This is a genomic window from Chryseobacterium sp. GW823-FHT05E08 (assembly GCF_058795655.1).
Map to the genome: position 1 here is coordinate 254,103 of NZ_JBXAHY010000001.1, position 57,671 is coordinate 311,773.

Below are 57,671 nucleotides of genomic sequence, written 5' to 3' on the forward strand. Positions count from 1 at the left end.
GATAAAGAAGAAAGACTGATGTCGTTTTTCAGGAATTTTTCAGATTTTTCAAATTTAGAAAGTTTATTTAATAGGGAAGTGGTTGTATCGTCAGAGATGTTGATGGCATTTTCGGGACTTTTATTTTCAATTTCCACTAAAATTGGCTCAATTGGACTCGTTTTTTCTTCATTTTTAAGATTTTCAATGATTGTTTTATATCTTTTATGAAGTTTATTTTGATTTTGTTTCCAGAAAAACCAGCCTGCTAATAATAATGCAATAATAATCCCTGACGCAGTCACAATAATCTTTTGAATATCATTGGTATATACTTCTTCTTTTTCATCAATAATGTGTTTTACGGGAGTATTTATGGCTTTCTTTTCTATATTTACAATGCTGTCATTCAGTTTGGTATAGAGATTCATGTATTTTTTAGAGACTTCTTTTTCCCCAAGTTCTACACATGATTTGAAATATACTTCATAGATATCTCTGCGCATGTAAGGCAGACCAGCTCCTTTTTCGATTTTTTCTGCTTTTTCAGCGAAAGATTTTGCTTTATCATATTTTTTTTGATCATAATAAAGCCATGCGAATTCAGTAGGAACGGTCACTTTTAAATCTTTACCAATAATATATTTTTTATTCTCTGAGATTTCCAAGGCTTTTGAAAAATACATTTCAGCATCTTTTGTTTGTTGCAGAGCTACGCTTGTTTTACCTAAATTGATGTAGCAAAGCGTAATGATAAAATATTTTTTATTAATAAAATCTTTGTTTTCATCTAAAAGAAGGGCAGACTCTAAGCATTTTTTCTGATAATTTACCACAGAATCTAATGGAGCATTAATATGTGCAGAATAGCTTGCTAAACCATTGTAAGTCATTGATTTTTGGTAATTTTTGTCATTTTTAGAATCAATTTTTTCGGCTACATCTAATGCTTTTTTAAATTCTTTCAAACACTCATCATTAAACCCCAATTCCGTATAAGAAGAACCTCTGAGTCTATAGGTATTCGAAAGTATGACATTATCATTTGTTTCTTTTGCTAAAATTTCTGCCTCTTTACTTAGTTCTACAACTTTTTTAAAGTCTCCGGCATCATAAAATTTAGCCATCAGAATATTATCACATTCCAACATTCCTTTTTTGTAACCTTGGTTTTTAGAAGTTTGATAGATTTTAGTTACAACCGGAATACTTTTTTTGGGATTATTTGCACTGAGTAATTTTGCATTTTCAATCTCAGTATCAATTTGTGATTCGGTATAGGATTGGGCATGTATAAAACTGAAAATCACACCTACCAAAAGTAGAATAATTTTTTTTGTTATCATCATTTCATAAAGTTTTTAGGGTTGCAATTTTAGTGCTATTTTTAATATTTACTTATGATCGATATGTGATAGATTCCGAAATTATAACGCGTTAAATTTGATTTAAGTTATTGATAATTAAATATTTGTGTGATTTAAGCGTCAATACTTTTAATTAAATTATCTCTTCCATTATTCGGTCAAAATATCACTTCTTTTTCTCTTCCATTTTCCTTACGTTAAAATACGACTTATTTTGATAACTATTGATGTAAATTATTAATAACAAGTTAATTATTGATTTATTTTTTAAGTTAAAATTTCGGAATTTACAACTCATACCATTTTGAAACAACCTCTAAAAGTTTCTAACATTGCACTGTAATCCAATGCACAATTGAATTATTTCTGAGTCTTCGTTACATAGATTCTAAAAACACACACACTGAACAATGATTAAAAAATTTATTGCTTTTGAAAAATTGCGTTTGATCCAATTTACATTTAGTATCACTTAAAAAAAGTTGATGATGAAAAAACACTATTTTATTTCGCTCTTTGTTTTGGGAACTTTATGCCATGCTCAAATAGCTATTGCTCCCAATCCCGCCGATCACGAACCGCATCAGAATTCTATTCTGGATGTGAAATCTACCACACCATCAAAAGCGGTGTTGATTCCTGTGGTTTCACAAATTACCAATGCGGCAGACCCCGATAATGACAACAATTTCAGAGGGGCAGTAGCTTACAGTAAAGACAATGGTACGATCTACGAACACGACGGAACTAATTGGTCGAGTATCTACAATTATGTCGTAGACGTTAGGCCACAGTATTTTGCCCACTTTTCGCGTTCTGCTAATCTTAATCTTTCCTGTAATGGAGGTTTTCTTCCACCGTATGGTTGTACGGCTTCAGGAACTGTACTGCTTGCCAACAACGGAAGTGTAGATTTTCAGGGAAGTTCTATTAGCCTTTCCTTGGCTTCAAATGTTGTAACTGTAAATGAAACAGCTTTATATAGAGTTACTTACAGAGGTTACGCAACTTTTAACGGTCTGAATACGGACGAGATTCAATTAAGACTCCAAAAAGCAGCAGTTGCAACACCTACAACGTTCTCGACAATTGATTACAAATCTTTTACAAGTGATAATGACAATCTTGGATATTCACCTGTCTTTAACGGATCGATCGTTTTGCAGGTAAATGCCGGAGAAAAATTTCGCTTGCAGGGCTTTATGCAATCCGGATTTTCGCCTTTGGTGAACTCATCAACCAGCTTTCAGAACAACAATACGTATGGAACAGGTGAGCTGATTTTCGAAAAAATTGTTTTATAAATCATTAATTCTAAAATTATGTATCCTAAAATATACTTATCGGCTGCAGCTTTACTTGCTGCAACGTTTTTCAATGCACAGGTGATGATTTCCAAAACGGCTGGTTCTGCTCATCAAAATGCTTTACTGGACATAAAAAATGCCACAAAAGGGGTGATTTTTACCCGTGCTGAAAATATTACAACTTTTCCGTTATTTAATAATACTCAGGAAGATTATTTTAATGATGAGGCTCCTCTGGAAGGTGCAATTCTGTACAATAAAGAAGACAAACAGTATTATAAATATGACGGAACAACATGGATTCCCGCACTTCAGCTTGGAGGTTGGTACAATCCTTTTTTAACGAGAAGAAAGGCAGACAATTCAAAAACATGGAATTGTGTAGGTGTACAGGCACCCAATCCTTTTCCGCCATTTACTCCAATAACGATAAGTACGTGTAGTGTCTTACAACTTTTCGGAAGCAACAGTAAACAGACTATTTCACTTTCTCCGGTTACAAACAGGTCTCAATTATTGGTTAATAATCTGAATACCACGACGCCGACAAGCGGAAGCGATAATGTGATCCAAATACCACAAGCCGGACTGTATCATATTTCCGGAGTTACAGGATTTGGAGGTTTTTCTCTAGGTTCTTTGGGTAAAGATGCTACATTTTGGGTAAGCATTGATGTAAGCTACGATGGAGGAACGACCTGGTCTACACTGGCATTTGAAGAAACCAAACTCTACGGCGGAATCTTCATTGATCTCGGACAGGGCGGAAATAAAAGTGCAAGTGTTTCAGCTTCGGTTACGTTACCTGCAAACTCTAGAATAAGGCTTCAGGCGGCTGTAAATACGGATTCTGTGATCTCTACTTTTTCAAATTCAACAGATCATAGAGAAACCTTCGTTAATATTCAAAAATTAAGATAATCCCTTAAAAATAAAACACATGAAAAAATATTTAGCATTTATAGGTATGTTGGGATTTATGTTGGCAAATTCCCAGGTTGTGATTGGAGGTTCAACGCTTTCAAGTACGAATACTCAGCTGGAACTTCAAAATTCAGGACAAAAAGTATTGATTCTTCCCGTTGCAGAAAACGAAACCGTTTTACCAAAATACAACATTGCTCAACCCGATAAATACGATGACGATGCCACAATGGAAGCGATGTTGATGTACAATAAAGCGGAAAGTCTTACCAAAGTTTATGACGGAACAAAGTGGAAGCAGGCTTTTAACGCTAAAAATAAATCAACAACGTGGACGAGGGCGAGTATCAACAGTACAAATATGACCTGCCTTTCTACGTCTGATCTTTTCGGACAGCTTTTACAGCTCTGCAGCTCGGACAATCTAAAATTTTCTGTTCCGACAAACAGCTCGCAGTTTTCTGATTATCTGTCTGTTGTAAGAAATTCTGAAACCTTTAGAATAAGACAGAAAGGATTATACAGGGTTAATTTTAATGTACTATTCAGTGGTTTTACGGCCGGATTTGATTTTAACGGAGCTAGAATTACAATTGTCGTTGTGGTGAATGGAGTAGAAAAGGCTTACATGTCCGGGATTGCATCTCCTTTTATCAATGTCGGAAATTACCTTGTTTCTACGGACGGTGTTTTATTTCTTGATGTTAATAATGATGTTACATTCCGTCTTGTTCTGGATGGTTCTTCTTGGTCTATAAGCAGTTATAATTTCGGAGGTTCAACAGACAGCAGTGTAAGTATCGAAAGGATATTATAAATCAGGCTTAATTATTCTGAAAACACAAATGAAAATTTTCTTTATACAACACTATTTAAGAAATAATGCAACAAGATAATTATGAGATACTTGTAGGAAAAACAATCTTAGAAGCTCAGATTTTGTTAAAGCTGAAAGGGTATAAAATCGAAAAAGTACAAGCTGTAGGATATGAATGTACGTTGAAAAGATATTTTTTCGGGTTAATCAAAAAAAGGCTGTTTTTATATTGTACAGAGAATTCGGATAACAAAATAAGAGATATTTATGTTACCACCTATTAAAAAACACAAACTTTAAATATTTTCATTCATGATACTTGATCTGAAAAATATCCACATCGGAAACTTAATTCGTGAGCGCGTTGCAGAAAAGGGAATGGATTCATTTCGTATCTGTAAATTTTTAAAATGCACAGATTCGGAGTGGGAAAAAATACAGTCTCAAAAATCTTTGGATATTGAAATTGTTTTGAGAATGAGCACGTTGCTGGAATATGACTTTTTCAGGCTCTATTCCCAACACCTGATCTTGTATGCTCCTCCGGCTAATGCTCATTATAATAATCCTGCTAATAAAACATCTTCACTTCCACATTATAGAAAAAATATTTATACAAAGGAAATGGTAGATTTTGTGTTGGAGCAGGTAGAAAACGGCAATAAAACGAAATCACAGATCATAGCGGAATACAGAATCCCGAAAACGACTCTGTATAAATGGATAAGCAAGTATAATCACTTAAAAAAAGATAAATAAAGATGAACATACAAAACACACCTGATTATAAAAGAATTTACAGCGATATGATTACCATAAAGTACCCTGAAAAAAGAGAAATATGCGATCAATTATTATCTAAAGCCAATTTATCAACCCTGGATATTATAGAGATAAGCCAAATTCTTTTCAATAAAAGTTCTAAAGAAAATGCTGAGTTTAACCAAAAGCATCGATCCTATAATAAATCAACCATTGTTAAAATATTAGAATATCAGAAAAAGAATAAACTCAATAACTCCCAGCTTGCCAGGCATTTTAAGCTAAGCAGAAACACCGTGACAAAATGGAAAAATAAATTTTTACTGTAAGAAATTTCAATTTTTCTGATACTTAGTAGAAAATCTAAACATAATTAAATACATACAAAATGAGAAAAAAAATGCCGTCATTGGCTTCTTTAGTTTCTCCATTAGTTTCCGCTCAAGCAGGAATTAGTAGAGTAGACGATAAAGTAAACGATGATGTAATGAAAAAAGATTATTCCTTAATCTCTGAAGAGTTCTTATCCCAAACACTGAGCGATGCTCATCTTCTAAACTACCAATATTACAATATTTAAAATGAAAATGATGAATAAAGGAATGCATAGAATATTACTATTGTCAATGTTCTATGGATATGGAGGGTTGGTTTCTGCTCAAACAGGTATAGGGACTTCAAATCCGCAGGGAGCTTTTCACGTAGATGGTTCTAAGGATAATGCAGCTGTTGGGACACCAACTGCAACGCAAATAGCTAATGATTTTATTATTAACAAAACCACAGGTTTTATTGGAGTGGGAGTTCTTAATCCACAGGTAAAATTAGATATGAGATCGGTTGCAACCGAAAATGCTTTGGGCTTAGGTGTTACCACGATGACTGCTGTGGATGCTGGCGCAGGTGCGGTGCGATATGATGTGATTCATGCACCGGTAGGCGCAAAAATAGAAGTTTCAAACGGTTCAGTATGGAATAAAGCTTATGTTGCGCCTCAAAAAGCAGTGGTGGTTGTGCGTAAAGTTTCAAGTCAATTAATTACTCAAAATTTGGCTACTACAATTATTAATTGGAATGTAATTCGTGATATGAGTAGCAGCTTTAATATCTCCAATGGTGAGTTTACAGCTCCTCGTGATGGTACTTACACATTTTTACTAACCTTTAATTTCAACAGTACCGTTATTAATGATGGTTCCAGAGTCGAATCACAATTTTATAACCCTGCAACAAATACTGTTTTGGCGAGTGTTTATAAAACATTTGGACAATCAATGACAGGGACTGCGGACGATGCCAATTCTACCCGCTTCACACAAGCCGGAGGATCGAGTACGGTTACACTTACCCTGCTCGCAGGTACAAAGGTAGTGGCAAGATTGCTCCATAACCTTATCACATCTGGTTCTGTGCCACTTAGAGTAACAACAGATTCTTCAGATCCGGCAAATCCAGATGATGGGTTTAATAATTTAACCATTATAGAACATTAAAGATAGATCATGAAAAAGAAAATTGATTTCATATATAAATTATTGACTTGTATTTTAATTGTTTCCGCAAGTAAAATGACTGCGCAAATAGGATTTTTTACTCCAAATCCGTCGCATCCTCTTCAAATAGATGCCGCAAAGGATAACGGCGCCACGCCAGATGCCACAAAGCTATCCAACGATGTGGTCGTAACTTCGGATGGTAAATTGGGAGTAGGACTTTTAAATCCTGTGACTAAAGTAGATGTTCGTTCACCAGATAATGAAGGGATTATAGGTGTTGGTACCAATACACAAACTCCTGCAGCAGCCGGAGCGGGGGCGATCCGTTATAATTCAGGTGGTTTTTTAGATTATTCTGATGGCGAACAATGGATTTCCCTGCCCCTTGCACCCCCAACTAAAGCACTTGTAAACGCGAGTAAAAGCTCTATTCAAAGTATACCGGATAATACAGTTACTTATATTAAAGGTTGGAATGAAACCGTTGATTTAGGCGGTGATTTTAACAATGATGATACTTTTACCGCTCCACGTGACGGGTTCTACCTGGTTTCTTTCAGTATTACTTTAGCGAATGGTAATATTCCTAAAAATACCTTTATAGAAACGGCAATTGAAAGTAGTAGACTAACGAATAATATTCCAATATTTAAAACGGTGAATTCGTATCCTGCATTTCAATCCGGTGCGGTAAGTAACTATATAAGTGGGAATTGCAATGCTATTTTTAACCTTAAAAAAGATGATACTATCAAATTTAGTGTTAAACATAATATAGGAAGTGCAAGAGATACTTTTAATGATAGTAAATTAAATAATTTAAGCATTAGCGAATTATAAAAGGTATAAAAAATGAGACAAAAGAATAAAATAAAAAGTTTAGCAAGTGCTTTTATACCTATGTTATTTTTAACAACAAAGGTGAATGCCCAAATAGGATTGGGAGTGCCAAATCCTACAAATCCTGTCGAAATTAAAACTGATGCAGGTAATGTCGTTGTCGACAATGCAGGGAAAATGGGTGTTTTAGTTCCTGCTCCAAAGGTTGCAATAGATTTGCGTAGTGGAACCAATGGTTCTGTTGCCGTAGGAAATACCGATAAAACAGCCGCACAGGCCGGATCAGGTGCTTTGCGCTATGTTGCAAGTCCCGCAATTGGGGTTAAAGGATATCTGGAATTTTCCGATGGTACGAATTGGGTTAGTTTTTATCCTAAAGGAAAACCCAGAATCGTAGTAATGGCCAGTAAAACAACACAGGATACCTATGTATTTGAAAGTGGAACTCCTTCAGAAATAGGAACCAAATCCGGTATTGTTCAGCGAAGATCTTCTTATCTGACGAATTGGACGGAAATATTAGACTCAGATTCAGGAGTACCGAATACTAATTTCAATCCTGCAACGGGCGAATTTGTAGCGCCACGAGCTGGGGTATATTTTGCCACTTTTACTTTTGCATTGCAAGCCAGTCAGGTAAATACGGGGTCAAATAACCAGACAGAGGCTATTTGGGAAGTTAGAAATCCTGCGGGGACGATTACTCAAAGGGTAAAAACCAATAATGGATATTCTTCGGATACTGGATCATCTCCTAATAAAATACCTGTAGGTTCTGCCTGTACGGTGAGTGTTTATCTGAACAAAGGTGATAAATTAAGGCCTTTTACATGGATTACAGTAGCATTTTCAGACAGTACGGTAAGCCAGTTTGATACTTCAGGATCGGGAGTTTACAATGCACTTACCATCGTAGAACAATAGAATTACAGATCGTATTTCACTAAATACTTCGTTCCTAATTAAATTTTAGATACATCATAGAAAAGCTGAACTTCATATCGAAGTTCAGCTTTTTTTAAGTTTAAATCCATAAATTACACAACTTTTTACTATTCTAAAACGAAATAAATGCAAAATTTAAAGATAATAACTTCTATTCTAGGCTTATGGTCAGCAATGGTATTTTCCCAGAATTATAAAACTTCTGTAACCGCATTGAAAGGAAAAGAATTTCCGAAAATTAATGCTGAAAATCAGGCTCAGTTTAAAGTTTATTTTCCGGATGCAAAATCTGTTGTTTTAGAGGGAGGAGATGGGATGCAAAATTTAAAATCTGTTACAGCCCAAGACAAAGATGGTTTTTGGAATATCTCTACTCCGCCCATGGAAATTGGATTTCATTATTATTGGTTCAATGTAGATGGCAAGCGCACAAATGATCCAAATACAGAACTTTACTTCGGTTATGGCCAGCCAACAAGCGGAATTGAAATTCCTTCCGGTGAAGATTTTTTCTTTGAGAAAAATGTAAAGCATGGAAAAATTGTTGATGACAGTTTAAGTTCGAAAATTACCTTGGGAAAACGAAATTTCAAAGTATATCTTCCGCCCAATTACGGAACTAAAAAGTTTCCTGTTTTATACCTTTATCACGGAACCGGCGAAGATATTACGGGTTGGGAAAAGCAAGGTTACATTATAAATATTCTTGATAATCTTTTTGCTGAAAAAAAGGCAAAAGAAATGATTGTCGTGATGGATTACGGCGTTGCATTGAACCCTGAACAGGAAAAAATGCCGGACAATTATCCAAGAACTGTTGTTTCAACTAAAAATCTAGATAAGATTGTTGTTCAGGAATTGATTCCCTACATCGAAAAAAAATATAACACTGATGGTAGAAAAGCCATCGCAGGACTTTCTCGCGGAAGCTATCAGGCGATGTTGATCGGAGCAAATCATCCGGAATTATTTTCTGCAATTGGCTCTTTCAGCCCTGTTATTTATGAAGGAACAGCAGATCAACCTTTTAAAGAATTTCCTATCAGTAATTTATTAAAATCTAAACAAAAGCCATTCTTTTTTATCGGAATTGGAGAAAAAGAAGATGCAAGATTTTTTGAATACAATCGAACGATAATTAATTATTTAAATCAAAATAAATATTCTTATTCTCAATACAAATCTCCTCAAACATACCACGAATGGCTGACTTGGAGAAGATGTCTTTATCAGTTTGCACAGAAGATTTTCAGGTAGGGGGGAGTTATTTATGATGATATACTTTATTTATATTAAATATTACTAAGTCTCATCGTTCTTAAATCACTATTTTTATGGATAATTAAGATGAAAAATGGAAGAAATATTTGAAACGTTTACCCCTAACAATGTATTGATTAAAAAATACGTTGATTACTATTATTTGGATATAAAACCAAATAATATAAGCAATGAGTTTCAATGTTTTCCTCATTTTAATAATACAATCTCGCTTTATAAATCTCATATCAGAGAAGAAGAAGGGGACGTAATTTTCAGTGAAACTGCAAATGCATTACAGATTTTCACTCCTATCCGACAGAAATTACTCAATGTAAAACAGCGAGGGAAGGTGTATAGAATTGTAATTGTATTTCATCCTTTGGGAATTCAACAATTTTATGAAAATCTAAACTTTGCAGATTATATTGCAAATTTTGATTTTTTTAATCAAGATGAACTTAATGAAATTTTTTCAACCATAAATCGGGATAACTTAACCGATTTGCTTGATCTATTTTTAGAAAAAAGATTTAAATATTTTGAACCTTCTATTTTAAATAAATCAATTCAATATATTTTTGATAATTTCGAAAATTTTACTGTTGAAAAACTTTCTGTAGTTCTGGGTATAAGCAGGCAACATTTGAACAGAAATTTTCAACATCATTTGGGTGTTTCGGTAAAAAAATTCCATGAAATTGTACTATTCAGGAAGACTGTTAATAATAAATTGTTTGAGGATCCCAATAAAAGCTTCACCGAACTTGCTTATGAATTTAATTATAATGACCAATCCCATTTTAATAAAGCCTACAAAAACCTTACAGAAAATTCACCTAGAAATTTCTTTGAAAAAGGAACCGTTTTAGGTAATCAAGACACATTTTGGAATTTACGATAATAATTTGCCATGTTCCATTTTTACAAGTTTTTACGCATTAGTATGTATAGTTTTGTCTCATCAAATTTTAGATTTTATGAGATATTCTATAACATTGAGTTTACTTTTCATTAGTTTTCTTGCAAGTGGGCAAGAAAGTTATTCAGTATTGACTCAAAAGGCATTAGAAACCATGTGGAAGTCCAAGGATGAAATAGGTTATAAAAAAGCATTGGACATGTATGAATATGCTTTTCAAATATATCCTAATAATATTGACGGAACTGGGCTTTACAAATCTTCTGTTATTGCTTCGGAATTAAAAGATTACGATAAAGCTTTCAAATATCTTACGCTACTTTCAAAAATGAAAACGGATGAAGATGGCATCGCTGGATGGAGTTATATTATTGGAGAATCTGCAGAAAGTGAATATAGAAATTTACTTAATGACCCAAGATGGAGTACTTTGAAGCAGAATGCTAGAAAGGACAAAGAAAAATTTTATAGAGAACTAAATAAAATTGAAGATGAATTTTATAAGATAAAAGAATATTCTTTTAATGACAGTCAAAATGGAAATGATATATATGAAAAAATTAAAAATTATAATCCATATCTACCAAAAAAACAACAGAATTATTCTATTACATTTAAAATAAACGATTCTGCAACAACGTCCTATCTTATTCATTTACCTACTAATTATAATCCTGCAAATAAATACCCACTCCTTTTCTTTCTTCATGGTGCAGTCCGCAATAATATATTGGTTGATTATCAGATCACTCAAGAAAATTTGGGTGGTTGGAATAGGTTTTACACCAAATACGCGGATCTAGATAATGTGATTTTAGTTTTTCCAAAGGGAAGCAAGCAATATAACTGGATGACACCGGATGATGGTTTTTTTATGATACCGGAAATACTAAAACAGATAAAGAAATCAATCTATGTAGATGACAATAAGGTTTTCATTTCAGGGCATTCTAATGGAGCAACAGGTTCATTTTCTTATTTAATGAAACAGCCTACACAATTCGCTGGCTTTTATGGATTTAATACTTACCCCAAAGTTTTCACAGGCGGAACTTTTGTTGAAAATATAAAAAATCGCTCATTTATTAACTTTTCTACAGATAAAGATTACTATTATCCAATGAATGCAAATGATGACTTGGTAAAATTAATGAGCGGAATAACGGCAGATTATAAAGATTACCGATATAATGGTTTTCCTCATTGGTTTCCTCAGTTTGATGAATCTGAACCTGCCTATCAAATAGTTTTCAAAGATTTAAAGAATAGAAAAAGAAATCCTTTCCCCAAAGAGATTTCTTGGGAATTTGATGATGATAAATATGGTAATAATGATTGGTTGTCTGATATTAAGCTTGATACTCTGACATCAAAAGCTAACTGGCATAAAGAATTGAATTTTAAAATAACAAAATGGATGAGTTATGATAAAAATGATAGTTTAATTGTTGAGAAAGTTGATAGAAATGCTTTTGATTTCAAAAGAAAATCAGGGAAAATAAAGGCAAAATATGAAAATAATATTTTCCATATTGAAACTTCTCGTATACGATCTTTCTCCATTAACATTTCACCTGAAATGATTGATACAAATAAAAAAATTAAAGTATATGTAAATGATAAATTGTATTTCAATAAAAAAGTAAAATACGATCAAAAATTTATATTATATAATTTTGAAAAAAATAGAGATAAAGAGCAGGTTTGGATAAATTATATACATCTCAAAATATAATGTCAACTATCAAAAAAGGTAATATTGTTGAATTACTTATCATAATTCTGAATTTAAAAATTTATAATTTTTCATGAAAGTAATTTTTATTCATTCAAAATTTTTCTGAAATAATTCCACTAAAATATATTTTTTTAATTTGTTGATTTTTAATTATTTAAGCTTAAATAGAAGATGTTCTTAATCAATACAAAAACTTTCAAATTACTATCCTAAAATATTTTTCCATCCATTTATTTTTTTACTAATTAGCATTTTCATAATTTTATACTCCGTAAAATAGAATTCATATAAATATCAATAAAAATGGATAAATATAATTACGGGATGATCGGTCTCGGAGTGATGGGGAGGAATCTTCTTTATAATATTGCCGACAATGGCTTTTCGATCGCAGGATTTGATCTTGATACCGAAAAAGTAAAAGAATTACAGGATGGTGCTACTTCGGAAATGAAGGTGAAAGGCACTGCTACTTTAGAAGATTTTGTATCTGCTTTAGAAACACCTAGGAAAATCATTCTGATGGTTCCTGCCGGAAAACCTGTAGACGCAGTTCTGGATAGTATTACACCACTTTTAAGCAAGGGAGATATTGTTATTGATGCAGGTAATTCTTATTTCAAAGATACCAATAGACGTGTTGCTGATCTAGCTTCAAAAAACCTACATTTTATGGGAATGGGAGTTTCCGGAGGCGAAAAAGGGGCAAGAACAGGCCCGAGTATCATGCCTGGTGGAGATTTGGAAGCTTTCAATTTACTTCAACCAATGTTAGAAGCAATTTCTGCAAAGGTTGATAACGAAGCATGTACAGCTTACATGGGAAAAGGTTCTGCCGGAAACTATGTGAAAATGGTACACAACGGAATTGAATATGCCATCATGCAATTGATCAGCGAAGCTTACGATTTACTAAAAAGAGGAGCGAACTTAAATAACGATCAGCTTTACCAGGTTTTCAAAGAATGGAATAATGGTGAAATGAACTCGTTCTTAATCGAGATCACCAGAGATATTTTCCAACAAAAAGATGAATTGACAGACGGTTATCTTGTTGACCAGATCTTAGATAAAGCCGGAGCAAAAGGAACCGGAAAATGGACTTCCGAACAAGCTATGGAAATCGGGGTTTCTATCCCAACTATTGATATTGCAGTAACTTCAAGAATTTTATCGGCGTATAAAGAAGAGAGAGTTCAGGCTTCTCAATTATATGCTAAAAATGAAATTGCAACTCCGGAAAATACAGAATTATTTATTAGAGAAGTAGGAGATGCGTTGTATTTGGCTACATTAATTAGTTATGCACAAGGTTTGGCTTTATTAGTTAAAGCTTCTGAGGAATATCAATTTGAAATTCCATTAAAAGATGTTGTGAAAATCTGGAGAGGAGGTTGTATCATTCGTTCAGTTTTACTTGAAAAGTTTTATTTAGCCTATACTAAAGATTCTAATTTATCTAATATTTTATTAGATCAGAATATTTCTGTTATCGTTAAAGATAAAATCAATTCATTAAGAAAAACTGCTGCTTTTGCTGCTTCAAACGGAGTTTCAAGCTTAGGAATTCAGACTGCTTTAGGATATTTTGATGCTTACACAACGGAATCGCTTCCTGTGAATTTAATTCAGGCTCAACGTGATTATTTTGGAGCTCATACGTATCAGCGTACAGACAGAGAAGGTGTTTTTCACACTTTATGGCAAACAGCAACTCATTAAAAATTCGGAAAAATGACTGAAAATAAAGCCTTGCATCCAACTACAATTATCATTTTTGGTGCTACGGGAGATTTGGCAAAAAGAAAACTTTTTCCGGCGTTTTATAATTTATATATCGATGGGAGAATGCCCAAAGGTTTTAATATTGTAGCCCTTGGAAGAGCAGATAATACCAACGAATATTTTAAAAATTACATTAAAGAAAACCTTGAGAATTTCTCAAGAAAAAAGATAACTTCAGAAGATTGGGCAGGTTTTCAGGCTCATATTACTTATTTTCAGCATCAATTGGATGAGGAAGATTCTTACAAAAATCTGCATCAGAAATTAAAAGATTTTGATACCGTTTACGGAACAAGAGGGAACAGGTTGTTTTATTTATCAATCGGTCCTAATTTTGTTTCTACGATTTCCAATCATATCAAAAATACGTCATTAGCTTCTGATGCTAAAAAAGACCGAATCATTATCGAAAAACCTTTTGGTCACGATAAACAATCGGCAATAGAACTGAACAGTTTGCTGGCTGAGACTTTTGAAGAAGAGCAAATTTACCGTATCGACCATTATTTAGGAAAGGAAACGGTACAGAATATATTGGCATTTAGATTTGGAAATTCTATTTTTGAACCTTTATGGGATCGTAAACATATAGAATCTGTACAAATTACTGTTGCCGAGGAGGTTGGCGTTGAAACGAGAGGAAGTTTCTACGAGCAGACGGGAGCATTGAGAGATATGATTCAAAATCACCTATTGCAGATTCTTTGTATGGTTGCGATGGAACCACCAGCTTCATTAGAATCAGGCGAGATCAGAGACCGTAAAGTTGATGTTCTTAAATCGATTCGTAGAATTTCAGAAGATCAGGTTGATCATTATGCAGTAAGAGGTCAATACGGAAAAGGTGTTGTGAACGGAGTTAAGGCTAAAGCTTATCGTCAGGAAGAAGGAATTGCCGAGGATTCTAATACAGAAACTTTCGCAGCCGTAAAATTTTATCTGGATAACGAAAGATGGCAAGACGTTCCGTTCTACGTTCGTACCGGAAAGAAAATGAAGGAGAAGCATTCTTATATTACGATTCAGTTTAAACCGTTACCGCATTCCACTTTTTCAGAAAGTTCACAACATTTATCGGCTAACAGATTGATTATTAATATTCAGCCGTTGATGGATATCAGACTGCAGTTTATGGCAAAAAAACCGGGACTTTCATTAGTTTTAAAACCTGTTGAAATGATCTTTGATAATTTCGCCTGTCAGGAAGATACTCCGGAAGCTTACGAAACACTGTTATTGGATGCGCTTTTAGGTGATCTTACTTTGTTTATGCGTTCAGATCAGGTGGAAGAAGCTTGGGATGTTGTAAAAACGATTCAGGAAGCTTGGCAGGATGGTAAAGCATCTTTTCCAAACTATGAAGCAGGAAGCTGGGGTCCGGAAGAAAGTGTTGCTTTGGTTGAAAGACAAGGCCACAACTGGGTTTAAGATTATATTAATTTAAAAAGACGAAAATGAATATTACAGTATTTGATGATTTAGATAATTTGTACAAAAAAGCAGCAGATATGTTTGTTGATCTTTCAAAAAAATCTATTCAGAAAAATAACCGTTTTGTGGTGGCGTTAAGCGGAGGATCTTCTCCAAAAGCGATTTTTAATCTGTTGGCGACCCAAGAATATGCAGAAAAAATTGAATGGAATAAAGTGTACTTTTTCTGGGTTGATGAAAGATGGGTTTCTTTAAATGACGAAAAAAGTAACGCAAAAATGACTTTTGAAGCACTTTTCGATAAAGTTCCTGTCAATAAAGACCAAATTTTCCCAATGTATAAGGATGGAGTAGAACCTGAAGATTATGCTAAGGAATACGAGCAGGAGATTAAAAATGTTCTTGGAAACGAAGGTATTTTTGATTTTATCCTTTTAGGAATGGGGGATGACGGTCACACCGCTTCTTTATTTCCGGGTGAAGCAGTTTTAGATGAAAAAGAAAAATGGGTTTCTGCTTATTATTTAAAACCTCAGGAAATGTTCAGGATCACTTTGACCGAACCTTTGATCAATAAAGCTGAAAATATATTGGTTGTAGCTTTCGGTGAATCCAAAAAACATGCTTTGAATGAAGTGTTGAACGGAGAATACAATCCTAAGTTATATCCATTACAGCTTATCAATAAAAAAGAAGGTTATCAGTTTTTTACGGATGAAAAGGCGAGAGGTTAAAATGGGTTTGAAATAAATAAAAAAATTGTACATTATTAATAGTTTCATTTTCTCTTTTTTATCGTTCTTAAATTCATGCATACTAATAATAAAGAGAGAATGGTTTCTAATATTTAAAAAAAGATGAAAACCTTATTAGAAATGTGGTTAAACAAGTCAATAATAATATTGAAATTTTATGATGATAGTTTATAAAGTAATTATTACGATAAAACTCTCTATCAATATTAATTATTTTGTATATTATTAAGAAACTAAATTCCATGGGCAGTGAATCATTTACTCAATTTGTCGAAATATTAAAAGCGTCAGTTCCTATATTTTCAATTATTGCTGTTGTTGTATCTGCATATTTAAATGCAAAGCTCAATAGGAAACAAAAAATAATAGATGAACTATTTTCATATAAAGTTAAAGCTTATGTAAAATTAGCTTCAACGATTTATGATATTAAAGAAAAATATACTTTCGAGATTGCAGAAATTGCTCAAGGGCCTCAATATATATCAAAACAAAAAAGTATAGTACAGGTTGGAGATTTTTTGAAAAATGAACTTTCAGAAAATATGCTGTTTTTTGAAGAAAATATTAAAGAAGAAATGCAAAGTTTTGCACAAAAAATTTATTTTACTTCTGGTAGTACTAACGAATATATAGGCGAGGATGAGTTTGTTCACATTAGTGATATAGTTTTTGAATGTGAAAATATGATTACTGAGTGTAATATTTTAATTAATAGACTTTATACTAAAATAGGACTTAAGGAACTTGAAAAAAAATAGCATTTATTTCAAGTAGTCATTTTAATTTTTAAGTTAATAATTAGAGTGACTTTATTATGTAGATTGATATAAACTATAGCTTATCAATAGAAAAGAGGGTTTTCAGTTTTTTACAGATGAAAAAGCGATAGGTTAAAAATATGGCTAACATTTAGATTTAAACGGAAAATAATATTAATAAAAAAACAGCGCCATTAATTACTAATGTCGCTGTTTTTTTATTAATATTATTTTGAAATCAATTTGAATTAAATTTTTCAACCGCTTCTTTTGAAACTGGCGTAAAAAAATTAACCAAATTTCCATCAGGATCTCTGAATAACAAAGATTTATTTCCCCAAGGCATCGTGGTCGGTTTCTGTACAATATGAGAAGATAAGAAATCTCTTAATCGCTCAAATTCCTTGTCTACATTTTCAACTATAAACTCAATAATTGCAGAGCGGTTTTGAGCGGGTTGTGCTATATTTTCTCCACCAAAAAACTGTAAAGTTTTCGTACTTCCGATAGCGATTGTGGCTGTTAAGGTTTTTAATTCAGCAAAATCGGGAGTGTATTGGATGGCTGTAATTCCTGTTATTTGCTCATAAAATTTCACTAAACTTTCAATATTAGCGGTAATAATACGTATTGATACTAAATTCATTTTTGAAGATTTTAAATTATTCCACAAAAATAAATCAGGTTTGTGACAAGAGTCTGTCAGTAGGTTTTATTTTAATATCAAAACAGGTTGATTTACATTCTGATAAATCCCTTCCGAAATACTTGTACTTGTTAAAAAATACAGAAAACTATGCTTGCCGGGTAGGGCAATAATAAGATCTGTTTTATTTGAGGATGCAAAAGTCAGAATTCCGTCAACAATATTTTTATCGTAAGAATAATAAATTGTGCTTGGAATTTCAGTTAAATGCTGATGAATATATTCCTGAATTTCAGTCTTTTTTTGTTCTATAATTGTTTGATTTTCTTTTGTATGGATATTTAAAAACATCAACTGTACATCCTGTTTGCGAATGATATATTTATGGTTAAATAGTCTTTCCAGTTTTGTAATACTATTAATATCGCACGGAATAAGAATATTTTTAATGTCGCTATAATTGTAACCATTGGGAACGATTAAAGTTTTAACAGGGCTTGTTCTTGCAATATTTATAATATTTTCCGAAACTACACTGTCGCTGGAAACCGCCTGATCATCACTGCCCAAAACAATCAGTTCTATCGATGGCTGTTCTTTTACAATATCATTAATACTTCTTGTTAAAGTCCAGTTGCTTACTGCTTTTGAAACTTTAAGATCAGGGAATTTTTCAAGAATGATATTGGATAAATTTTTCAATAATAACTCCGTTTTTTCCAAAAGACTGTTGATACTTTCTTCATTTACAAATGAATGTCCTTCTGCAATATGCAGATAATCGAATTCGGATTCGTCAGAAGTTTTCAACAATATAATATGCTCGTATTCATATTGTTTTGCCCATTGTGAAGCAACTCTCACGGCATTTTCTGTGGTTGAGGTAAAATCAATCGGTACCAGTATTGTTCTCATATTAGATTAATTTAAAACTTAGTTATTCGAGATTTGTTGTCATTTTTTTAACTAGAAGAAGAGCATTTTTTATTTCATTTTCACTGAAACCACCTGCTGCTTTTTCGTAAAGCTCCAATGCCCATGGATACACCGTTTCTATGATTTGTTTTCCTTTATCCGTAAGATAAATTTGCTTATTTCTTCTGTCGTTTTTATTTTCGATACGTTGAACGAATTCACGTTTTACAAGACTGTTAATCAGATAAGTTATACTTGATTTATCCTTACTTACCTTATTCCCGATTTCCTGCTGATTGATGCCATCATTACGAGAGAGAAGTCCCATTATTTCTATAAGTTCGAAAGACAGATCAGGATCATATTCATTAATTTTTGCCTGAATTTTCTGTCTCAGACGGGTTTTCATTTCGCCCATTGCAAGACCTAATTCTAGTGCTAATTCTGATATTTTGTTGTGTTTTGCAGACATATATCATTAATAAAATTAATTAAAGAAAACATACACTCTGTCATTTCGGAGGAATCTCCATATTGTAAATAAAGAATAGTCTAAATTCCTGCGGAATGACAAACTTTCTGGAATAAATTAAATAGTAATTTATTCGTTATTATTTCTTACTCTAACAAATATACCTAAAATTAGTTTCAATTAAAACTAATTTTTCATAAAATGTTTTCTGATATTTATCATTTAACATTCTTTTATTCAATTAATTCATATTTTTTTATTGATGAACTTTCTTTAATTGTTTTGCGGGTATTTTATAAAATTAATATTCTTTGCATAGTGTTTAACAATAATTCTTTAGTTTTTGAATTAAATTATTGATAATCACAAATGTTAAGATGCTCTAAAAGTGGCTGTAGTAAACGGATTATGAAATATTTATTAAAGAAAATTAATCTAATTTCATTAATTATTTTATTACTTTTGCAATCATAAAATTTATAATTAAAGAAAAATTTATTATAATTTTAAATATTATATGAAAAATTTAAACTTTTTAAATAATTCAAGAGTTTTTAATCTTAAACTCTTTTTGCTTTTCCTCTCATGTAATCTTTTCCTCTTTTCACTAGAAATATAGACCTTAAAAAATAGTCACCGGAAACTCCCCTTGAACGTGATATTTTATTTTTTAGGATTACTATGTTCAGTTCAGTTCTATGGGAAAAGCTTGTTTTTATTTTAAATTTTTTCTTAATCATAAAAATATTTTTCACCCCTTATAAAACATTTTAATAAACCATGAAAACCTTTCTACGAAATTCTATGTTTTCAGCTAATGCGCTACGTTTTGCATTACCTGGAATTTTATCTTTAGCCTTTTCGCAAAATTATCATGCCCAGACGAGGGTTATTGTAAACCCCGGTCTTGAATTTGGTGTGGCCAATGCAACTGTTGTACAACATGATGCGAACTTTGGTTTTGGTGCTACTTTTGACGCCGGATCAACAGTTACTTCCCCGTGGTATACTTCACATCCAACCCAAGCTGGAGATTGTACTGCAGGATTCTCGGGAGCTTGTCACCCTATTGAAGTCTGGGGAACAGGTTTCAGTGGAGTAGTAGCTGCGCAGGGATCCAATTTTGTTGAGCTGAATGCATTTGTAAGTTCAATGATCTATCAAAATATGTATTTGGCGAATGGAGATAACATTAGTTTTAGTTTTAAGCACAGAGCCAGAGTAACTACTGCAGAACAAGCGGCAATGGTTATTGAAGATCAAAACCAGGTAAACATTGCTACAGTAAGACAAACAGTTGTGCCTTCTGCAACTAATGCTTGGTCGAATAATACAGGAAACTATACTTTTAACGGTACTTCAGGTGTTTATAGAGTGGGATTCAGGGCGCTTGTAAATGGTGGTAATCCCGGAACAGGAAATTTACTGGATGATATTAAGATTACATTAAATCCACTAATTGATTTAAAATTTTCTAATGCTTTATCATCTTGTGAAGGTTCTAGTAACGGTAATTTATTTATGAGAATTAATGGTGCTGTAACCTCTGCAACTACGGTAGCTTTTCAGATGATCGATCCTGTAAATGGTACAGCTGTAGCATCAGATAATGATATTACAGTTACGGGTGTTGCTAATTCAAATGGTACGCCTGTGGTAACTCATACGGCAGGAAGCAGTATTTATTTGGTAACCATACCCAACGGAAACTATGATGGTGGAGCTACTCCCGGATACTCAAGTCCAACGAATGACGAAGATGGAATCACGATTAATATTGCATCTGTAAACGACGCCGTTTACGAACCCGATGAAACCTTTAAGTTTGAAATCAAACAACAGGGGACAAATGGATCAACAAGCAACTTTTTGTCAACTGCTTCCCCAATATTTGGCGATACTTATTATCCTAGAACAAATGATTATTTTATACGTAGATGTGTTTGTTATAATGACGCGAATACCGCGACAGCAGGAGCAGAAAGTAAGGTTGGTTTTTCACTTTTGCAAAAAGCTACTCCTAACAATGGCAGTTGGCCGTCAAACAGAAAATCGGCTCACATGGTTTTAGAATCTAATAATAAAGGATTTGTAATTTCCAGACTAACGACAGCTCAGGTAACTGCTTTGGTTTCTCCACAGGAAGGAATGATGGTATATGATACTACTGTAAAATGTTTAAAACTATATGATGGAACGGCATGGAGCTGTTTTAATACTCCAACTTGTCCGTAATTAATTTGAATTATGAAAAATTAGATTAATTATTAAAAAATTTCCACATAAAAATTAAATTAAAAATGAAAACGATATTATCAACAATATTTATAGGAATAACTATATTTTCGAACGCTCAAATCATCATAGGAGACGCTGTTGGAACATCAACAATAAAAACTTCTGTGTTATTAGATTTTGCTCCGAACCAAAATAAAGGACTTATTTTACCTTATGTAAGAACATTACCGTCTTCTCCAACAGAAGGAACATTGGTTCTTGATGCGACCGATGGCACGAAAGCCCGTGTAAAATATTACAACGGAGCGTGGGTAGATTTAAGCGGTCAGGACGCTGCCATCACAAGCACTATGGCAACTCAGGTTACTGTAGCGCAATTGGCTGAAACTTCCAGTGAAAAAATAATCATTGGAGCGCCATCTAGTACTGCAAATGGAGTAGTGGTCTTAGAATCTACAACCAAAGCAATGATTTTACCCATTGTACAGGATGTGCAAAATATCCCAAGCCCTTCTCCTGGAATGATGGTTTATGTCAACAAAGCCGGGGCAAAACGTTTAGCTGTTTTTAATGGCAGTAAATGGTCTTTTTGGAAACCTTAATTTTTTTTAAAAAAATAGTAAACCTGCTTTTATAAGGCAGGTTTTTTTATTTTGTAAGGAAACTGTTAATAAAATCAATTAAACGGTCATCGAAAAAACAAAATTTAATTCCCTAAATTTACATCCCGCTTACTTAATGGTGGAATTAAAATATTCAAAGAAGTGAAAATTGATAATAAAAGAAAATACCTAAGTTTTCTAAAATTCAAAAGAGATTTTCAAAAATATGGGCTTGAAAAAGTAAGAAGTTATGAACTGATTCTTCATTGGTTAAATAACAGGTTAAGCCGTAGTCAGTTTCTTGTTCTTTCGGGTATTATTGTAGGATGCAGTGCCGGTTTGGCTGGGGTTATACTGAAAACACTTGTTCATCATATTCATAATTTTATTACGACTAAAGTTCATTTTGAATATCAGATATTATTCTACGTTGTTTTTCCTTTTTTAGGAATTGTTCTTACAACAAGCATTGTTCTTACGCTGTTTAAAGGTCAGGACAGAAAAGGAATTGGTGCTATTTTATATGAAATTGCTCAGAATTCAAGTATCGTTTCTTCTGTTAAAATGTATTCTCAAATCGTTCAAAGCGCGATTACAGTTGGACTTGGAGGTTCTGCAGGTTTGGAAAGTCCAATTGCAGTTACCGGAGCAGCAATCGGGTCAAATTTTGCTCAAACCTATCGACTAAGCTATAAAGAACGTACGTTATTGCTAGCTGCGGGAGCAACAGCAGGTATTGCATCGGCTTTCAATGCGCCGATTGCAGGAATCATGTTCGCATTTGAAATTTTACTGACGGGAGTTGTCTTCACAGATTTTATTCCTTTGGTTGTTGCAGCAGTTTGTGGAAGTCTTTTATCGAGAATTTTACTTCAGGAAGATATTCTTTTCAGATTTTATACCAGAGAGCCTTTTAATTATAAAAACGTTCCCTATTACCTTATTTTAGGGATTGCAACGGGATTGTACGCACGATATTTTGTGATTGTATCTCAAAAAGTTGAACATTTTATAAAAGGTTTAAACATGTCACGTCTGCGAAAAGCAATGTTTGGTGGGGCGGTTTTATCGTTGCTTTGTGTGCTTTTTCCACCTTTATTTGGGGAAGGTTACGATACGGTAAAGGCTTTTACGAATGGAAATACCCATTCAATTATTGAAAACATTTTTTTCAGATATTTTGAAATTAAGGAATGGACGGTCATTATATTTTTAGTGTTGGTTTGTCTGTTAAAGGCTTTCGCAACGTCTTTTACAATTTTCAGTGGGGGTAATGGTGGTAATTTTGCGCCTTCACTTTTTGCAGGTGGAACTGTTGGATATTTATTTGCCTTGATCTGCCAGCATCTTGGATTTTCGGATGTTCCGGTAACCAATCTCGTTCTTGTAGGAATGGCGGGCGCGATGAGCGGCGTATTATATGCACCACTTACGGCAATTTTTCTAATCGCGGAATCGAGTTTTGGATATGATCTTTTTATACCTTTAATGATCGTTTCTATCATGTCGTACCTCATCGCCAAATGGTTTTCTCCGATTTCTCCTGAATTAAAATCATTGGCAGATCAAGGGAAAATTTTCACAAATAAGCATGATAAGAATTTATTATTTTCATTAAAAACAGAAGATTTTATCGACAGGTTTTCAGAAACAGTGAATGAAAATGCCTCAATAGCAGATTTATTTGAGCTCGTAAAAGACGGAACCAAAAATATTTTCGGAGTGGTTGATGATGCTAAAACATTGCGCGGAATCCTTACAATAGATGATGTACGACCGTTTTTATTTTCAGATACAGATACTTCGGCAAGTATTATTAAAATTATGAAAGCTCCTCCGGCGATTATTCATCAGGAGGATAAACCTTTAGAAATCCTTCAGATATTCGATGATACCGGCGTTTGGAATCTTCCCGTTGTAGATCAGAACAATAAATTTGTAGGATTCATTTCAAAATCATCTATTTTGATGAGTTATAGACAGCTACTGAAAGACTATTCTGATTAATAAAATTGATTTTTAACGGAAAAATTGTAGAACATTTTTTGAAAAGAAATTGTGGAGTTATCTTTTGCTTAAAAAAAACAGGGGCTTGGGATCGCCCCTGTACACAAAAAACATAAACATAAAGTGTGAGTATTTCCGTAACTCTATGATCATATGAAAACTACAAATCGATATTTGTAGGCACTTTTAAAATAAAAGCAAGGGAGAGAATAAAGAACTAGAACAACCCTTGCTTTGTAATAAATAATTACTATTTACATTTCAAATATATCCTCTTTAGTTTGAAAAAGGATTACTGCATATCTACTTCAATTTTTAATGTTTTGACAACTATAGAGTTAACGAAGTGTGCTAGTAATAATGTAGTATCTTTTTTAGGATAAATACTTTTGAGCTTATGATTAATGTGATGATCATTATTAAAACAGAGAAGTGGGTAATGATATAAAAAGCTAAAAATTATCTTTTAAAACTTTACTGATTTCTAATCAGAGAAAACCCTAAGCTTGTTGATTTTAGATGATGATGAATGGAATTGATAATTAAATCAAAATTAATTTAATAAAAACATTATAATAATTTAAAATTAATGCATAATTAATAATGAAATATTTCTTAAATTAGTCACTAAGAAATGATAAATTATGGGATAAGTTGATTGAATGAAGTTTAAAATATCATTTTATGGTAGTTATTATAAAGCCGTTCACAATTAAATACTAATAACATAATGGAAACTACACTACTTCTTGAAAGAATGAATGAAATAATTTCTCATGAAGGTCCTGCAATTGAAGAATTTGATGAACTTACAGTAATGATCAATGAGCTGGCTTGTCAGATTAATGAAAACAAATTGGCTTCAGCGGAAATACAAAATCTTATGGATAAATGTGAATCTCTGAAAGATCAAAAATCAATAATGGGGCATATTTTAACTAAACCTCATGGGTATGCCGGTGATTTTCACATTATCGACAGAATATACACCAAGGAAGTTTCTTCTAAATTTCCAAAATGGGATAAGTATTCCATTTCAATCCCCTCGGCAAAGGCTGTTAGAAATAGGAAAAGCTATTTTAAGAGAAAGGTATCGCAGAGTTTAAAACAAGGAGGAAATCTTTTGAATTTAGCAAGCGGGCCAGCACGTGACCTTTATGAATTATATAATGAAAACCCACAGCTAGAGATAGCAACTACCTGCGTTGAAATGGATGAGAAAGCTATTATGTATGCGAAAATATTAAACAAACCTCATTTAGATAAAATCGCATTTATCAAAAAGAATATTTTTCGTTTTAATACTGAGAATAAATTTGACATTATTTGGTCTGCTGGGCTCTTTGATTACTTTGATGATAAAGCATTCATTATGTTAATAAAAAGACTCAAAGAATGGGTAAAAGATGATGGTGAAATAATTATTGGTAATCCTCCATTTAAGAAAATAATGAAAAAAGCAGAGATCAATTCTCTGCTTTTTCTTTTTTCAAAGTTTTACTCATGATAAGGATAATTCCAAAAAGTAAAGCGTCAATAATCAGGTATCGCCAGCCCAGATCTTTTTGTTCTGATACGTTTCCGCTTACCGAAATAATAAAGCTGGTAAGGGAAGTAATGATATAGACCAATCCGCCCATTAATCCGCCCGCTGTTCCTGCATTTTTAGGGAAATACAACATACTTGTCGTGAAAAATGAGGTAAATAAAATTCCTGAACAAATATGAATAAAAAATGCAAAAGGAATCGTAATGTAAAGACTTTGTGCAAAATAACTAACTGCAATTAAACTGGCAATTAAGACCAATTGTATAATAACAGGCTGTAAAATACGGGAGTTAAAACCTAACGAAATTCTCTTTTTTCCAATAAATCCACCAATCATCCATGAGAATCCTAAAATTAGAGTACAATATCCAATAACAACGGGAGTGAAATGGAAGGTGTTTTCAATAATAAAAGGTCCTGTAATATTAAACAACATCACAATCGAATAACTTAATCCTAAAATGAAGATTCCCAACATAAATATGTGGTTCTTCAGCATCATCTGATATAATTTGATGTTTTTTGAAAAACTGACTTTCTTCTTTTCGGGTAAACTTTCACCGCTGAAAAATAATTCAAAAAGAAATATTGCTCCTGCATAGAAAGCCAGGAAATAAAAATTCGCATGCCAGTTAAACAATTTCTCAAGATAGCCACCAAGAAACGGTGCTAAAATAGGTCCACAAGACCAGACAATCGTGAAATAACTTAAATAATGTTTCACTTTTTCCGCATCATAAATATCTACGAAAATAGCACGGGTCGCTACTACCAGAACAGAAACGGCAGCACCCTGAAGGATTCGGAGAAGGCAAATCAATAAAATACTATTCGTCATCGTGATCAAAAGACTGCTGATGATCAAAAAGAACAAGGCTACCAATTTAGGTCGGTAACGTCCGATATTATCCAGAATATTTCCTACGAATAACTGACAAATCCCATAACTCAGTAAATACGATGTTAATGTAATTTGGATATCTTTTTCCGAAACCTGCATTCCTTTGGCCATCGATGGAAATGAAGGTAAATAAATATCCGTCACAAACCCCGAAAGCGGAATCGATATAAAGGCCATTATCGTAACTAATCTGATGCGTTTTTCAGATGCTTCTTTCAACAACATGTTTATTCATTTTTTAACGATACAAAAATAGAGAAAGTATCACTAAGATGAATTTTAAAAGACAAAGTAAAAATTACAAAATTCAAAGAATTATACGGTGCTCTTAAATTTAAGCGGAGAAGTGTTCGCATGCTTTTTAAAGAAGTTGTTGAAATGAGATGGTTCATCAAATCCTAACGTGTAGCCAATTTCTGAAATATCCCAGTTGGTGTATTTCAACAGATTTTTAGATTCCTCAAACATTCTTTCCTTGATGATTTGAGTGGTGGTAAGATTAGCGACCGATTTTACAGAAGAATTTAAATGATTCACATGCACATTAAGATGCTCCGCAAAGTCAGAAGCAGTTTTTAACGTTAACGGATAAGCCGGAGAATCCAGCGGAAACTGTTTGTTGAGAAGTTCATCAAACAATCGGTATAATCTAATGTTAGCGGGAAGTTCATTAGGATCAATATCTTCGACACGGTTTTCTAAGGCAAGGTGTAAAACTGATGCCAAATGGTTTTTAATACTGTTGCATCGAAATGGGTAAGAAGAGTTATTCAACTTATACATCTGCTCAAAATAGACGGTTACAAGCTGAGTTTGCTCTTCTGTTAGAAAAACAATCGGCATGCTCCATTCTTTAAATAATGATGTTTTCTTGAATAATTTAAACTCTGAATTTCCATTAAAGAACTCCTGATTAAACAAACAAAAATAGCCTTCCTGAAGGTCTCCGTCACATTCCCACGAATAAGGAATATTGGGAGACGGGAAAAATAGAGCAGGGCGGTCAATATATAATTGTTGTTGCCCATACTGAAAAGTTCCTTTACCAATAATAAAACTGATCTTATAGTAATCCCGACGATTATAAGGACTTTTGAAACTGCAATATTTTCGCATAGAAATATTAAAATGCGATTTTCCTGTTTCAAAATCATCAGTATCAAACATTTTATTTTTGTTTTCTCTGATCCGTTTGTAGTAATCTGCTATAGTTTCTAATTGATCGCTCATGATTCAAAATTATAAAAATCAAATATAATAAATGTACTTTGAATTTTGAATTATTTTCAATGAAATCAATTTTTAATTTGATGATATATAAAAGCTAGCTGAATTTTTTAACCACAAAAGGCACAAAAGTTTTTATTTAATCACTTTAGAACACTTAAGTTTTAAAAGCTAAATAGGTAGAAAATAATAAAGCTCACATAAGAAGAAAATCAAAGATTTTCAAAAAACTTAAGTGTACTTATTAACGATATAACTTTTAACTTAAAATAACTTAAGTGTTTAAGCTTTTGTCTCTTTTGTGGTTAAATTCTACTCTAAAATTTGCAGAAGATCACTTTTACTCAAACCCTGTAACTTTGATTCACTTGTTTTTATTAATCCCTGAGCAAGTTTATTTTTTTTCTTTTGCAGATTTAAGATTTTCTCTTCAACGGTATTAGAGCAGATCAGTCGAACGGCAATCACATTTTTGGTTTGCCCGATTCTGTAGCTTCTGTCGATCGCCTGATTTTCCGAAGCGGGATTCCACCAAGGATCTACGAGATAAACATAATCTGCTTTGGTAAGGTTAAGTCCTACACCGCCTGCTTTCAAGCTGATTAAAAATACACGAATATTTTCATCGGTCTGAAAATTATTGACCTTAGTTCCACGATCTTTAGTTTGGCCTGTCAGATATTCAAAAGGGATGTTTTTCTTTTCTAATTCAGCTTTAATCAAATCCAGCATGCCTACAAACTGAGAAAAGACAAGGATTTTATGTTCCTTCGATTTATTTTCAATCTGCTCGGTCAGGATTTCTATTTTAACAGAATTATCTCCTGAATGACCTTCTTTTAATAAAGCAGGAGAATTGCAAATTTGTCGAAGTTTGGTTAACCCCGTCAAAACATGCATGCTATTTTTAAGCGTTTCATCATCGGTGGATGCGGAAATGAATTCACGAAGTTCACGTTCATAAGTGTCGTAAATTTTACGTTGTTCTGCATTCATTTCGCAGTAGATAACCATTTCCGTTTTTTCGGGAAGCTCTTTCGCTACTTGCTTTTTGGTTCTTCGGAGGATAAAAGGATTTATTTTCTGTTGAAGCTCGGTTCCTCGTTTAGTATACTCAAATTTATCGATCGGAATCGCATACGTATCTTTAAAATATTGTTTGCTTCCCAACAGTCCTGGACAGGCAAAGGAAATTTGTCCATAAAGGTCGAAGGTGTTATTTTCAATAGGTGTTCCGGTTAAAACGATCTTATTTCTCGACTGTAAAAGACGGGAGGCTTTATATTTTTCGGAATTTGGATTTTTAATAGCCTGCGATTCATCAAGGAAAATATAATTGAAATGAAAGGTTTTCAGAAAACGAATATCCGAAAGAAGCATTCCGTAACTTATCAAAACAACTTCATATTGATGCATCAACTCGGTTGTTTTCTTCCGGACTGCTCCATAATGAAGCAATACTTTGATGGAAGGTGCAAATTTTTCGATCTCTTCCTGCCAGTTGAATAGGAGAGAAGTGGGTACAACAATCAGATTGGTCGTTGGCCCATATTTTTCCCTTTGATGTAAGATAAAAGCGATGATCTGTATGGTTTTACCCAATCCCATATCGTCGGCAAGGCAACCTCCAAAATTAAAGGTGTCAAGAAAACCTAGCCAATTTAATCCATCCCTTTGATAATCTCTTAATTCTGCTTTTAATTCAGCAGGAACTGAAATTCCAGGAATGTTTTTGGTTTGCGAAAAACGTTTTGAATAGGTAGTAATTTCTGCATGTACCTCATCACTAAGGATTTCTTTTTCAAAAAGATTTGATACTTCTGTAAAATTAATTTTCGGGATCTTCAACAATTCTTCATCAATATCTCCTACCTGAAAATATCGGGTGATTTTATTGATCCATTCATCAGGTAAAATACCCTGAGTACCGTCATCCAGCTGAATAAACTTCGATTTGTTACGAATCGCCCTGTGAACCTGTTTTAATGAAGCCTCTTTTTTACCAAATTTTACGGCCAGTTTAGCATTAAACCAATCAACACCGCTGGTGATCTGGATGTCTACTTTAGCTTTGTTTGGGTTTAATTTATTGTTCTTTAATTCATTGAATCCAAGAATGGTTATCTTTTCATTTTTCCATGCTTCAAAGGCTTCCAGAAACCAGTTTTCGTCCAGAAATTTATCTTTATGAAGGTAGAAATATTCAGTTCCATCCATTTGTTCTTCAAATTCAGGATGTTGTTTCATAATGATGGAAGTCAAACGATCTTCCTCATGATGGTTTCGTTCTATAGAAAATTGATTTCCATTTTGATCAGTATCAAATAATTGTTTTCGTGAATAAACGATAACCTCAACCGAACCATATTTCATCACAGGCGTAATGGATACAAAATTACCTTTCTGCTGAAGATAAATAATGCGTTCAGTTTTAAAATCTTTTTCGGCTAATTCCACTGGAGTTGCCTGACGAATATAGCTGTAATTGATATGGATATATTGTTCTAACGAAGATAAAACAGTCTGCAAAAATTCCTCATATTTTGATGCATGAATGATTAATATTTCGTTGTTTGATTTGAAAAACTTAATCACACGAAGCATATCAGGGTTGTCAACCAAACTCAGTGTATTTTGAAAATAAACAAAATAATCATTTCGGATCACTACATTTTTAAAGGGAAGTGAAATGTCATTAAATAACAATTCACCCGTAATTTCGTAAAAAGGATCTTTCTTGAAAACGGTAAGCTGTATTTCTGATTTTAATACATTTAAATGAATTGGAATTAAGGATTTAGAAGAAATAGTTTCAGCAACATTATGATCGTGATAATAAACATCCAAGTCCAAAGGATTCTTAACGATCAGTTTCAAAGCCTGTAATTCTGCAGGGCTTTTTTCTTCGCTGTACTTATTTTGAAAGGTAAGAATTGCAGTATAAAATTTGATCTCCACGGGTTGTTCTGCTTTCCAGATCAGTTGCATGGGATCAATGGTTGTAATTGGGTTTTTGACTTTTCCCGATTGGGTAATATCAGCTTCCATCAATGAGAAATTCAGTTGATTGTAAAAGCGGTGTTTCCCAATGACTAGTATTTGTCTTTTGTTAGTATTCTGAACTGCTAATTCATCCAATATTGAAACACGCTGGGGAAGCAAATCCTGTTTAAAAACCTGTTCGTCTATTTGAATTAATTCTTTTATTTTGGGTTGAATATCCAATTTTCCATCGGTATATTCAATGTTAAAATAAGCATCCAGATTTGTTTCATTTTCCAATCCAAAACCTTTGGCGACTACCATTAATGATCTTTGTCTTAAGTTGTGGTCAAAAAAGATTCGGAAGTTTTTCTGCTCCAGAATTGAGTGAATGATTTCGGCTTGGTGTTCGCAAAGTTTATTGGTTTCATTATCACATGAACAAGCAGTAATCAATGAAGCTCCAACCTGACTTACGGAAACGTTGGGAAAATCAATCACAGAAGTTGATTTTGTAAATACTCCGGCGTTGCATTCCAAAGCAATAGGGTAGATGTCTCGGAAATCTTTATTTTCTATAAAATTTGCCGTTTGGGTATGCTTCAAAAGTTCATATATAGAAAGTGTACTGATATTGGTATTCGGTAAAATATATTCTTTTGGGAGCTCCATGGGCACGTACAGACAAATAATTTAGTTATTTAGCGAATTTACATAAAACCGATAAAAGGTCTTCCTGAAAATCTGATTTTTATTTTAATTAAGTCTGAATCTTACCTTAGATTAGCTTTTGATAGAGGAAAAAAGGAGCCAATTTGGTTATTTTTTTTTGTTTTCATTCCAAATTTTAATAATTCTCGATTTTTATTAAGTTTTTTTGACCTTAACTATTGCGAAATCCACCATAAAACCTATATTTGCACCCTAAATTTTAAAATAATGAAAGAACTAATTGAAAAAATCAACGCAGAATTTGAAGCATTCACTGCTGAAGCAAACCAACAAGCAGAAAAAGGAAACAAGGCTGCTGGAACTAGAGCTCGTAAATCAGCTTTAGAACTAAGCAAATTGTTCAAAGATTTCAGAAAAGTTTCTGTTGAGGAATCAAAAAAATAATCGATCCCAAAATCGATATAAACCGGCTTCATTGAAGTCGGTTTTTTTTGTTTATAACGTATTGATTCAAACTTTTTCTTCTAACCACAAAAGATACAAAAGCTAGTGTTTTATTTGAAAACAAAAGTTCTTAAAAGAATGAAAATCACAGATTTTTAATAACTTATATGCTCTTAATTTGTAGTTTATTATTAAACTTAAAATAACTATGTGTTAATCTTTTGCATCTTTTGTGGTTAGAATAAAACTTTAAATAAGTTCATTAATATTTAGTCAAAACCTTAATCTTCTTAACAACTTAATGAATATTAATGGTTAAAAAACTAAAGTTTAGATATCAATCATAAGATAAAAATCATTCTGTTTTTCTCCTTTATCCTCCTCAGTTTCCCCCGAATTCCTTTATCTTTATCCCAATCAATGAAATTATGAAGATAAATCGCTTTTTTGTAGCGCCTGCGGTAATATTGGCGGTGCAATTTTCATGGGCTCAGGCGCAAACCGGCTCGCAGGAAAAACTGAATCCTATTGTTGAAAATTTCGTGAATGAAGTCAATAACCATTCTCAGCTTGAAGATATGGCATCTGAGCTTCTTGATGGGATCGGCTCTCGTTTGGTTGGAACTCCTGAAATGCTTTCTGCCAATGAATGGACAGTCGAAAAACTTCGTTCGTGGGGAGTTGATGCCAATTTGCAGCAATTCGGAACCTGGAAAGGCTGGCAGAGAGGAATTACGCATGTAGACATGACATATCCTCGCATAAAATCATTATCTGCAACACAATTAGCTTGGAGTCCATCAACTAAAAAAGCAATTGAAGCTGAAATTATAATTCTTCCTAAAGTTTCTTCTAAAGCCGAATTCGATAAATGGCTGCTTTCTGCAAAAGGAAAAATTGTTTTGATGGCGCAGTATCAGAAAATAGGTCGTTCTGATGAACAAATTAAGGAGTTTGCAACGCCTGAATTATATGAAAAATTAAAAGCTGAAAAAGAACAGGCTTCAAAAGATTTCCGCGATTACGTAAAGAATATCGGATATGATAACAATACGCTTCCAGAAGCTTTGGAAAAAGCTGGTGCTGTCGGAATTTCCATTTCCAACTGGACAGGAATTATGGGTGCCAACCGAATTTTTGGAGCAAAGACAAGCAAAATTCCAATGATCGACATTGATGTTGAAGATTATGGAATGCTTTTTAGAATGGCTGAAAAAGGAAGTAAACCTAAAATTAAAATTGAAGCTCAGTCAAAAGTTCTTCCTGATGCTAAAACTTTTAACACCGTCGGAATTATCAAAGGAAAAGAAAAACCAAATGAATATGTCATTCTTTCTGCTCACCTTGATTCTTGGGATGGTGCTCAGGGTGCGACAGATAACGGAACGGGTGTTTTAACGATGCTTGAAACGATGCGAATCCTTAAAAAATATTATCCAAATAATAAAAGAACAATCGTTGTCGGACTTTGGGGAAGCGAAGAGCAGGGTTTGAATGGTTCCAGAGGTTTTGTTGCCGATAATCCTGAGATTATAAAAGGTACTCAGGCTGTATTTAACCAAGATAACGGAACAGGCCGTGTTGTGAATATCAGCGGACAAGGGTTTGTAAATTCCTACAATTACATCGGAAAATGGCTGAATGGAGTTCCGAAAAAAGTAAAAGATCAAATCAAAACAGATTTCCCAGGAATGCCTGGTGGAGGAGGATCTGATCATGCTTCTTTTGTTGCAGCAGGAGTTCCTGGATTTTCTCTAAGTTCATTGAATTGGGGATATTTCGGATATACTTGGCACACGACTAAAGATACGTATGACAAGATTGTTTTTGATGAGGTGAAGAATAACGTAATTTTGACGGCATCATTGGCTTACATGGCATCCGAGGATCCGGAATTTACGAATAGAGAGAAAAGAGAAATGCCTTTGGATGATAAAGGGAAGGTTACAAAATGGCCGGAAGTAAAAGAACCGAGGAGAGATTCTAAGGATTTTAAATAAAAAAGAATGTGCGACTTAATCTAAAAGTCGCACATTTTGTTTAGGTTGCTTTTGGTCAACTAAGCTTTTAATTTCAGCTATTTTACTTTCTTTTATGATATATGTTGTACAGATTTTATTGTTTAAATGAATACTAAAGTTCATTTGAGTTCCAGTTCGTCTTCCCATAGAAGTTTTGGTACTATATTCTGAAAAAATTGGATATAAATTCGCCAGACATAAGAAATTTCTTTTCAATGATTTAAAAAAGCTTGGATAATTTCCATCATCATCAATAACTTTAATTCTAAATATTTTCTTTCCTAATGTTGTTCCAAAATAATGTTCACTTATTGTTCCAAAAATAATAACACACGGAATAGAAAGTAAAATACTTACAATTAGAGCTGTATGAAATATATAAAAGAAGATTAAAGAAAAAACCAACATATCAATCCATTTTGCGAAAAGTCTTTGCGTTTCATTTCCTTTAAAATTAGGGTTATAAGGTAAATGATACTCATAAGCATGATAAATCCTTTTTCCGTGCTCGTCAAAACTTAGAGTCGGTCTGTGAATGATTTTTCGTTCTTTAATTTCAGATATTTTCATCCATATTTTTATATTCAAAAATAATTATTAATTCTTAAAATTGATTGTTAATAAAAAATAATACGTCAAGTTTTGTCGCTTTCGGCTGTTACATTTGTTTTAATAAAATTCTTGCAAGAATTCTAACTTTTTAACTTTTAAAAATCATGAGTAACACATTAAATTTATTAGAAACAAATGACTTTCCTACACAAGGTATTACAGATTCATTTGTTACATTGATTGACAGCCAAACCAAGGAATTGGTAAATTTTATACAAGTTTCGTCGGCACCAGTGATAGATGGCGTCATGTATTTACAGGAAAATAGTAATAACCAAGTTTATAAAAGAGTTTATAATGGCGTTATCAATCCGGAATGGTTTGGTTCAGGAAAAACTGATGTAGAACTTCAGGCGGCAATCAATGCCGCATCAAATAATGATACTATTCTTATCAGGGGAGAATATAAATGTACTCGTCAAATAATCATTGACAACATTCCGGTAAGTATAAATAATAATCCGGATAGATCATTAACATTTTTAGGTCAGAATTATGTTAACGGGAATGATGTAGGAGGAAATGCAAACTCACGCATTTATTTTGCTAATTTTGAAGATACTTTAGTTGATTCTTGTATTGAATCCAACCAAAACTTAAATATTAAAAACTTAGTCATCTTTGGAAGCGAAATAGAAGGAAAAATTGGCGTGAAATTAAACGGGAAATCACTTACTCTTGATTCTGTAACAATACAGGTTTTTGAAACAGGTGTAGAAGTAACAGGTGGATATTACAATAAATTTGTGAACTCTGCAATTGTATATTGTCCTACCTGTCTGGTTTTAAATAATTGTTATAATACAAATGCTACATCGTTGTCAGTGAGCGCAGGATACGAGCAAGGTGATGCAAATACCAAAGGAATAGTATTAAATGACGGTAGTAATTTAAATATGTTCGGAGGAAGCATTGAAGGGTTTTCCGAATCAGGAATTAATCTTTCCGCATCGAGGGTTTCATGTTATGGAACTTACTTTGAAGGAATATATGATGAGGTAAATATAAATTCTTGTATTACGGTTCAGGATAATCATTGTAGAGTGGCTACAGTCAATTGTCATGTTTATTTGGATTTTGGTAAAGCAAATACATTCGTTTATATTCCTTCAACAGTGACTTCTGTATATGTGTATTCAAAAAATAACTATTTTGAATATGAGTCTGTAAGTAATTGGTATACTTCTGTATATAGATTTCCAGCTACAGATTTTACAAGCTATAGCATTGATATTTCAGGGGACAATTACAAAGATGATTTGGTAAGTACAGGATCTTCATATACTTCGATTACGTCTTCATTGCTTGAGAAAGGAAACGGAATTGTTCAGATTAGCTATCCTGCAGGACACGAATTGGCGGGAATACATCTTACTAATTTGAATACGATTTCTCCATATCAATATAATGACGATATTTTAAAGCTTCAAAACGGAACAATAACTACTTTTAGGAATAGTGGAGGTTTAGATGATGATCCATTGGATCTTCATTCTGGAAGTTATGGTTATAATCCTTACACGGTTGTTATGGAAAATGGTGCATGGAAAAAAATTCCTAAACTTTAAAATAAAATAAAAACAAAGCCTCAATTCAATGAGGCTTTGTTTTTATTATAAAATCATACTCAACTGAATTCTTTTTCTTGCTTCATCCACTTCAGTCACCCTCACCTGAACATGTTGATGTAATTTTACGATCTCATTTACGTCAGAAACAAAACCTTCTTTTAACTGAGAAATATGAACCAATCCGCTTTCTTTAATTCCAAGGTCTACAAAACATCCGAAGGCTGTAATATTATTGACAATTCCTGGAAGAATCATTCCTACTTTTAGATCTGTCATCTTTTTTACGCTAGGATCGAATTCAAAAACTTTTGCTGCTTTTCGAGGATCTAAACCTGGTTTCACAAGCTCTTTTAAAATATCTTTTATTCCTAAAATTCCGATGTCTTCGGTTGTGTATTTTTCAGGTTGAATTAATTCTATTTTCTCTTTATTGGCAATTAATTCATCGGTTTTAATGCCAAGATCTTTTGCCATTTTTTCAACAATTTTATAAGCTTCAGGGTGCACAGCTGAATTATCCAAAGGGTTTTTACCATGTGTAATTCTAATAAATGCTGCAGCCTGTTGATAGGCTTTTTCTCCCAATCGAGGAACTTTTTTCAATTGTTTTCTGTCTTCAAAAGCACCATTTTCAGCTCGGTAATTGACGATATTTTCAGCCATTTTTTCTCCGATTCCGGAAACATAACTTAATAACGACTTACTTGCTGTATTAAGATTGATTCCAACTGAGTTAACGCATCTCATAACGGTAGAATCCAATTCGTTTTTTAACTGAGTCTGATCTACATCATGCTGATATTGCCCAACACCGATTGATTTAGCATCAATTTTAACCAATTCAGCCAACGGATCTGCCAATCTTCTTCCGATAGAAACCGCACCACGAACGGTCACATCATAACTTGGGAATTCATCTCTTGCAATTTTACTCGCAGAATAGACAGATGCTCCAGCCTCCGAAACTACAAAAACCTGCAAAGGTTTATCAAATCCTATTTTTTTGATGAAAAATTCAGTTTCACGGCTTGCAGTACCGTTTCCTATAGAAATGGCTTCAATATTATAAGCATTGACCATCGAACGGATCTTTTTCATCGCCATTCCAGACTCGTTTTGCGGAGCATGAGGGTAGATGGTTTCATTGTGGAGTAGGTCTCCTTTTTCATCGATACATACGATTTTACAACCGCTTTTATATCCGGGATCGATCGCCAGAATTCTTTTTTCTCCTAAAGGTGGTGCCAATAATAACTGACTTAAGTTTTCAGCGAAAATTTCAATGGCTTTTTTATCTGCTTTTTCTTTGGCTTCCTGCAAAGTTTCGTTTGAAATTGCGGATTCTAGTAGTCTTTTATAGCTGTCTTTTATGGCTAATGCAATTTGATCTGAACTTTCATTATTTGATTTAATGATCGCATTTTCAATAAAATCAATGGCTTCTTCTTTGTCAACTCCGACATTTGTTTTCACAAAACCTTCTGATTCTGCTCTTAACATCGCAAGAAGCCTGTGAGATGGAGTTTTATACAACGGCTCATCCCATTCAAAATATTGGGAGAATTTTTGTGCGCCTTCTTCGTCCTTTTTAGTTTTAACAACTTTAGATGTAATCAAAGCTTTACGTTGAAATAATCTACGGAGATTTTTACGAACGTACATATTTTCGTTGATCCATTCTGCCATGATGTCTCTTGCTCCCTGAAGTGCTTCTTCTTCTGATGCAACGTTTTCATTTAAATATTTTGAAGCTAAAAATGCTAAATCATTACTTTTCTGACTCATAATAATTCTAGCCAAAGGTTCCAAACCTTTTTCTTTGGCAGCATCAGCTTTTGTTTTCTTACGTTTTTTGAAAGGTAGATATAAATCCTCTAGTTCCTGAATATCGAAACTTTCTTCTATTCTTTGTTTAAATTCTGGTGTTAAGGCGTTTTGTTCTTCAACAGATTTTAAAATGGTTTCTTTTCGTTTTATAATCTCTTCAAACTGTTTGCTGATTTTTGAAATTTGCTCTATCTGTACTTCATCCAAGTTTCCTGTTCTGTCTTTTCTATAACGCGATATAAAAGGGATCGTACAATCTTCCGCTAATAACTGAAGCGTTGCACTGATACTTTTTTCGGAAATGTTTACGATCTTTTGGATGAATTCAATATTTGTCATTCTGTAAAATTAAAGTGCTAAAATAGGGATTTTTGCCCTCGATTTAAATTTTGAGATTTACTATATTTGATTTAATTATGATAAGAAAGGTTCATTTTTTCATTTCTTGATGTATGTTAAGGTGATAAAAAAGTGTTTTTTCTATTTTTGACCTATTAAAATTAAGGAAGTGAAATATTAATTTGATAATTTCGTTCACCTTATAATTCAGAATAATAAATTTTTACAATAATTAATATGAAAAAACTTAGTGTCATTGCATTAGTAGCTGTAGGTTTGCTTGCAGCATCATGTAATAAAGAAAAATCTGCAGAAACTGCTGGTACAGCTACAGAAAAAACTGTTGCAGAAGGAAAAGGTGAAGTTTTAGCTGTTGATGCTGCAACTTCTGTAGTAAACTGGAAAGCTTTCCATAAAGGTGGTTTTGCACCACGTTGGGGAACGATTAATGTAAAATCTGGTGACTTAAATGTTGAAGGAGGGCAACTTTCCGCAGGTAATTTCGTTATCGACATGGCTTCTATTAAAGTAGATCCTGCTTCTGTAACGGAGAAAGACAAAAAACCGGCAGACTTGGAAACTCACTTAAAAAGTGCTGATTTCTTTGACGTAACAAAAAATCCTACTTCTGAGTTCAAAATCACAAGTGTAACTGATTTAAAAGATGCACCTAAAGATGCAGTTGCCGGAGCTAATAAAACTGTAAGCGGAAATCTTACTTTATCTGGAAAAACTGTGAATGTAACTTTCCCTGCAAAGGTTGATGTTACGGATAACTCAGCTGCTGTTCAGGCTAAATTTACTGTAAACAGATCAGATTGGGGAATTAAATTCGGAACATCTGAAGCAGATCCTGCAGAATGGATGATCAGCAAAGACATCGAAATTGCTGTAGACGTAAAAGCTAAAAAATAATTGTTAGACCATAAAAATGGGAGAAGCTGCTTTTTTATTAAGGCAGCTTTTTTTATTTTGAAATGTAAGAATATTGAATAATATAGCTTCAAAAAGAAGTTATTGAGACATTTTTATATGAAATGTTTTATGCTAATTTAAAAACTGTGAATTCTTTATTTTCACACAATATTCGCTCCCCAAATATAAAGGATTTCCATGTTTCTCAGACCAAAAACCATCCAGTATATCCGTGCTTAAACAACGGTATACCGCAACACCTTTATATATTTCCTGATCATCACCTTCATAATTAAAGTTGATGACTAAAATCTGATCTTTATAAAATCCTGTACCGTTTTGTATATGATCACCAATTATCCATTGCGCGATAATACGGTTGTTTTCATCGATTGATAAAGTTAATATACCATGGTAAGAAGGCTGGTCAGATTCTTCTTGATTGGAACCTTCAATAGAATAATTTCCTACCAAATCCATTACAGTCATTGATTTTGCTTTTATTGGACAAATTTAAGAAACTTTGTTTTTATTATTCTTTTTATGTTAGATTTGTTGGAATGTTTTATTTATTATTAATAGTCAACTTGGTCACTTTTTCAGTTTTTGCTTTAGATAAAAGGAAAGCCGTCAAACATCAAAGAAGAATCTCAGAAAATACACTTTTATTCATTACATTTTTGGGCGGAACAATCGGAGCTGTGCTCGGAATGTTGATTTTTAGGCATAAAATTTCAAAAAAGTCTTTTTTGTTGAAGTTTGGATTGGTTGTTTTAATTCAGATTGTAATAATTTACTTTCTTGTAAAATATCTATATAATCAAAGCCTCATCAATTGATGAGGCTTTAATTTTTAATTAAGCATCAGTTCCATCTGCATTTACCCATTTTGTTCCTTGCCAATAGATTGGTTTTTCTATGGTTAAATCAAAATATGTAAATCCATAATCTAGACTATTTGAAGGTCTTTCTGAGGTTGTTCCGTACCTTTTTAAATCCGCAACCATACCGTCTGCATTTCTCCATGATGCACCATCGAAAAACTGAGGTTCACTTTGTGAGGTGTTATAAAAATTATAACCTGCAATTGGATTAAAAGGTCTTTTGTTCAAATCTCCGATATCACCAAATGTTTTATAAATTTTAATATCCTGATCATAATATTTAAAATCATTTACAAAACCATCTACGTACACAGTTCCCTCATAATTATCTTCAACCAACATTCCGGATTCTATAAAAAGATTTTTTAAGTGAACAATATTGTTTGAAGTCAAACCGATTTCAGATTTAATTACAAAATTATTGGCATTTCCTTTTCCAGCAACTAAACCATCAGCCCAAATATTTTCTAAGGAGAATGATGCACTTTCAGATGCTACCAAGGCATAATTTTTATTTTGCTCAAAATGAATATCCCTAAAAGATAAATTTCGGGTAATCCCTTTTATTTCAACTCCAGTTTCATTGTATTCAAAAATAGAGTTTTGAATCCATGAAGTTATAACGGCATGAGCTCCTGTCAATAATCCATTAATTAACATTCCTGTTTTACATCCTGTGACCCAGATGTTATTAAAAGTAACTGTTGTACTTGGCCCTGAACCCGGAGAATCTTCATAGAGAATTCCGATTCCTGTAGAGTTTTGAACTTTGAAATTCGAAATTTTTATATTTACAGGCAGTTTTATAGTTAATCCAGTACTTACTTTATTCCCATATGAATCTGATCCTACGCCAAAAAGCCTAGTGATAGTAACTTCATCAATAATTGAGTCAGGTGCTCCATATAAAATAATTCCGCCTTGGGAAAATGTTATATTTTTAATAATAATAGATTCTGACATTAATAAGTTTGTCACATCATTCTCAGGATCATATTCTTCTCCTGTAATATTAGTAATACATGCATTTGGACTCGCTTGATGTAAAATAACTCCTTTCTTACTTTCTCCCAATAAGGTTGTATTATGAGGGAGCACTAATGTTTCAGTTAATTTATATTTTCCATTAGGAATATATAATGTAAAACCTCCGAATTTAGCATTACTATCGGTTCTTGTAGGAAATATATTCGTTGAAGTTTCTATCGCTTCTAAAAAAGCTGCTGTATCATTATCTCCTCCATCATCTTCGTTAAGATTCCCTTTGGCGCCAAACCATTTTACATTAATATGATTTTCAATATATCTTTTGTAGTAAAGATTGTTGTATTTAATGTAGATAACACCATCGCATTCATTATCTGTCATGGTTGTTGTACCATCGTACCAAATACTTGTTTCAATAAAATCTACAGTTTCGCCTGTGTACTGATCTGTGAGTTGGATTGTGCTCATTTTTTAATTTTTTTTAAGAGTTAAATAATTAATTATATATTTTCTTGCAAGAAATCTATGAGACAAAAGTAAATGTAGACAGCGTCAGAACTTGACGTAACATATTGCTAGTAGGCTTTTTTTATGTAGATTTTTTCAATACTCTCATTATTAAATTGTTAAATAATACATAATCTTACTAATTATTTAATTAAAAAACACTATTTTTGCACCCGTAAAAATCATTCATGCAAAACATTAGAAATATTGCGATTATCGCACACGTTGACCACGGTAAGACGACTTTGGTGGACAAGATTATTCATGCTACAAACATTTTCCGAGAAAATCAGGAGAGTGGAGAATTAATAATGGATAATAACGATCTTGAAAGAGAAAGAGGGATTACCATTTTATCTAAAAATATTTCTGTTACTTATAAAGACGTTAAAATTAACGTAATCGATACTCCCGGTCACGCCGATTTTGGTGGGGAAGTAGAGAGAGTTTTAAAAATGGCTGATGGAGTTATTTTGTTGGTGGATGCCTTTGAAGGTCCAATGCCACAAACAAGATTCGTACTTCAGAAAGCGTTGGAATTAGGATTAAGACCATTGGTTGTTATCAATAAAGTTGATAAACCAAACTGTCGTCCTGAGGAAGTTCATGATAAAGTTTTTGATCTATTCTTTGCTCTTGATGCTACTGAAGCACAGTTGGATTTCCCAACATTCTACGGTTCATCTAAGCAAGGTTGGTTCAACACTTCATTAGAGCAAACAGAAGATATTTTCCCATTATTAGATGGTATCTTACAATATGTTCCGGAACCGAAAGTTGAAGAAGGAAACTTACAGATGCAGATCGTTTCTCTAGACTTTTCTTCTTTCTTAGGAAGAATTGCTATCGGAAAAGTAATCAGAGGTGAGATTAAAGAATCTCAGTGGATCGGTTTAGCTCAGGCAGACGGTAAAGTATTGAAAGGAAAAGTAAAAGAACTTTACGTTTTTGAAGGATTAGGTAAGAAAAAAGTTACAGAAGTTAAAGCTGGAGATATCTGTGCTGTTGTAGGTTTTGAAGCTTTCCAAATCGGTGATTCTTTCGTAGATCTTGAAAATCCTGAACCATTGCCAAGAACTTCTATTGATGAGCCAACGTTGAACATGACGTTCTCTATCAACAATTCACCTTTCTTCGGGAAAGATGGTAAATATGTGACTTCTAATCACCTGAAAGAAAGATTATATAAAGAATTAGAGAAAAACTTAGCATTAAGAGTTGAACAAACTGGTGATGCAAACACTTTCCTAGTATTCGGTAGAGGTATTCTTCACTTGTCAGTTTTGATTGAAACAATGAGAAGAGAAGGGTATGAAATGACAATTGGTCAGCCACAGGTTATCTTGAGAGAAATCGACGGAGAAAAATGTGAGCCTTATGAATCATTAGTTGTTGATGTTCCTGAAGAATTTGCTTCTAGAGTTATCGATTTGGCAACTCAGAGAAAAGGAGATCTTCACATTATGGAAACTAAAGGTGAAATGCAGCATATGGAATTCGAAATTCCTTCAAGAGGTTTGATCGGATTGCGTTCTCAGATGTTGACAGCTACTGCTGGTGAAGCTATTATGGCTCACCGTTTCACAGAATACAAACCTTTCAAAGGGGCAATTCCTGGAAGAAGTAATGGTGTTTTGGTAAGTAAAAGTCAAGGTCCGGCAACTGAATATTCTATTGCGAAATTACAAGATAGAGGTAAATTCTATGTTGATCCGGGTGAGGAGATCTATGCAGGTATGATCATTGGTGAGCAAAACAAACCAGGAGATTTGGTTATCAATATTGTAGAAGCAAAACAATTAAATAATATCCGTGCTGCAGGTAAAGATAAAGATGGTGGAGTTGCTCCAAAAATCTTATTCTCTCTTGAAGAATGTATGGAATATATCCAATCTGATGAAGCAATTGAGGTAACTCCAAACTTCATCCGTATGAGAAAGAAAGTACTTTCTGAAGAAGAAAGAAGAAGAATCGAAAGATCAGGAAAAGCTTCATAAGTTTTTTCTATATAAATCAAAGCCCCGAATTTTTCGGGGCTTTTTTGTTTTTCGGTTAGTATATTCAATAGGAGCGGACTTTAGTCCGATTTCAGTATTTATATCATTAAATTGGCTTTAGCCAAAACTTATTTTTTTATGATTATAAAAATTAGTTAAAGTCATCTGATTATTTATTACATCATATAATTAAAAAAATAATTTAATGTAGTTTTGCAAACTATGAAAATGAATAATTTAAAACTCATCATATTTTTGGGCGTTCTAGCCTCGTGTAGCAGTGCAAAAACTGCTAATAATAGTGTTGTAAAACCAACTCCAACAAAAAGCTCGACAAAACCTAACAATAATACTTCAAAGCCAAATGTTCCTGTTGTAACGACAAAACCAGTTACAGCTCTACCAACAGAAGAAATTTTTAAAGTTAATCTTCCTGAAATCAACAGAGAATTCCGTGGTGCATGGATTGCAAGTGTTGCGAATATCAACTGGCCTTCAAGAAATAACCTAACCGTTGATCAGCAAAAACAGGAAGCGATTAGCATGTTGGATATGTTGAAAGATAATAACTTCAATGCAGTTATTTTCCAGGTTAGACCTTCTGCAGATGCTTTATACACAAGTAATATCGAACCTTGGTCATATTTCTTAACAGGCGAAACGGGAACGGCTCCTTATCCTAATTACGATCCTCTACAATTCTGGATCGATGAAGCACATAAAAGAGGGTTGGAGCTTCATGTTTGGTTAAATCCTTATAGAGCGCATCATACAAACGGAGGTTCGCCAAACAGTTTATCAATGGCAAATAAATTGTCAGACATTGTTGTAAGATTAAAAAACGGAATGTATTGGTTTGATCCTGCCAATCCAAAAACACAAGGTCATGTTTCTAATGTAGTGAAAGACATTGTAAAAAGATATGATATCGACGCCGTACATTTTGACGATTATTTCTATCCTTACGCAACTTATAATAAAGGCGCAGATTTCCCTGATAATGCGACTTGGAATGCTTATCTAAGCAGTGGAGGAACTTTGTCAAGAGCAGATTGGAGAAGAGATAACGTAAATAAATTCGTAGAGCGTATCTATAAAGAAATTCATGCTGAAAAAAATTATGTAAGATTCGGAATCAGTCCTTTTGGAATTTGGAAGCCCGGATATCCTGAAGGAATCGTTGGTTCTTCTCAATATGACGAATTGTATGCTGATGCCAAATTATGGTTAAATAAAGGCTGGGTAGATTATTTCTCACCACAATTATATTGGCCAATCGAATCAAAAGGCCAGCCTTTCGGTCCATTATTAAATTGGTGGAAATCTGAAAATACAATGAACCGCCACTTATGGCCGGGATTAAATACGGTTGAAATAAAATCTTCAGATCGTGCGACAGAAATTAAAGATCAGATCGAATTATCAAGACAGATTTTAGGAAAAGATGCAGGTGAAGTTCATTGGAGTATTGCAGGATTGACCAAAAATTCAAGCATGTTACCGACTTTAAAAAACGGACCATACAAAGAGAAAGCATTAGTTCCAAAAAGTCCTTGGATAAAAGCTTTACCATTACAAACTCCGACATTATTTACAAATGATAACGGAAGTTCAATACAGGCAAGTTGGAGCAGTAAAAATCTGAAAGATGTTTTCCAATGGGTACTTTTCACGCAGTACAACGGAGTTTGGGAAACTCAAATTTTAACGGTAGAAAATCTTACAAAAGACATTCCTAAAAATAAAGACGGCAAAACATTAAATGCCATTGCCATCAAAACCATCGACAGGCTAGGAAACGAAAGCGATTACATGGCGAAGAAAGTGAAATAGCATTCGATTAAAAAACATAAAAAACCAGTTCAAAAGAGCTGGTTTCGTTTTTTTAATGGATTTAAAGTAATAAAATCCTTGTTTAATTACTCAGATTAAAACAATCTAAATCCGGGCACAAGAGCATTTGAACCTGCGTTAAGTTAATAATTCCTGTGTCAGCCAATGAACAAAGAAGTTTGCATACAGGATCAAGTAATCCACCTCCCGAAATACTTTTCAGCTCGTCTCTGTCTAATTTTTTTAAATTTTTCATATAATAATTTGTATGGTTAATAAGATCCTAAAATAGGAATAATTGTAATAAATCGATCTTTTATATTTTAGAATAACTATAAATTATCAATTTAAATCAATGAATTTCAATTTATTATAAACCTATTTAATGTGTTTTAATTAAAATTAATAATCTTCTCGGAATCATTTTTGCATCATTACTATTAATCACACAAAATTATACATTATGAATACTAAAAGACTTTCCGACAATATGGAAAAAGCATTAAGCGATCAAATGAATAAAGAAATTCATGCTTCACATATTTTTCTATCTTACGGAATTTGGGCTGATGATAAAGGCTATCAGGGAATTGCCAACTTTCTTTACAGACATTCGCAGGAAGAAAGAAACCATTCCATCAAGTTTATGGAATACGTACTGAACAGAGGAGGAAAACCGAAAGTAGACGCTATTCCCGCTCCACCAAAGGATCCCGAGTCTTTAACGGATTGTTTTGATGGTGTTTTCAGACACGAAGTTGACAATACAACCTCAATTTACAGGCTTGTAGATCTGTCTTTAGAAGAAAAAGACTGGGCAACGTGGAATTTCATGCAGTGGTTTGTTCAGGAACAGATCGAGGAGGAAACATTAGCTTCTAATTTAATTGATAAATTAAAAATTGCCGGCGGTGACAGAGCTACCGATGAATCTCTATTTACTTTAGATAAAACCTTACAGAATGCACCAAATGACGTTCCTTTAGCTCAAAATGCTACAGGTGAAAACCCATAAAAGCCAATTTGGTGAAATAAAATTATAGAAAAATCTGTCAGAATATTGGCGGATTTTTTTATTATGAAACTCATACTAAATTCACTATCTTTGCACACCTTTAACGAGCAATAGTGAAAACTATTTCTAAAAGCTAAGAATATATGAAATGTGGAATCGTAGGCTTACCGAATGTTGGTAAATCAACTCTTTTTAACTGTTTAAGCAACGCAAAAGCTCAATCAGCAAACTATCCTTTCTGTACAATCGAACCGAACTTGGGAACTGTTTCAGTACCGGATCACAGATTGTTTGAATTGGAAAAATTAGTAAATCCCGAGAGAGTTTTACCAGCTGTTGTGGAGATCGTAGATATTGCTGGTCTTGTAAAAGGAGCGAGCAAAGGAGAAGGATTAGGAAACCAGTTCTTGGCAAACATCCGCGAATGTGAGGCAATTATTCACGTTTTAAGATGTTTTGATAATGGAAATATCATTCATGTTGAAGGTTCGGTTGATCCAATGAGAGATAAAGAAATTATCGATATTGAACTTCAATTGAAAGACCTTGAAACTGTTGGAAAAGCAGTTGAAAAAGCTAAAAAATTCATCAAATCTGGAAAGAAAGATGATATTTTAACATACGAAACACTTCAAAATCTTGAGAAATTTATCGAAGATGGTAAAAATGCAAGAGAATTCCCTATGGATGATTTTGCGAAATCAATTATTGATGATGTTCAGCTTTTAACAAACAAGCCTGTATTGTACGTTTGTAACGTAGATGAAAATTCTATCAAAAACGGAAACGACTGGATCGCTAAGATCGAAGAAATGGCTAAAAATGAAAATGCTGAAGTTGTTGTTTTAGCAGCGCAAATTGAAGCTGATATCAATGAATTAGAGACTTTTGAAGAAAGAGAGATTTTCCTTGAAGAACTTGGGCTTACTGAGCCTGGTGTTAACCGTTTGATCAGAAAAGCATACGATCTATTAAAACTTCAAACGTATTTCACGGCTGGTGTTAAAGAAGTAAGAGCTTGGACAATCGGGCAAGGATGGACTGCTCCTCAAGCTGCAGGAGTAATTCATACAGACTTCGAAAAAGGATTTATCCGTGCTGAGGTTATTAAGTTTAATGACTATGTACAATACGGTTCTGAAATTAAAATCAAAGAAGCTGGGAAACTAGCTGTAGAAGGTAAAGAATACATCGTTCAGGACGGTGATATTATGCACTTCAGATTCAACGTATAATAAGAGAATATTAAAGTTAGTTATAAATGAAAAACGCTTCCAATGTATTTTGGGAGCGTTTTTTGCATTCAATCGGGAAACCTTTTACCTATGAAGTTTTTATATTTTTTTGTTTTCACATTATTTTTTTCCTGTACTAAAAGTTTAGAAGATAGATGTTTCACTAAAGGTGAAGAAAAGTCTAGTTATGTTGAGAAAAAATCCTACACAGTAAAACAAATTCTTGAAGAAAAACCAGATTATCTTGAAATTATTAATTTGAAAAAATTTACAGACTTCAAGCAAGACAGTTTATATTCTCATGAACTTAAATGGAAAAATTATGATGAGAGAATGAAGGATTATGATATTTTTAAAGAAAAGTTTTCAGATCAGTTTATGTGTTTTGGGAAGCAGACTGTTGATAAAGTTGAATATTCTTTAGGTAGAAATAATTTAGGATATTGGCTGTTAAAAATTGAAAAAAATAAACCATCTGCTTATTTTTTAGGATTAAGTTTTAGCCATTATTATTTAAATGAAATTCAGGATAAACCTATTATTAAAGATGGCTTTCTACAAGTTGAAGGTAGTTTAGTTGAAATTATAAAAGTGGCAGGACTTCCGAGTTATGATGATTATTCGGCAATGGAAGATGGGAAACTATTTAAAATTAATTTAAAAGATTTGATCCAAGATTCTGACAGTGACGGTTACAATGATATTTTTGAAAAAAGCTTTGGTTTAAACCTCCAAAATAAAGATTCTGATGGAGATGGAATAAATGATTTTGATGATACTAATCCTATGTTTAGAGCTGAAAAAAATAAATTTAGTGAACTTTATCAAAGGTTATTGCCTGAATATGCAGGTGCACCCGATTTCAAAAACATGCATTATTATTTTGAAGTCTTTGAAACTGATTGTGATTATTTTCATCAAGTAAATCCTGATTATAGAATAATATTTGTTTCAGAAGAAATAAGTAAGAAATCAGATTATATAAAAACTACGGATGTTTTTGATTATGGAGTTTCAAAAATCAAAAGAGATAAAAGCGATCCCAATAAGTTTTATATTACCCAATGGGGCAAAAGTAGTTCTTCCAATTATTCTGCAGTTTATGAAAAGGGTAAATGGAATTTAACAGTTGTTGGAGGTTATATAATTTAACAAAAATACCGCTCAAAACAGAGCGGTATTCCTTTTGAAAATATATTATTTTAACTACGGTAATTCTGGTCTGCACTGTAATTGTGCGCAGCTTAATGATACTTTTTTGCATCCTCCAGTCCATGGATCGATGCAGTCTAGTAATCCTCCTTTGATGGTTCTTAATTCTTTTTTGTTTAATTTTTTTCCTTTAGGAACGTTTTGATTTTTCATAGTAATTGATTTTTAGTGAGTTAGTTACTAACGAAGTTATGAAAAATTATTATTAGTAAATCACATTTGTTGGACTTTTTTAAATAATATTTGATATCATCGAAGAGAAATACGAACTCTGCTGAGTAGAACGCTTTTGCAAACGTTAGAACTTTTAATAGTCAAAAAACCTTTGCAGACTTTGTATAAAAAAACAAAAGAATACTTAAAAATTATAATTCAATTGTCCTAATCTCAATTCTATAAAACTTCCTATATTTGAATTTTACAAACCAAAGGTCATGGAAAAAATTGCACACGCTTCTTTGGAAGATTTTTATAAAGAAATGACAGCCAAGCTCGGAAAAGATCTCGAAAGTATCTTTCCTAAAGGCCTTCACAAGGATATTGGTCACTTCAATGTTTTCGATATTGCCCAAACAATTGAAAAAATAAAGATCACTTCTGAAATGCCTTACAACAGAAGGAAATATTACAAAATCAGTCTTATCAGAGGAAAAAACAGGGCAGAATATGCAGATAAAGTTATTCAGATCAAAGGGAATGCTTTGTTGTTTGCAACGCCTAAAGTTCCTTATCACTGGGTTCCCGAAGATCCTGATCAGTCGGGAAGTTTCTGTGTTTTCACGGAAGATTTTTTCATTAAAAATAATTCCAGAAGTTCTCTTGAAGATTTGCCGATTTTTCAGCCTGGAAATATTCCTTTGTTTGAAATTGATGATGAATTAGCGAATGAAATCGAACAGCTTTTCTTTAAAATCAAAAAAGAAATCGCTTCAGATTATATTTTTAAATATGATTTAATCCGAAATTATGTGGTAGAGCTCATTCATTACGGACAGAAATTACAACCTGCTACAAAATTGTCGACTTCAAATGATGCTTCATTAAGAGTCGTAACTTTATTCATAGAATTGCTTGAAAGACAGTTTCCTATTGAATCTAATGAACAGAGGTTACAGCTCAAAACGGCAAAAGATTATGCTGATCGATTGTCAGTTCATGTGAATTATTTAAATAAGAAGTTAAAAGAAAATACAGGAAAAACAACAACCGAATTCATTGCAGACCGAATGATTCAGGAAGCAAAAATCCTTTTAAAACAAACAAAATGGAATGTCTCAGAAATCTCTTATGCATTAGGATTTGAGGAGATCGCTCATTTTTCAAACTTCTTTAAGAGAAAAACTACGGTTACGCCTTTAGAATTTCGTTCGTGATTTGAATTTTGCAAATATCAGATTGATTCGAGCAAACACATCAATGGTAAATTGTCGCAACTTTGTCTCATTAAAATAAACAACAAAATGAATACACAAACAAAAATCGCATTAGTTACCGGTGGAAGCCGTGGATTGGGAAAAAATTCAGCGTTAAAGATTGCTCAAAAAGGTCTTGACGTAATCATCACTTACAGAAGCAATAAAGAAGAAGCGGATAAAGTTGTTGAAGAAATTCAGGCTTTGGGAAGAAAGGCAATTGCTTATCAATTAGATACAAAAGATATTAAGAGTTTCGACGCTTTCGTGAAAACAGTTGGAGATCATTTGGAAGAAAATACAGGAAGCAGAAACATCGATTTCCTTGTAAATAATGCCGGAACAGCTTTATATGCACCAATTTCTGAGGTTACAGAAGAGCAGTTGGATGACGTTGTAGATATTCACTTCAAGGGAGTATTTTTCTTAACTCAAAAATTCTTGCCTTTTATTAATGATGGAGGAGGAATCGTAAATGTTTCTTCAGGATTAGCAAGATTTGCGTTGCCTGGATCTTCTGTTTATGGTTCAATAAAAGCAGGCGTTGAAATGTTGACAAAATATATGGCGAAAGAATTAGGTTCAAGAAAAATCAGAGCCAATGTTGTTGCTCCGGGCGCTATTGAAACTGATTTCGGCGGCGGAAGAACGAGAGATGACAAACATATGAACGACATGGTTGCCAGTATTACAGCTTTAGGAAGAGCAGGTTTGCCGGATGATATCGGTGGAGTAGTTGCTTTCTTGTGTACTGATGATGCAGGTTGGGTGAACGGACAAAGAATCGAAGCTTCCGGCGGAATGTTTTTATAAAATAATAATTGGTGGCTTCGAGAGCCTCAGCCACCAATTCTATATTACGTATTAAAAGAAACGGTTGAGGCTCTCGAAGCCATCGTTTCTTTTATAGTTTAGACAAATTCTCAATCGCCCTTTCCAAAGTTTCCTGTTTTTTCGCGAAACACAGACGAATCACATTTTCATTCACTTTATTTTTATAGAAAGAAGAAAACGGTACACTCGCCACTTTATGATTGATCGTCAATTCACTCGCAAATTCAAAATCATTTTTATCTGAAATTTTATCATATTTTAATGCCTGGAAATAGGTTCCTTCACAATCCAGTAATTCAAAAGAGGTATTGGCTAAACCTTGTCTTAAAAAGTCTCTTTTTTCCTGAAAGAATTGGTTTAAATGATTGTAATGATCATCATTTTTCATGTATTCAGCCAAAGCTAACTGGATCGGAGTATTCACGCAGAAAACATTGAATTGATGAACTTTTCTGAATTCATCCGTTAAAGCTTTCGGAGCGGCGCAATATCCAATTTTCCAGCCTGTAACATGAAAAAGCTTTCCAAAAGAGGCAACCAGAAGGCTTCTTTCTTTTAATTCGGGATATTTACAAATGCTTAAATGTTGTTTTCCGTCAAAAACGATATTTTCGTACACTTCATCACTCAAAATCAATATCGGAGTATCTTTTACAATAGAGATCAATTCCTGAATATCATTTTCCTTTAAAATTTTTCCTGAAGGATTATTCGGATTATTTAGAATAATCATTTTTGTTTTGTCTGAAACTAAATTTTTTACAACGCTCCAATCAATTTCATAATCGGGAGCTTTCATTTCAAATCTTTTTACAATTCCCCCGAAAAGCTCTACAGTAGGCTCATAACAGTCATAAGCAGGTTCAAAAATAATGACTTCATCATCTTTTTTAACGAAAGTCGCAATGGCTGTAAAAATAGCCTGAGTTCCCCCTGCAGTAACCGTTATTTCTGAATCGGGATGATAAACAGCTTGGTGACTGTTTTCAATTTTTCTTGCAATTTCTTCCTTTAAACCAATCATTCCACCCAAAGGTGCATATTGATTAAAACCTTTTTTAATGAAGTGATCTACATGATTTAACAATTCAGAATCGGGCATAAAATCCGGAAATCCCTGTGATAAATTGATGGCCTCATTTTCATTGGCCAATTGCGTCATCTGGCTGAAAATCGTAGTTCCTACATCGGAAAGTTTAGAAAAAGGAAGTTGTATCATTAAAACAAATTTTTTACTTACACCGAATTTAATTTATTTTTTGCAATTCACTGTGGTAATTTCATAAAAAAGACTATCCGTATTGGGATAGCCTTCATTATTTTAATTCTATGTTGGTTTATTTAGAAATAATCAGTTTTTGTGAACTGGTTTTTCCGTTTGATTTTATTTCAACAATATAATTTCCCTGAATCAGTTTTTCAATATTTAACTTAATACTTTGGCGGCCGCTATCAAGGTTTTCAGATTTTTCAAGAACTGTTTTTCCTGAAACATCGATCAATCTTACAGAAACGGTTTCTTTTTTAGAAAGAGTAGTCTGTATTTCAACAAAACTTTTTGCAGGATTTGGAACCATAAAAACATTTTTTTGCTCTGCTTGGCTGATTTCGGCTTTTGAAATGGCTTCCAAATCGGCAATTGGTGATTTCAAATCAAGACTAGATTCATTTTTTGTAGCTACTCGATCTTTCGTGTAACAGAAAGTGAAGCATCTGATGCATACTACTTTTTTCTCTCTCGATTCAGTTACGCAAACCGTATAAGTTCCAGGATTCGTATAATTGTGGGATAAAGTAGATAGGATATAATTTTGTGCAGCACTTCCGTCACCCCAATTTACACTATATGAACTTCCAGGATTTCCGGGAGTCGAAACAAGAATCGGATTAAGTAGAGTTAAGTTTGCAGTAGATGCGCTGGATGTCGTGTTGAATGATGTTTCAAGTTTGAAATCTGCCGTACAACCGTCACAAGATTTTACACAAATATTATCGTAGTACACTCTTTCGCTTGGGCTTGATGTGTAGTCCGGAGATACCATTACGGCTGTGGAGTTATTCATCACATTATTGAAATCTGCACATGTCATTCCTGCCGACATCGTCCATGTTCCTTCAGAATTGCTAGGAAGAACACCTCCCGTACAATTGGCTATAGGCGCACGAACACGCACCCAACCGCTGTTCGGAGTTACGGTAACATTCGCTACAAATGAGATAATCTGGCTTCCCGACATAATATAAATAGTAGGATGAATTGGCGAGCCATAACCTCCGTCTTTTTCAAGATAAAAATCGAAATAAAGACATTGTCCTAAATATTTTTGCCCTAAATTTTTAAAATCTGAGGGGTTAATATACCAAGAACCTCCTGATTTATCGTCTAATATGATATACTGCGTTCCATCCAGTGCATTTGGGCTTCCGCTGGAAACACCAACCTGACCGTTTGGATAGGGAGCCGGAGTCCAAAGTCCCTGAGGAATATTAGGATCATTGAAATCTGAACATGGAGCCTGCGCATTCAAAAGGCATCCTAAAAGAAAGAAAAGCGAGAAAAAATACATTCTTACCATAATGTAACATTGATTTTATAGATCAAAAACCAACAAAAACTTTAGAAATTAATACTTGATGATTTGGTTTGATTTTTCGGATAATTATTTTATCCATTCCAGAATTTTTGTGGCTTTTTGGGTGTTTTCAAAACCGTCAACAGGAAAGTAGTCGAGCGTGTCTTTTTTTAGGATCTGTTTTGCCATACCGATAAGATTTTTTTGATGTTCGGGCATTATTGTAATATTATTTTTTTCAAGTTCGCGAACAATATATTCTGAGCAATAATATTTTTTATTTCCTTCATCGAAATCAAAATCAAAGCTGATGTTTTCTTTTTCTGAGTTGATAAGAGATCGTTTTACATCATTAAATTTAATCTTATCAATGTCTTTAATCTTCCAGATAGAAAGATAATTCAGATCATCAGGTTTTATAAAATCACTGATTGTTTCGACATACAGATTATTCTTTTCATTATTTTTTTTAACATAAACATGATAAACGGTTAATGTATTATTTTCCACAAAACCGATTCCCAAATGAGAAGCATATTTATTGCTGATGTTGAAATCCTTTGCTACATTTCCCAATTTTCCTGTAGTTCCTCGCTGTATTAAATAAATAGAATTGCTATCAAATTCCAGATCTTTAATTTTATTATCCAGTGAAGGACTTTTATGAAAGGAGAAAATTACTATTATGAGCAAAACGCCCATAATAGTAAATGCTGTTTTGAATTTTTTTAAGTTGAAAGCCATAATGAAAGAATTATTTACTTTCTAAATATCCACCTACGAACCATCCTACAGTTCCGCCAACGAAAGCTCCGATTGGCCCGGCAACCATGAATCCTACACCCATTCCGATTGCTCCGCCAATGAAAGGTCCGCCGTCTTTACTGAAAACATTGGTATTTAAAAGTCCTTGTTCATAATTGAATCTAAGATCATTTAAACTTTCGATAAACTGTCTTTCGTTAGTAGCAAGATTTTGAAATCCCTGATTATGCTGTAGATCTGGCATATAATTGTTTGAAATTGCTATTGCCAGATCTTTTGCCATATCAGAATAACCAAGCTGCTCAAGAACCTGATCAAATGGTAACTGTGCCATATTAGCCGTTTGAGAAATAATGCTATTTACCTTGTCTAAAGATAATCTCTGAGCATTAGGAATTTGTGCGATCTGATAAAATTGATTAAGATCGCTCTGAGTAAGTACATAACTGGCTCCCTGTGAACCGACTTTAGATTTAATAAAACTTACAGAATGATTAAAAATATCAACATTAACAGTAGCTCCATTGAAAGAATTGGTTGAAACAAGGTTTTTACTCTGATTATTTTCAGTTTCCATATTGACATTGCTGTCATTATCGTCACTGCAAGAATAGAATAAGGATTGAGAGGTTACTAAACCGATAACGGTTAAAAATGTTTTTGTTTTCATGGTTATTAATTTTTTATGTTGGTTTCATAAAAGTATTCTGATATTTAATATCCCGTTATTGTGAATTAGCAAGTGTTAAACTTTAACTAATAAGTGTAGATTCATTTCTCTTAAATGTGATTTAGTTTTAATAAAATGTTTTGTATACATAAAAAATGCCCTGCAGTAGTCTACAGGGCATTTTAGCAATTAAAATGGGTTGAATTTAATTTGGATTATTCGGTTTAGGCTTTAAAATATCCCACATGGAACATACGCTCACGCAGGTTTGTACTAAGACAAAATCGCCCGCATAATCATTTCCGCAGTAGCACGAATAACCGCCACTTACTGATTTTAACTCTTCTCTGGATAACTTCTTAATGTTTTTCATGATTGTTCTGAATTAATTTATTTTTAAAATTCAAAAGTATCAGGATCAATAGTATTTCCCTATCGAAAATGTGTAAGTGTATCCGTTTTTCTAATAAGTGTACCTAGTCTAAATGTTCAATTTTATATAGAAAATCGGTTTTTTTGCGAACAGAAACATCCAGAATAGAATTATCTGTCATCACAACCTGCCCGCCTTTTCCTTTGATATATTCTTTGAGATGAAACAGATTTATAAGATGTTTATGATGAATTCTGAAAAAATTATGCTCAGAAAGATGTTCCTCAAATTCATGGAGTGTTTTAGATACAATAATTTTGGTTTTGTCTGAAAGATAAAATGTTGTGTAGCTTGAATCTGCCTCACAGCGTATGATATCGGTAATATTGGTTAGTTTAAAACCTTGCAGTGTAGGAAGACTTATCTTATTCTGATTGGAATGCTGAACCGTCGAATTTTTATTTTTCTTGATATTTTCTAAGGCTTTATTTACCGCAATAATAAAGTCTATTTTCTTTATAGGTTTTAATAGATAGTCGGTAGCTCCGTTCTTTATGGCCTGAATGGCAAAATGCTCAAATGCCGTAATAAATATAATCTGGGAATCAATTTCACGGAATTTTGAGAGCAGATCGAAAGCTGTTCCATCTTTCAGCTGTACGTCCAGAAACAGAATCTCAGGAGTATTTTTCGTGAGATAAATATAAGCTTCTTCTACACTTGAAGCCTGAAATACAACCTGAATTTCCGGAAATTCATTTTCTAATAAAAGAGAAATATAATCTCTTCCGTCTTTTTCGTCATCAATGATGCAGACTTGTGTTTTGGTTTTCATATGGTTTTATGTATAGTTTAATTTGGGTTCCAGATTTTTGCTGAGTATCAGACAAATTATTGATTTCCAAGTCGATATTAGTTTCAAAAAGCTGTTTGAAGGTTTCAATTCTTTTCTGGGATAATTTTACCCCAAATGAGTTGGCTTTTGCGATAGATTCAGACTTATTTGCGATTCCTGCGCCATTATCTTCGATCGTTATGCAAAGTGAAGAATCAATATGATCAAATGAAATTTCGATGATTCCTTTTCTGTTATTAAGGTTGGCGATCCCATGTTTAATGGCGTTTTCGGCGAAAGGCTGTATCAATAAAGAAGGGATGATCCAGTTTTCATTTACCTTTTCTGAAACTGAGATTTTGTACTCGAACTGGTCTTTTAAACGCAGTTTTTCCATATTTAAATATAAAGAAAGATATTCAACTTCTTCTTTAATAGGCATAAAGGTCTTTTCTGAATAATGAAGTGTTTTTCTAATCATTTGCGAAAAAATATCAAGATAATTTTCCGTTTCTTGATAATCTTTTTTATAAAGCAGAAACTGAATAGAATTAAGGCAATTATAAATAAAATGAGGATTAATTTGTGCTTTTATCGCCTGTAATTCAAGCTCGGCGATCTTTTTCTCGTAATACAGGGTTTCGAGTTTTTTATTTCTTTTTTTCTGAAAATAAAATGTGATTAAAGTAAAAAGAAGAGCTGCGGAAGCAATAATTAATAAAAATTTAAACCACCATGTCTGCCAGAATTGAGGTTTGATCTCAAAAGCAAGATCCGATGAAACCTGAGATTGTTTACCATTATAACCCAATCCGAAAACTTTAAAAACATACTTTCCGGGCGGGATTGCATTGAAGGTAATGGTTGATGAATTGCTGGTCTGCCAGTTTTCATTAAGCCCATCAATCTTATATTTATATTTTATTTTTCCTTGTGAGGAGTAATCCGGAAAACTAAGATTAAAAATAATATCATTGTTCGGAGATTGACCGATGAATTGGTGATTCAGATCGAGAAATTCTTTATTTCCAATGGTTACAGAATTAATAATTACTTTTTTATTAATAAATTTTTGCTGAGTAAAAAGAGATTTAATAGGTAAAACGCCCAATCCTTTTGAGGTTCCTGCATAAATGGTGTCATTTTTTATAACACATCCTCCAACAACATTGGAAGGAAGACCATCGGTTTGTGTAAAGTTGTTGATTTTTAATTTATTAGATTTAATTTCAACTCTGCAAAGCCCTGAATTTGTACTTGCCCAAAAGGTATTTCCATTTTCAACTTCTATTTTTTTGATCTGGCTTGTTGTAAGTCCGTCTTTTTCTGTGATTTTTCTTATAATTCCTTTATTATTAAACAGAATAATCCCATTGAGATTGGTTGATCCCAAATATACGTTTGGTCTGAGCTTTTTGATATCCGTAAAATAATATCCTTCAAGAAAAAGATGCTTCTTTTTTGTTTTGATATTGAGTTTGTACAGATCTTTGAAGCTTCCCACAAAAAT

The 57,671-nt window shown here is 33.2% G+C and carries 54 protein-coding genes (2 of these 54 cut by a window edge); 33 read left to right on the forward strand and 21 right to left on the reverse strand.

From position 1 onward, the window contains the following. Window positions 1–1,328, reverse strand: partial view of a helix-turn-helix domain-containing protein gene (locus tag AC1Q7L_RS01180; RefSeq protein ID WP_492305757.1) — the 5' portion only. 283 nt of this gene lie to the left of the window's left edge; the window shows 1,328 of its 1,611 coding nt (coding positions 1–1,328); it begins with the start codon at window positions 1,326–1,328; the stop codon falls past the left edge of the window. A gap of 506 nt (window positions 1,329–1,834) precedes the next feature. On the opposite strand from AC1Q7L_RS01180, the gene AC1Q7L_RS01185 reads away from it, so the two are divergent. The 17 genes from AC1Q7L_RS01185 (at window position 1,835) to AC1Q7L_RS01265 (ending at window position 17,089) form a co-directional block, all read left to right on the forward strand. Further along, window positions 1,835–2,650: a phage tail-like protein gene (locus tag AC1Q7L_RS01185; RefSeq protein ID WP_492305756.1), complete on the forward strand. Its 816-nt coding sequence runs from the start codon at window positions 1,835–1,837 to the stop codon at window positions 2,648–2,650. Window positions 2,651–2,668: 18 nt separating this feature from the next. Continuing rightward, window positions 2,669–3,574, forward strand: coding sequence for a phage tail-like protein (locus AC1Q7L_RS01190; protein ID WP_492305755.1), 906 nt, complete (start codon window positions 2,669–2,671; stop codon window positions 3,572–3,574). A gap of 19 nt (window positions 3,575–3,593) precedes the next feature. Then, window positions 3,594–4,394, forward strand: coding sequence for a hypothetical protein (locus AC1Q7L_RS01195; RefSeq protein WP_492305754.1), 801 nt, complete (start codon window positions 3,594–3,596; stop codon window positions 4,392–4,394). 65 nt (window positions 4,395–4,459) lie between these two features. Continuing rightward, entirely contained in the window at window positions 4,460–4,678 is a 219-nt protein-coding gene (locus AC1Q7L_RS01200) for a hypothetical protein (RefSeq protein ID WP_410690915.1), read from the forward strand. 28 nt (window positions 4,679–4,706) lie between these two features. Then, the gene (locus tag AC1Q7L_RS01205; RefSeq protein WP_492305753.1) at window positions 4,707–5,153 is read left to right on the forward strand and encodes a transposase; all 447 of its coding nucleotides are present in this window, start codon (window positions 4,707–4,709) and stop codon (window positions 5,151–5,153) included. Between the two features lie 2 nt (window positions 5,154–5,155). After that, window positions 5,156–5,485, forward strand: coding sequence for a helix-turn-helix domain-containing protein (locus AC1Q7L_RS01210; protein WP_492305752.1), 330 nt, complete (start codon window positions 5,156–5,158; stop codon window positions 5,483–5,485). Window positions 5,486–5,544: 59 nt separating this feature from the next. Beyond that, on the forward strand, window positions 5,545–5,736 hold the full coding sequence (locus AC1Q7L_RS01215; protein ID WP_492305751.1) for a hypothetical protein: 192 nt from the start codon (window positions 5,545–5,547) through the stop codon (window positions 5,734–5,736). Window positions 5,737–5,746: 10 nt separating this feature from the next. Then, the gene (locus AC1Q7L_RS01220) at window positions 5,747–6,649 is read left to right on the forward strand and encodes a hypothetical protein (protein WP_492305750.1); all 903 of its coding nucleotides are present in this window, start codon (window positions 5,747–5,749) and stop codon (window positions 6,647–6,649) included. A gap of 9 nt (window positions 6,650–6,658) precedes the next feature. Then, the gene (locus AC1Q7L_RS01225) at window positions 6,659–7,492 is read left to right on the forward strand and encodes a hypothetical protein (RefSeq protein ID WP_492305749.1); all 834 of its coding nucleotides are present in this window, start codon (window positions 6,659–6,661) and stop codon (window positions 7,490–7,492) included. A 12-nt stretch (window positions 7,493–7,504) separates the two neighbouring features. Continuing rightward, entirely contained in the window at window positions 7,505–8,416 is a 912-nt protein-coding gene (locus AC1Q7L_RS01230) for a hypothetical protein (RefSeq protein WP_492305748.1), read from the forward strand. 147 nt (window positions 8,417–8,563) lie between these two features. Beyond that, window positions 8,564–9,694: an alpha/beta hydrolase-fold protein gene (locus AC1Q7L_RS01235; protein WP_492305747.1), complete on the forward strand. Its 1,131-nt coding sequence runs from the start codon at window positions 8,564–8,566 to the stop codon at window positions 9,692–9,694. 97 nt (window positions 9,695–9,791) lie between these two features. Beyond that, complete coding sequence (locus AC1Q7L_RS01240) at window positions 9,792–10,601, forward strand: helix-turn-helix domain-containing protein (protein ID WP_492305746.1); 810 nt, start codon at window positions 9,792–9,794, stop codon at window positions 10,599–10,601. 76 nt (window positions 10,602–10,677) lie between these two features. After that, window positions 10,678–12,354 (forward strand): alpha/beta hydrolase-fold protein, encoded by a 1,677-nt coding sequence (locus AC1Q7L_RS01245; protein WP_492305745.1) that lies wholly within the window; start codon window positions 10,678–10,680, stop codon window positions 12,352–12,354. 306 nt (window positions 12,355–12,660) lie between these two features. Beyond that, the gene (gene gnd, locus AC1Q7L_RS01250) at window positions 12,661–14,079 is read left to right on the forward strand and encodes an NADP-dependent phosphogluconate dehydrogenase (protein WP_492305744.1); all 1,419 of its coding nucleotides are present in this window, start codon (window positions 12,661–12,663) and stop codon (window positions 14,077–14,079) included. A 12-nt stretch (window positions 14,080–14,091) separates the two neighbouring features. Then, the gene (zwf, locus tag AC1Q7L_RS01255; protein ID WP_410690850.1) at window positions 14,092–15,570 is read left to right on the forward strand and encodes a glucose-6-phosphate dehydrogenase; all 1,479 of its coding nucleotides are present in this window, start codon (window positions 14,092–14,094) and stop codon (window positions 15,568–15,570) included. Between the two features lie 26 nt (window positions 15,571–15,596). After that, window positions 15,597–16,307, forward strand: coding sequence for a 6-phosphogluconolactonase (pgl, locus tag AC1Q7L_RS01260; protein ID WP_492305743.1), 711 nt, complete (start codon window positions 15,597–15,599; stop codon window positions 16,305–16,307). A gap of 263 nt (window positions 16,308–16,570) precedes the next feature. Next, window positions 16,571–17,089, forward strand: coding sequence for a hypothetical protein (locus AC1Q7L_RS01265; RefSeq protein ID WP_492305742.1), 519 nt, complete (start codon window positions 16,571–16,573; stop codon window positions 17,087–17,089). A 238-nt stretch (window positions 17,090–17,327) separates the two neighbouring features. Here the strand turns inward: AC1Q7L_RS01265 and AC1Q7L_RS01270 are convergent, their stop codons facing one another. From AC1Q7L_RS01270 to AC1Q7L_RS01285, 4 genes are all read right to left on the reverse strand, one after another. Next, on the reverse strand, window positions 17,328–17,735 hold the full coding sequence (locus tag AC1Q7L_RS01270; RefSeq protein WP_492305741.1) for a VOC family protein: 408 nt from the start codon (window positions 17,733–17,735) through the stop codon (window positions 17,328–17,330). Window positions 17,736–17,801: 66 nt separating this feature from the next. Beyond that, window positions 17,802–18,650: a universal stress protein gene (locus tag AC1Q7L_RS01275; protein WP_492305740.1), complete on the reverse strand. Its 849-nt coding sequence runs from the start codon at window positions 18,648–18,650 to the stop codon at window positions 17,802–17,804. 22 nt (window positions 18,651–18,672) lie between these two features. Next, complete coding sequence (locus tag AC1Q7L_RS01280) at window positions 18,673–19,122, reverse strand: MarR family winged helix-turn-helix transcriptional regulator (protein ID WP_492305739.1); 450 nt, start codon at window positions 19,120–19,122, stop codon at window positions 18,673–18,675. Between the two features lie 560 nt (window positions 19,123–19,682). Then, window positions 19,683–19,862 carry a hypothetical protein gene (locus tag AC1Q7L_RS01285; protein WP_492305738.1) on the reverse strand — a complete coding sequence of 60 codons (180 nt, stop codon included), beginning with the start codon at window positions 19,860–19,862 and terminating at the stop codon, window positions 19,683–19,685. Window positions 19,863–19,902: 40 nt separating this feature from the next. Between AC1Q7L_RS01285 and AC1Q7L_RS01290 the strand changes: the two genes are divergently transcribed. From AC1Q7L_RS01290 to AC1Q7L_RS01305, 4 genes are all read left to right on the forward strand, one after another. Next, entirely contained in the window at window positions 19,903–21,357 is a 1,455-nt protein-coding gene (locus AC1Q7L_RS01290; protein WP_492305737.1) for a phage tail-like protein, read from the forward strand. A gap of 65 nt (window positions 21,358–21,422) precedes the next feature. Beyond that, window positions 21,423–21,962, forward strand: coding sequence for a phage tail-like protein (locus AC1Q7L_RS01295; protein ID WP_492305736.1), 540 nt, complete (start codon window positions 21,423–21,425; stop codon window positions 21,960–21,962). 162 nt (window positions 21,963–22,124) lie between these two features. Then, window positions 22,125–23,969, forward strand: coding sequence for a chloride channel protein (locus AC1Q7L_RS01300; protein WP_492305735.1), 1,845 nt, complete (start codon window positions 22,125–22,127; stop codon window positions 23,967–23,969). A gap of 730 nt (window positions 23,970–24,699) precedes the next feature. After that, complete coding sequence (locus AC1Q7L_RS01305; RefSeq protein ID WP_492305734.1) at window positions 24,700–25,476, forward strand: class I SAM-dependent methyltransferase; 777 nt, start codon at window positions 24,700–24,702, stop codon at window positions 25,474–25,476. Here AC1Q7L_RS01305 and AC1Q7L_RS01310 read toward each other — a convergent pair. From AC1Q7L_RS01310 to AC1Q7L_RS01320, 3 genes are all read right to left on the reverse strand, one after another. Then, window positions 25,436–26,641 (reverse strand): MFS transporter, encoded by a 1,206-nt coding sequence (locus AC1Q7L_RS01310; protein ID WP_492305919.1) that lies wholly within the window; start codon window positions 26,639–26,641, stop codon window positions 25,436–25,438. The two genes, AC1Q7L_RS01305 and AC1Q7L_RS01310, sit on opposite strands and share 41 nt — an antisense overlap. A 93-nt stretch (window positions 26,642–26,734) precedes the next feature. After that, a complete protein-coding gene (locus AC1Q7L_RS01315) occupies window positions 26,735–27,649 on the reverse strand; it encodes a helix-turn-helix domain-containing protein (protein ID WP_492305733.1) in 915 nt (304 codons plus the stop codon). Between the two features lie 309 nt (window positions 27,650–27,958). After that, entirely contained in the window at window positions 27,959–31,300 is a 3,342-nt protein-coding gene (locus tag AC1Q7L_RS01320; RefSeq protein ID WP_492305732.1) for a DEAD/DEAH box helicase, read from the reverse strand. 267 nt (window positions 31,301–31,567) lie between these two features. Between AC1Q7L_RS01320 and AC1Q7L_RS01325 the strand changes: the two genes are divergently transcribed. Beyond that, complete coding sequence (locus AC1Q7L_RS01325; protein WP_054509314.1) at window positions 31,568–31,744, forward strand: Hc1-related histone H1-like protein; 177 nt, start codon at window positions 31,568–31,570, stop codon at window positions 31,742–31,744. Between the two features lie 428 nt (window positions 31,745–32,172). Next, window positions 32,173–33,744, forward strand: a complete 1,572-nt coding sequence (locus AC1Q7L_RS01330) for a M20/M25/M40 family metallo-hydrolase (RefSeq protein ID WP_492305731.1) — start codon at window positions 32,173–32,175, stop codon at window positions 33,742–33,744. A gap of 15 nt (window positions 33,745–33,759) precedes the next feature. Here AC1Q7L_RS01330 and AC1Q7L_RS01335 read toward each other — a convergent pair whose 3' ends face one another. Beyond that, window positions 33,760–34,335: an RDD family protein gene (locus tag AC1Q7L_RS01335; protein ID WP_492305730.1), complete on the reverse strand. Its 576-nt coding sequence runs from the start codon at window positions 34,333–34,335 to the stop codon at window positions 33,760–33,762. A 146-nt stretch (window positions 34,336–34,481) separates the two neighbouring features. Between AC1Q7L_RS01335 and AC1Q7L_RS01340 the strand changes: the two genes are divergently transcribed. Next, window positions 34,482–35,945, forward strand: a complete 1,464-nt coding sequence (locus tag AC1Q7L_RS01340; RefSeq protein ID WP_492305729.1) for a hypothetical protein — start codon at window positions 34,482–34,484, stop codon at window positions 35,943–35,945. A gap of 45 nt (window positions 35,946–35,990) precedes the next feature. Here the strand turns inward: AC1Q7L_RS01340 and AC1Q7L_RS01345 are convergent, their stop codons facing one another. Then, on the reverse strand, window positions 35,991–38,114 hold the full coding sequence (locus tag AC1Q7L_RS01345) for a Tex family protein (RefSeq protein WP_492305728.1): 2,124 nt from the start codon (window positions 38,112–38,114) through the stop codon (window positions 35,991–35,993). A gap of 237 nt (window positions 38,115–38,351) precedes the next feature. Between AC1Q7L_RS01345 and AC1Q7L_RS01350 the strand changes: the two genes are divergently transcribed. Continuing rightward, window positions 38,352–39,029, forward strand: coding sequence for a YceI family protein (locus AC1Q7L_RS01350; protein WP_492305727.1), 678 nt, complete (start codon window positions 38,352–38,354; stop codon window positions 39,027–39,029). A gap of 132 nt (window positions 39,030–39,161) precedes the next feature. Here AC1Q7L_RS01350 and AC1Q7L_RS01355 read toward each other — a convergent pair whose 3' ends face one another. After that, a complete protein-coding gene (locus AC1Q7L_RS01355; protein WP_492305726.1) occupies window positions 39,162–39,518 on the reverse strand; it encodes a hypothetical protein in 357 nt (118 codons plus the stop codon). 71 nt (window positions 39,519–39,589) lie between these two features. Here AC1Q7L_RS01355 and AC1Q7L_RS01360 point away from each other — a divergent pair, with 71 nt between their 5' ends. Next, complete coding sequence (locus AC1Q7L_RS01360; RefSeq protein ID WP_492305725.1) at window positions 39,590–39,868, forward strand: DUF1294 domain-containing protein; 279 nt, start codon at window positions 39,590–39,592, stop codon at window positions 39,866–39,868. A gap of 18 nt (window positions 39,869–39,886) precedes the next feature. Here the strand turns inward: AC1Q7L_RS01360 and AC1Q7L_RS01365 are convergent, their stop codons facing one another. Then, window positions 39,887–41,368, reverse strand: coding sequence for a glycosyl hydrolase family 28-related protein (locus AC1Q7L_RS01365; RefSeq protein WP_492305724.1), 1,482 nt, complete (start codon window positions 41,366–41,368; stop codon window positions 39,887–39,889). A 227-nt stretch (window positions 41,369–41,595) separates the two neighbouring features. Between AC1Q7L_RS01365 and typA the strand changes: the two genes are divergently transcribed. After that, window positions 41,596–43,404 carry a translational GTPase TypA gene (gene typA, locus AC1Q7L_RS01370; protein ID WP_072412679.1) on the forward strand — a complete coding sequence of 603 codons (1,809 nt, stop codon included), beginning with the start codon at window positions 41,596–41,598 and terminating at the stop codon, window positions 43,402–43,404. Between the two features lie 222 nt (window positions 43,405–43,626). Next, complete coding sequence (locus AC1Q7L_RS01375) at window positions 43,627–45,237, forward strand: glycoside hydrolase family 10-like protein (protein ID WP_492305723.1); 1,611 nt, start codon at window positions 43,627–43,629, stop codon at window positions 45,235–45,237. 82 nt (window positions 45,238–45,319) lie between these two features. On the opposite strand, the gene AC1Q7L_RS01380 is transcribed toward AC1Q7L_RS01375, so the two are convergent. Beyond that, window positions 45,320–45,493 (reverse strand): bacteriocin-like protein, encoded by a 174-nt coding sequence (locus AC1Q7L_RS01380; protein ID WP_492305722.1) that lies wholly within the window; start codon window positions 45,491–45,493, stop codon window positions 45,320–45,322. Window positions 45,494–45,700: 207 nt separating this feature from the next. On the opposite strand from AC1Q7L_RS01380, the gene AC1Q7L_RS01385 reads away from it, so the two are divergent. The 3 genes from AC1Q7L_RS01385 (at window position 45,701) to AC1Q7L_RS01395 (ending at window position 48,639) form a co-directional block, all read left to right on the forward strand. Beyond that, entirely contained in the window at window positions 45,701–46,252 is a 552-nt protein-coding gene (locus AC1Q7L_RS01385; RefSeq protein ID WP_066757751.1) for a ferritin, read from the forward strand. Between the two features lie 143 nt (window positions 46,253–46,395). Next, entirely contained in the window at window positions 46,396–47,487 is a 1,092-nt protein-coding gene (gene ychF / locus AC1Q7L_RS01390; RefSeq protein WP_410690824.1) for a redox-regulated ATPase YchF, read from the forward strand. Between the two features lie 90 nt (window positions 47,488–47,577). Then, on the forward strand, window positions 47,578–48,639 hold the full coding sequence (locus AC1Q7L_RS01395) for a hypothetical protein (RefSeq protein ID WP_492305721.1): 1,062 nt from the start codon (window positions 47,578–47,580) through the stop codon (window positions 48,637–48,639). A 54-nt stretch (window positions 48,640–48,693) separates the two neighbouring features. Here the strand turns inward: AC1Q7L_RS01395 and AC1Q7L_RS01400 are convergent, their stop codons facing one another. Next, on the reverse strand, window positions 48,694–48,852 hold the full coding sequence (locus AC1Q7L_RS01400) for a bacteriocin (protein ID WP_157886058.1): 159 nt from the start codon (window positions 48,850–48,852) through the stop codon (window positions 48,694–48,696). 281 nt (window positions 48,853–49,133) lie between these two features. Here AC1Q7L_RS01400 and AC1Q7L_RS01405 point away from each other — a divergent pair, with 281 nt between their 5' ends. Both AC1Q7L_RS01405 and AC1Q7L_RS01410 read left to right on the forward strand, forming a co-directional pair. Next, window positions 49,134–50,072, forward strand: coding sequence for a helix-turn-helix domain-containing protein (locus tag AC1Q7L_RS01405; RefSeq protein ID WP_492305720.1), 939 nt, complete (start codon window positions 49,134–49,136; stop codon window positions 50,070–50,072). Between the two features lie 87 nt (window positions 50,073–50,159). After that, entirely contained in the window at window positions 50,160–50,924 is a 765-nt protein-coding gene (locus AC1Q7L_RS01410) for an SDR family NAD(P)-dependent oxidoreductase (protein ID WP_410690822.1), read from the forward strand. Between the two features lie 91 nt (window positions 50,925–51,015). Here AC1Q7L_RS01410 and AC1Q7L_RS01415 read toward each other — a convergent pair whose 3' ends face one another. The 7 genes from AC1Q7L_RS01415 to AC1Q7L_RS01445 form a co-directional block, all read right to left on the reverse strand. Next, window positions 51,016–52,164 (reverse strand): methionine aminotransferase, encoded by a 1,149-nt coding sequence (locus AC1Q7L_RS01415; RefSeq protein ID WP_492305719.1) that lies wholly within the window; start codon window positions 52,162–52,164, stop codon window positions 51,016–51,018. A gap of 118 nt (window positions 52,165–52,282) precedes the next feature. Continuing rightward, window positions 52,283–53,521: a T9SS type A sorting domain-containing protein gene (locus tag AC1Q7L_RS01420; protein WP_492305718.1), complete on the reverse strand. Its 1,239-nt coding sequence runs from the start codon at window positions 53,519–53,521 to the stop codon at window positions 52,283–52,285. 84 nt (window positions 53,522–53,605) lie between these two features. After that, window positions 53,606–54,262, reverse strand: coding sequence for a hypothetical protein (locus tag AC1Q7L_RS01425; RefSeq protein WP_492305717.1), 657 nt, complete (start codon window positions 54,260–54,262; stop codon window positions 53,606–53,608). 10 nt (window positions 54,263–54,272) lie between these two features. Further along, window positions 54,273–54,953 (reverse strand): hypothetical protein, encoded by a 681-nt coding sequence (locus tag AC1Q7L_RS01430; RefSeq protein ID WP_492305716.1) that lies wholly within the window; start codon window positions 54,951–54,953, stop codon window positions 54,273–54,275. 205 nt (window positions 54,954–55,158) lie between these two features. Next, window positions 55,159–55,326, reverse strand: a complete 168-nt coding sequence (locus AC1Q7L_RS01435) for a bacteriocin-like protein (protein ID WP_410690816.1) — start codon at window positions 55,324–55,326, stop codon at window positions 55,159–55,161. Window positions 55,327–55,429: 103 nt separating this feature from the next. After that, the gene (locus AC1Q7L_RS01440) at window positions 55,430–56,161 is read right to left on the reverse strand and encodes a LytR/AlgR family response regulator transcription factor (RefSeq protein WP_492305715.1); all 732 of its coding nucleotides are present in this window, start codon (window positions 56,159–56,161) and stop codon (window positions 55,430–55,432) included. Beyond that, window positions 56,130–57,671, reverse strand: partial view of a sensor histidine kinase gene (locus AC1Q7L_RS01445; protein ID WP_492305714.1) — the 3' portion only. It continues 1,398 nt past the right edge of the window; 1,542 of the gene's 2,940 nt are visible here — the last part of the coding sequence; its start codon lies beyond the right edge, outside the window — the gene reads right to left on this strand; its stop codon occupies window positions 56,130–56,132. Before AC1Q7L_RS01445 ends, AC1Q7L_RS01440 begins: the two co-directional genes overlap by 32 nt.

What these genes read in the sequence shown, in the direction of transcription:
- AC1Q7L_RS01185 (WP_492305756.1), top strand. Translation starts at nt 1,835, where the DNA reads ATGAAAAAACACTATTTTATTTCGCTCTTTGTTTTGGGAACTTTATGC.
- AC1Q7L_RS01190 (WP_492305755.1), top strand. Translation starts at nt 2,669, where the DNA reads ATGTATCCTAAAATATACTTATCGGCTGCAGCTTTACTTGCTGCAACG.
- AC1Q7L_RS01195 (WP_492305754.1), top strand. Translation starts at nt 3,594, where the DNA reads ATGAAAAAATATTTAGCATTTATAGGTATGTTGGGATTTATGTTGGCA.
- AC1Q7L_RS01200 (WP_410690915.1), top strand. Translation starts at nt 4,460, where the DNA reads ATGCAACAAGATAATTATGAGATACTTGTAGGAAAAACAATCTTAGAA.
- AC1Q7L_RS01205 (WP_492305753.1), top strand. Translation starts at nt 4,707, where the DNA reads ATGATACTTGATCTGAAAAATATCCACATCGGAAACTTAATTCGTGAG.
- AC1Q7L_RS01210 (WP_492305752.1), top strand. Translation starts at nt 5,156, where the DNA reads ATGAACATACAAAACACACCTGATTATAAAAGAATTTACAGCGATATG.
- AC1Q7L_RS01215 (WP_492305751.1), top strand. Translation starts at nt 5,545, where the DNA reads ATGAGAAAAAAAATGCCGTCATTGGCTTCTTTAGTTTCTCCATTAGTT.
- AC1Q7L_RS01220 (WP_492305750.1), top strand. Translation starts at nt 5,747, where the DNA reads ATGAATAAAGGAATGCATAGAATATTACTATTGTCAATGTTCTATGGA.
- AC1Q7L_RS01225 (WP_492305749.1), top strand. Translation starts at nt 6,659, where the DNA reads ATGAAAAAGAAAATTGATTTCATATATAAATTATTGACTTGTATTTTA.
- AC1Q7L_RS01230 (WP_492305748.1), top strand. Translation starts at nt 7,505, where the DNA reads ATGAGACAAAAGAATAAAATAAAAAGTTTAGCAAGTGCTTTTATACCT.
- AC1Q7L_RS01235 (WP_492305747.1), top strand. Translation starts at nt 8,564, where the DNA reads ATGCAAAATTTAAAGATAATAACTTCTATTCTAGGCTTATGGTCAGCA.
- AC1Q7L_RS01240 (WP_492305746.1), top strand. Translation starts at nt 9,792, where the DNA reads ATGGAAGAAATATTTGAAACGTTTACCCCTAACAATGTATTGATTAAA.
- AC1Q7L_RS01245 (WP_492305745.1), top strand. Translation starts at nt 10,678, where the DNA reads ATGAGATATTCTATAACATTGAGTTTACTTTTCATTAGTTTTCTTGCA.
- gnd (WP_492305744.1), top strand. Translation starts at nt 12,661, where the DNA reads ATGGATAAATATAATTACGGGATGATCGGTCTCGGAGTGATGGGGAGG.
- zwf (WP_410690850.1), top strand. Translation starts at nt 14,092, where the DNA reads ATGACTGAAAATAAAGCCTTGCATCCAACTACAATTATCATTTTTGGT.
- pgl (WP_492305743.1), top strand. Translation starts at nt 15,597, where the DNA reads ATGAATATTACAGTATTTGATGATTTAGATAATTTGTACAAAAAAGCA.
- AC1Q7L_RS01265 (WP_492305742.1), top strand. Translation starts at nt 16,571, where the DNA reads ATGGGCAGTGAATCATTTACTCAATTTGTCGAAATATTAAAAGCGTCA.
- AC1Q7L_RS01270 (WP_492305741.1), bottom strand. Translation starts at nt 17,735, where the DNA reads ATGAATTTAGTATCAATACGTATTATTACCGCTAATATTGAAAGTTTA.
- AC1Q7L_RS01275 (WP_492305740.1), bottom strand. Translation starts at nt 18,650, where the DNA reads ATGAGAACAATACTGGTACCGATTGATTTTACCTCAACCACAGAAAAT.
- AC1Q7L_RS01280 (WP_492305739.1), bottom strand. Translation starts at nt 19,122, where the DNA reads ATGTCTGCAAAACACAACAAAATATCAGAATTAGCACTAGAATTAGGT.
- AC1Q7L_RS01285 (WP_492305738.1), bottom strand. Translation starts at nt 19,862, where the DNA reads ATGATTAAGAAAAAATTTAAAATAAAAACAAGCTTTTCCCATAGAACT.
- AC1Q7L_RS01290 (WP_492305737.1), top strand. Translation starts at nt 19,903, where the DNA reads ATGAAAACCTTTCTACGAAATTCTATGTTTTCAGCTAATGCGCTACGT.
- AC1Q7L_RS01295 (WP_492305736.1), top strand. Translation starts at nt 21,423, where the DNA reads ATGAAAACGATATTATCAACAATATTTATAGGAATAACTATATTTTCG.
- AC1Q7L_RS01305 (WP_492305734.1), top strand. Translation starts at nt 24,700, where the DNA reads ATGGAAACTACACTACTTCTTGAAAGAATGAATGAAATAATTTCTCAT.
- AC1Q7L_RS01315 (WP_492305733.1), bottom strand. Translation starts at nt 27,649, where the DNA reads ATGAGCGATCAATTAGAAACTATAGCAGATTACTACAAACGGATCAGA.
- AC1Q7L_RS01320 (WP_492305732.1), bottom strand. Translation starts at nt 31,300, where the DNA reads ATGGAGCTCCCAAAAGAATATATTTTACCGAATACCAATATCAGTACA.
- AC1Q7L_RS01325 (WP_054509314.1), top strand. Translation starts at nt 31,568, where the DNA reads ATGAAAGAACTAATTGAAAAAATCAACGCAGAATTTGAAGCATTCACT.
- AC1Q7L_RS01330 (WP_492305731.1), top strand. Translation starts at nt 32,173, where the DNA reads ATGAAGATAAATCGCTTTTTTGTAGCGCCTGCGGTAATATTGGCGGTG.
- AC1Q7L_RS01335 (WP_492305730.1), bottom strand. Translation starts at nt 34,335, where the DNA reads ATGAAAATATCTGAAATTAAAGAACGAAAAATCATTCACAGACCGACT.
- AC1Q7L_RS01340 (WP_492305729.1), top strand. Translation starts at nt 34,482, where the DNA reads ATGAGTAACACATTAAATTTATTAGAAACAAATGACTTTCCTACACAA.
- AC1Q7L_RS01345 (WP_492305728.1), bottom strand. Translation starts at nt 38,114, where the DNA reads ATGACAAATATTGAATTCATCCAAAAGATCGTAAACATTTCCGAAAAA.
- AC1Q7L_RS01350 (WP_492305727.1), top strand. Translation starts at nt 38,352, where the DNA reads ATGAAAAAACTTAGTGTCATTGCATTAGTAGCTGTAGGTTTGCTTGCA.
- AC1Q7L_RS01355 (WP_492305726.1), bottom strand. Translation starts at nt 39,518, where the DNA reads ATGACTGTAATGGATTTGGTAGGAAATTATTCTATTGAAGGTTCCAAT.
- AC1Q7L_RS01360 (WP_492305725.1), top strand. Translation starts at nt 39,590, where the DNA reads ATGTTTTATTTATTATTAATAGTCAACTTGGTCACTTTTTCAGTTTTT.
- AC1Q7L_RS01365 (WP_492305724.1), bottom strand. Translation starts at nt 41,368, where the DNA reads ATGAGCACAATCCAACTCACAGATCAGTACACAGGCGAAACTGTAGAT.
- typA (WP_072412679.1), top strand. Translation starts at nt 41,596, where the DNA reads ATGCAAAACATTAGAAATATTGCGATTATCGCACACGTTGACCACGGT.
- AC1Q7L_RS01375 (WP_492305723.1), top strand. Translation starts at nt 43,627, where the DNA reads ATGAAAATGAATAATTTAAAACTCATCATATTTTTGGGCGTTCTAGCC.
- AC1Q7L_RS01380 (WP_492305722.1), bottom strand. Translation starts at nt 45,493, where the DNA reads ATGAAAAATTTAAAAAAATTAGACAGAGACGAGCTGAAAAGTATTTCG.
- AC1Q7L_RS01385 (WP_066757751.1), top strand. Translation starts at nt 45,701, where the DNA reads ATGAATACTAAAAGACTTTCCGACAATATGGAAAAAGCATTAAGCGAT.
- ychF (WP_410690824.1), top strand. Translation starts at nt 46,396, where the DNA reads ATGAAATGTGGAATCGTAGGCTTACCGAATGTTGGTAAATCAACTCTT.
- AC1Q7L_RS01395 (WP_492305721.1), top strand. Translation starts at nt 47,578, where the DNA reads ATGAAGTTTTTATATTTTTTTGTTTTCACATTATTTTTTTCCTGTACT.
- AC1Q7L_RS01400 (WP_157886058.1), bottom strand. Translation starts at nt 48,852, where the DNA reads ATGAAAAATCAAAACGTTCCTAAAGGAAAAAAATTAAACAAAAAAGAA.
- AC1Q7L_RS01405 (WP_492305720.1), top strand. Translation starts at nt 49,134, where the DNA reads ATGGAAAAAATTGCACACGCTTCTTTGGAAGATTTTTATAAAGAAATG.
- AC1Q7L_RS01410 (WP_410690822.1), top strand. Translation starts at nt 50,160, where the DNA reads ATGAATACACAAACAAAAATCGCATTAGTTACCGGTGGAAGCCGTGGA.
- AC1Q7L_RS01415 (WP_492305719.1), bottom strand. Translation starts at nt 52,164, where the DNA reads ATGATACAACTTCCTTTTTCTAAACTTTCCGATGTAGGAACTACGATT.
- AC1Q7L_RS01420 (WP_492305718.1), bottom strand. Translation starts at nt 53,521, where the DNA reads ATGGTAAGAATGTATTTTTTCTCGCTTTTCTTTCTTTTAGGATGCCTT.
- AC1Q7L_RS01425 (WP_492305717.1), bottom strand. Translation starts at nt 54,262, where the DNA reads ATGGCTTTCAACTTAAAAAAATTCAAAACAGCATTTACTATTATGGGC.
- AC1Q7L_RS01430 (WP_492305716.1), bottom strand. Translation starts at nt 54,953, where the DNA reads ATGAAAACAAAAACATTTTTAACCGTTATCGGTTTAGTAACCTCTCAA.
- AC1Q7L_RS01435 (WP_410690816.1), bottom strand. Translation starts at nt 55,326, where the DNA reads ATGAAAAACATTAAGAAGTTATCCAGAGAAGAGTTAAAATCAGTAAGT.
- AC1Q7L_RS01440 (WP_492305715.1), bottom strand. Translation starts at nt 56,161, where the DNA reads ATGAAAACCAAAACACAAGTCTGCATCATTGATGACGAAAAAGACGGA.